Origin of the sequence: Pseudomonas sp. CJQ_9 (assembly GCF_043106615.1) — a bacterium.
GTDB classification, from domain to species: domain Bacteria; phylum Pseudomonadota; class Gammaproteobacteria; order Pseudomonadales; family Pseudomonadaceae; genus Aquipseudomonas; species Aquipseudomonas juntendi.
The window spans coordinates 1-56,266 of record NZ_JBICMS010000003.1 but is presented as its reverse complement, the minus strand read 5'-3'; the positions used below and the strand labels follow the sequence as shown (position 1 = coordinate 56,266).

Below are 56,266 nucleotides of genomic sequence, written 5' to 3'. Positions count from 1 at the left end.
TACATGGCGGCATCGGCGTTGCGGATCAGCGTGGCGACGTCGCTGCCGTCTTGTGGATACAGGCTGATGCCAATGCTGGCGCTGGTGAAGAATTCGTGTTCGCCAGCCTGGAACGGTGCGTTGAAGCAAGCCAGCAATTTGTTGGCGATGGAGCTGGCGTCGCTGGGCTTGTGCAGGCCGGGCAGCAGGATGATGAACTCGTCGCCACCCAGGCGGGCCACGGTGTCGACGTCACGTACCTGCTCTTTCAGGCGCTGGGCGATGCCTTTTAGCAGCAGGTCGCCGACCGGGTGGCCGAGGCTGTCGTTGATGTGCTTGAAGCGGTCAAGGTCAAGGAACAGCACCGCACCCTGGCGGTTGGACACCTGCGCACAGGCCAGTGCAGCCTGTAGGCGGTTCTCGAACAGGGCGCGGTTGGGCAGGCCGGTCAGTGGGTCGTGGTGGGCCTGGTAGTCGAGCTTGGCCTGGGCATGCTTGAGGCTGGAAATATCAGCGAACACAGCGACGAAATGGGTGATTTCGCGCTCGGTGTTGCGCACCGCGCTGATGGTCAGCCAGCTGGGGTAAAGCTCCCCGCTCTTGCGTTTGTTGAAGATCTCGCCTTGCCAGTGGCCTTCAGCGGTCAACTGGTGCCACATGGCGGCGTAGAAGGCACTGTCGTGCTGGCCGGAGGCGAGCAGGCGCGGCGTTTGGCCGAGGGCTTCGATTTCGCTGTAGCCGGTGATTTCGCTGAACGCACGGTTGACCGCACTGATGCGCTGGTCGATGTCGGTAATCAGTACGCCCTCGGCAGTGTTCTCGAATACCGTGGCGGCCAGTTGCAGTTTTTCTTGCATGAGGTGGCGTTCGGTGATGTCGCGGGCAATGGTCAGCATGCAGTCGATCCCAGCAATCGGCAGTGGCCTTGCTGAGAGTTCGCACAAGCGAATTTGCCCGTCGCTGCGGCGAATGTGGCAGGTGAAATCACGCACGAAGCCGTCGCGGTTCAACTGGTCGACCAGGCGTTTGCGCTCGTTGAGGTCGACCCAGATACCAAGGTCCAGCGACGTCTGGTCGATGGTCGGGTTCAGATCGTAGCCGGTCAGGCGGCAGAAGCCTTCGTTCACCTCCAGCAGCAAGCCGTCACTCTGGCGCGACAGCAGCAGCCCGTCGGGTGAGGCATGGAAGGCCTTGGCGAATTTTTCTTCAGAGGTTTGCAGCTGCTGCTGGGTTTCCTTGAGCTGGCTGATGTCGCGTACCGCGACCACCAAGGCGGGGGTGCCGTCGAGCTCGAAGGTTTCCGCCGAGGTCAGGCCGGTAAACAATTGGCCATTGCTGCGGCGGAAGGTCATTTCCAGGTTGCGGATACCGCCTTGGTGCAGGCGTTCCAGCACCCGTGGTCCGCTGCCTTCTACGCCCCACAGGTTGAGCTCGGTAGCGGTACGGCCGATCACCTGGTCCGGGGCCAGGCCGATCTGTTCCTCGAACGCCTCGTTCACCTCCAGCAGGCAGCCATCGCTGTGGCGGGCGATAAGCAGGATGTCGGGGCATTGCTGGAACACCGAGGCGAATTTTTGCTCGGACAACCGCAGGGCGTCCTCGGTGCGCTTGGTTTCGCTGATGTCGATCATCAGGCCGCGCATCACGGGGTGGTGGCCATGTTCGATCATGCTGACGATGTTGCGTACCCAAAGCGCTTGGCCGTCGGCGCGGATGACTCGGTAGTCGAGGCTGTGGTCGCGCCCAGCGGCGGTTTCGCTGTCACAGTAGACCTGGGCCCAGAGGGCATCTTCCGGATGCAGTATGCTGCGCCAGAAGCCCGGTTTCAGCCAGTCGGTCAGCGGGTAGCCGAGCAGGCCCTCGGCGTGGGGTGACACATAGCTATAGGTATAGTCATTGGCGTCGGCTTCCCAGGCAATGGCTGAAAGGCTTTCGACCAGCCCACGGTAGTGGTATTCACTGCTGCGCAGCTCCTGCTCCAGGGCAATGCGGCGGGAAATTTCCGAGCTGAGCCGGCGGTTGATGCGGATGACAATGGCCAGTACGCCCATCAGGAACAGCACGGTTGGCAGGCCGTACACCAGCAAGTCGGACCAGAACATCCGCTGGTCGACCACATTGCCCACCCAGCGCTGCTGGATCTCGCTGATTTCGCCGCTGCTCATGTCGGCCATCACTTTGTCGAGAATGCCGACCAGTACTGGATTGTTGCGCGGCACGGCCATGGCCAGTTGATAGCGATAGGGCGTTTCACCGCTGACATACAGGCCATCAAGCTTCAGCTGGCGCAGGCTCCAGATACTCGATGCCAAGTCCCCGACCACAGCATCCACCTGGTCGGTGGCCAAGGCCTGTAGTGCCGAGCTGACGTTAGGCAGTGCCACCAGGTTGAGGTCTGGGTGGTGGGTGCGCAGCAACTCATGTGGCGCATAATTTTCGACCACGGCAATTTTCAGCCCATACAGGTCTTGCAGGTTGTGCGGTTGAGCGCCGCCCTTGTGGGCGAGGATCACGATGGGAAAGTCCAGGTATGGCCGGGTGAAGGACAGGTAGGCCTGGCGTTCTGGGGTCGACATGATGCCGGGCAGCAAGTCGATACGGTTTTCGCGTGCCTGTGCCAATACCTCGGTCCAGTTACTGGGCTCGACCGGTTTCAGTGTCACGCCCAGGCGTTGCTGGATCTTGGCGATGTAATCGGCGGCCAATCCCTGGTAGCGGCCCTCCTGGTCGCGGAACTCGAACGGCGGCCAGGAGGCATCTACGCCCAGTCTCAGCTGCGGGTGGGCAGCCAGCCAGGCTTGCTCCTCGTCTGTCAGGGTAAGGGCGCCGGCCGTTGTGTTCCAGGCAATCAGGATCAGCAACAGGATGGCCGGCTTCAGGGGCATGACGGCCTCGCTTTCAGGTGGTCTGAAGTCGAGTGTAGACGGGCATTGCTGCTGGTGTGCGGAAGAACAAGAGGCCTTTTGTCAGATACAACAGTGCCTTGCGCCAATGCCGGGGCGGCGTGGTGTATGGCACCGGGCTTTGCCGGTGTTCGCGGTTGAAGCCGCACCCACAGGGGATCGCACATGCCTCGTGTCAGCTGTGGCTCAGAAGGCAGAAAAGAAAAACCCCGGCCTGGGCCGGGGTTTGTTCATCACTCGTCGAGGAAGGAGCGCAGGTGCTCGCTGCGCGTCGGGTGGCGCAATTTGCGCAACGCCTTGGCTTCGATCTGACGGATCCGCTCACGGGTCACGTCAAACTGCTTGCCTACCTCTTCGAGGGTATGGTCGGTGTTCATGTCGATACCGAAACGCATGCGCAGCACCTTGGCTTCGCGTGCGGTCAGGCCCGAGAGCACGTCACGGGTAGCTTCTTTCAGGCTTTCGACCGTGGCTACGTCGATCGGGGACTGCATGGTCGAGTCCTCGATGAAGTCGCCCAGGTGCGAGTCTTCGTCGTCACCGATCGGGGTTTCCATGGAAATCGGCTCTTTGGCGATTTTCAACACCTTGCGGATCTTGTCCTCAGGCATTTCCATGCGCTCACCCAGCTCTTCCGGGGTCGGTTCGCGACCCATTTCCTGCAGCATCTGCCGGGAAATACGGTTGAGCTTGTTGATCGTCTCGATCATGTGCACTGGAATACGAATGGTGCGAGCCTGGTCAGCGATCGAACGGGTGATTGCCTGACGAATCCACCAGGTGGCGTAGGTCGAGAACTTGTAACCACGACGGTATTCGAACTTGTCTACCGCCTTCATCAAGCCGATGTTGCCTTCCTGGATCAGGTCGAGGAACTGCAGGCCACGGTTGGTGTACTTCTTGGCGATGGAGATAACCAGACGCAGGTTTGCCTCGACCATTTCTTTCTTGGCGCGGCGGGCCTTGGCTTCACCGATCGACATGCGACGGTTGATTTCCTTGATCTCGGCAACGGTCAGGCCGGTTTCGGTCTCAAGGTCGATCAGCTTTTGCTGGCAAGCAACGATGGCGGCGTCCTTTTCACCCAGGGCGGCTGCCCATTTGGTGTTGCGCTTGGCCAGGTCACCGCTCCAGGTCTGGTCGGTTTCGTTGCTGGGGAACAGGCGCAGGAAGTCGGCGCGCGGCATGCGGGCGTCACGCACGCACAGTTGCATGATGGCGCGTTCTTGCTGGCGCAGACGGCTCAGGGCGTCACGAACACGCTCGACCAGTACCTCGAACTGCTTCGGTACCAGTTTGATCGGCATGAACAGGTCAGCCAGGGCCTGCAGGGCCTCGATGCTTTCCTTGTGACTGCGACCGTGTTTCTTCAGAACCTTGTTGGTGACCTGAAGCTGGTCGTTGACCGCACCGAAACGCTGGGCGGCGACAACGGGGTCGGGACCGCTTTCGGTCTCTTCTTCGTCGTCACTGCCTTCGCTTTCTTCGTCTTCGTCGTCCGACTCTTCCTTGGCCGCTGGGGCCTTGGCGCCGATGACTGGCACTTCGTCGGTGGGCGCTGCGATATTGTCATCAGGGTCGATGTAACCGCTGAGCACATCGGACAGGCGGCCACCTTCGGCGGTGACACGGTCATATTCGCCGAGAATGTAATCGACAGTGCCCGGGAAGTGGGCGATGGCGCCCATGACTTCACGAATGCCTTCCTCGATACGCTTGGCGATTTCGATCTCGCCTTCGCGGGTCAGCAGCTCGACTGTACCCATTTCGCGCATGTACATGCGCACCGGGTCGGTCGTGCGGCCGATATCGGTTTCAACTGCCGCCAACGCAGCAGCGGCTTCTTCGGCCGCGGCTTCGTCGGTGTCGGCTTCCGCCAACAGAAGGGCATCCGCATCCGGAGCACTCTCGAATACGTTGATCCCCATGTCGTTGATCATGCGGATGATGTCTTCCACCTGTTCCGGATCTGAAATATCCTCAGGCAGGTGGTCGTTGACCTCCGCGTAAGTCAGGTAGCCCTGCTCACGACCGCGGGTGATCAACTCTTTGATACGAGACTGCTGTTGCGCTTTTCCGGACATAACACCCTATCCACTGAAGGTCTTGGCGGGCAAAAAACAAGCCGAGGATTATACCCGAGCATGGGCCTCACGCGCCAGATGAGGTCGGCGTTTGTGCGGGAACATTCCGGCTCAGCAAGGCGAGGAGCTGGGTTTTTTCCTCGCTGGTCAATTCGCTTTGACGTGATTTCCTGAGCAGTTGTTCCAGGCTGCGCTCGCGTTGGCGGGCGGACAAGCTAGTAATGGTGTCGAAAAACTGTTGTTCAAGGTTGTCGGCCACGATCAGCCATTCCTTTTCTGCCAAGGCTCGCAGCAGGCGGCCCTGTTCGGTGCCATGCCAGCGAGCAATCAGCTGCATTGAGCTTAGCCCAGGATTTTTCTGTGCGGCTTCGATCAATGCCACCAGCAGCTGGCTGTACAGGTGCTCTTCGTCGGCAAAGTGGCTGGCATCTTCCACCTTGCCCGCCAGCAGCGGGTGGTGCAGCAGGGTGCGCAGGGCCGCCAGGGTAGGTGGCTCGACCGGCGCCGGCACCCGTGGCGGCGCTTCGTTGCGCTGCCAGTTTTTCCCGCCCTTGCGGTTCTTGTCCCATGGCTTGTCGCCCCACGGCTTCTTGGCGCCGCCCTTGTTGGGCTTCCAGGCCTGCTCCTGCTGGAACGGCGCCGGCTCGAACTGTGGCATGTCGCCGAAGTCGGGGGTGTAGCTGGCCATGGCGTCGTAATCGTAGCCAGGGTCGTAGTCCGGCATGCTGCTGGGCGCGGGTGCCTGCTGGGCCAGTTGCTCGACCTGTTGAGGGTCGAGGCCGGTGATTTCTTTCAGGCGGTTGCGCATCAGCTGGCGCAGGTTGGCGCCGGGAATCTTTTCGATCAACGGTACGGCCAGGGTCGCCATGTGGGCCTTGCCTTCCAGCGAGCGCGGGTCGGCTTCGACGCCCAGTTGCTCGAAGAAGTAGTCGGCCAGCGGCTGGGCGTGCTGGTTGATGCGGGCCATGAAGGCGTCGGTACCTTCGGCGCGTACCAGGCTGTCTGGGTCTTCGCCTTCAGGCAGGAACAGGAAGCGCGCCCGGCGGCCGTCCTGCAGGTTGGGCAACGCCGATTCCAGCGCGCGCCATGCCGCTTTGCGCCCGGCCTGGTCGCCGTCGAAGCAGAACAGCACGCTGGGCACCACGCGGAACAGGCGCTTGAGGTGTTCTTCGCTGGTGGCCGTGCCAAGGGTGGCCACGGCATTGCGCAAGCCTTGCTGAGCAAGGGCGATGACATCCATGTAGCCCTCGACAACGATGATTTCGTCGAGGTTGCGGTTGTGCTTGCGCGCCTCGTACAACCCGTACAGTTCCTGGCCCTTGTGGAATACCGGGGTTTCCGGGGAGTTCAGGTACTTGGGTTTGTCGTCGCCGAGCACCCGGCCCCCAAAGGCGATGATGCGCCCGCGGCTGTCACGGATCGGGAACATTACCCGGTCGCGGAAGCGATCGTAGCGCTTGCCGCTTTCGGCGTTCTCGATCAGCAGGCCGGCATCGATCATCACCTTCTGCTGCAGGGTATCGGCGCCCAGGTGCTTGAGCAGGTTGTCCCAGCCGGGCGGGGCGAAGCCCAGGCAGAAGTCGCGGGCAATTTCCCCGGACAGGCCACGGCCTTTGAGGTAGTCCACCGCTGCCTTGCGGGTCGGGTGGCTACGCAACGCCTGGCGGTAGAACTCGGAGGCTGCATCCAGCAGCGGGTACAGCGGCGAATCGGTGGGCTGGCGTGGCTTGTTGTCACGGCGGCCTTGTTCGCGGGGTACTTCCATGCCGGCGGCGCGGGCCAGCTCCTCGACGGCCTGGGGGAAATCCAGGTTGTCGTGGTCCATGACAAAGCCCAGGGCGTTGCCACCGGCGCCGCAGCCGAAGCAGTAGTAGAACTGCTTGTCGGGGCTGACCGTAAAGGAAGGGGTTTTTTCCTTGTGGAACGGGCAGCAGGCGGAGTAGTTCTTGCCGGTTTTTTTCAGCTGGACGCGCGAACTCACCACGTCGACGATGTCGAGGCGGTTGATCAGGTCGTCAATGAAGCTCTGGGGAATCAGCCCGGCCATGGCAGTCTCGTCATCTGGCAACTGGCAAGTCTAATCGCTCGCGCGCCGAATGGGGCGGGTGCCGCTTGATATGGTGCGAGGAAATGTGTGCTCGCCGCCGGCCACTAGGGGCCCGTCAGTCTGACGTGCACGTCTGGTCATGGAACAGCGAAGACCAGCTCTGACGTTTCAGGCAGGTTGCCCGTATGCAGTTCGCGTGAAGCTTGTGCGGGGCCTTGGGCTGGCTGCCCAAGTGTTAAACGACCACTGCCATCGCCCGGCGTTAGCCGGGCAGGGCAGAAGCTTTGCGTTGAACGCCTGTATTAGTACAGACGAACGGCGCGGCGCTGTTCGCGCTGAACTTTCTTGGCGTGACGCTTAACAGCAGCAGCTGCTTTGCGCTTACGCTCTGCGGTCGGCTTCTCGTAAAACTCGCGGCTACGAACTTCAGCCAGTACACCGGCTTTTTCGCAGGAGCGCTTGAAACGACGCAGAGCTACGTCGAAGGGTTCGTTCTCTTTAACTTTGACGGCTGGCATCCAGGGCTACCTTAATTCATTACCGGGGTAGACGTGCTCCTGGCAAAACAAAGGTGTGCTGGAGAACGTCGGTTTTCAAGGGTTGCGGATGTTAACCCTTAGCAAGCCGGAATGCAAAGCCTCTGATCGAAAACCGCTGGTCGGCACTCGGCACGGGGACTATCATGCGCGGCTTCGAATTCAGCCCCCACAAGGGACGAGCCCATGCTAGTACTGGGATTGGAAACATCCTGCGACGAAACTGGCGTCGCATTATACGACAGCGAACGCGGTTTGTTGGCCGACGCGCTGTTCAGCCAGATCGACCTGCACCGCGTGTTTGGCGGTGTGGTGCCCGAGCTTGCCTCGCGTGACCACGTCAAGCGCATGCTGCCCCTTATCCGCCAGGTGCTGGACGAGGCGGGCTGTGTCGCCACCGAGATCGACGCCATCGCGTATACCGCCGGCCCCGGCCTGGTCGGGGCCTTGCTGGTGGGGGCGTCGTGCGCCCAGGCGCTGGCATTTGCCTGGGACATTCCGGTAATTGGCGTACACCACATGGAAGGCCACCTGCTGGCGCCCATGCTGGAGGAAAACCCGCCCGAGTTTCCGTTCGTCGCTTTGTTGGTGTCCGGTGGCCATACCCAGTTGGTTCGGGTGGATGGCATCGGCCAATACGAGTTGCTGGGCGAGAGCCTGGACGATGCCGCTGGCGAGGCCTTCGACAAGACCGCCAAGCTGATTGGCCTGAATTACCCGGGTGGCCCGGAAATCGCGCGCCTGGCCGAGCAGGGCGTGCCGGGGCGCTTTGTGTTCCCCAGGCCGATGACCGATCGTCCTGGGCTGGAATTCAGCTTCAGTGGCCTGAAGACGTTCGCCCTGAACACCTGGCAGCAGTGCAAGAATGCTGGCGACGACGGCGAGCAAACCCGTTGCGACGTGTCTCTGGCATTCCAGCAGGCGGTGGTAGAGACTTTGACCATCAAGTGCAAGCGGGCCCTCAAGCAGACTGGCCTCAAGCGCCTGGTCATCGCCGGGGGCGTAAGTGCCAACAAGGCCCTGCGCGCCTCGCTGGAAGAGATGCTGGCCGGCATGAAGGGCAACGTGTATTACGCGCGGCCGCAGTTCTGCACCGACAACGGCGCGATGATCGCCTATGCCGGCTGCCAGCGGCTGCTGGCTGGGCAGCAGCAGGGCCTGGGGATCAGCGTGCAGGCACGCTGGCCGATGGAGCAATTGCCACCGCTGTAACGGCCGCTGCAAGGTTCAGAAGTGGCGTTCGCGCCCGGCAAACAAATCGCGCAGGTTGCTGCGGTGGCTCCAGACGATCAGGGCGGTGAGCACGGTGATCGGCAGCAGGGCTTCCGGCTCGCGCCAGGCCAGCAATGGCAAGGTCAGCGGGGTGGCGATCAGCGCGGCCAGCGAGCTGGTACGGGTGAGGTAGAAAATCAGCAGCCAGGCGCCAACCGCCAGCAGCGCGGCGGGGAAATACAGGCCCATGAGCATGCCGGCAGCCGTCGCCACGCCCTTGCCACCCTGGAAGCGGAAGTACACTGGAAACAGGTGGCCCAGTACTGCATACACGCCTACCCAGGCCTGCTCTTGCAGGTCCAGCCCGGCGAGGCGGGCGAGCAATACTGGCAACAGGCCCTTGCACAGGTCGCCAAGCAGGGTCAGGATCGCCATTTTACGGCCTGCCAGGCGTAGCATGTTGGTAGCGCCGGCATTGCCTGACCCACTGGAACGCGGGTCCGGGCTGCCCGAGAGGCGGCTGAGGACAATGGCGAAGGACAGCGAGCCGAGCAGGTAGGCGAGCAACGCCAGTAACCAAAACATGCTAACTATTCCGGGCGAGGACGCCCTGATTCTAACGGCGCCAGTCGCCCTTGTCGTGCTGTGGAGAAAAGTGCTTGGACAGAGTGTTCATCGAAGGCCTGGAAGTCGATACCGTTATCGGTGCCTATGACTGGGAGCGGGATATTCGCCAGTGCTTGCGCCTGGACTTGAGCTTTGCCTGGGACAACCGCCCTGCGGCGGCAGGCGACGACCTGAACCTGGCCCTGGATTACGCCAGCGTTTCGGCGCGTATCCAGGCATTCGCCGAGCAGGCCCGTTTCGAGCTGGTGGAAACCTTTGCCGAGCGTCTGGTGGCTGCCTTGATGGAAGAGTTCCACATCCCGTGGGTGCGGCTGAAGCTGACCAAGCCTGGCGCGGTGCCGGCGGCCCGTGGCGGTGTTGGCGTGGAGATCGAGCGCGGATGTCTCTGAGCACGGTTTACCTGGGCCTTGGCAGCAATGTCGACCGTGAGGCGCATTTGTGTGCCGGGCTCGATGCGTTGGCCGCGATACTCACCGACATGCGCTGTTCTCCGGCTTTTGAAAGCCAGGCGGTGGGGATCAAGAGCGGGCCGTTCATCAATTTCGTGGTCAGCGGGCAAACCGCGTTGCCGTTGATCGAACTGGACCGCCGGCTGAAGTTCATCGAGGCCGACAATGGCCGTTATGCGCCTGACCGCAAAGGGTTGCCGCTGGATATCGACGTGCTGATGTATGACGACCTGCATGGCAACTTCGATGGGCTGGTACTGCCCCGGGCCGAGATCTTGAAGAACGCCTTCGTGTTGTGGCCGCTGTCGCTGCTGGCGCCGGAACTGGTGCATCCGGGGGCGGGCAAGACCATGGCGCAGTTGTGGCAGGACGCGCAGATCGACCAGGTGCTGGCCCCGGTGGCCTTTGAGTGGCGTGGGTTGCAGTTGACGCCGGCGTAAGCTTGTTCCGGCCTTTTTGCGGCGGCCCGCGAACACCGGCGGAGCCGGTGTCAGACACCGCGTAGCCTGCTTCGCGGGCATGCCCGCTCCCACAGGTGAATCGCGTAGGCTCTGCAAATTTTGAGAAAGACAGTGGCTCCTGCAAGTACGGCGGCAACTCCAAGCAGCGCAGGCCCGCTCCCACAGGTGAATCGCGCAGGCTCTGCAAATTTTGAGAAAGACAGTGGCTCCTGCAAGTACGGCGGCAACTCCAAGCAGCGCAGGCCCCTGTGGGAGCGGGCATGCCCGCGAACACCGGCAAGGCCGGTGCCAGACACCGCGTCGCCTGCTTCGCGGGCTTGCCCGCTCCCACAGGGGCTGTGTTGCCTTCACGTTGGCGCAGTACCTGTGGGAGCGGCTTTAGCCGCGAAAGGGCCGGTAGCACTAGCAGTGCCGGTAAGCCTCAAGCGCTTTCAGCCGCTGCGCTTTGAGCGCTTCGCCCAGTGCCTGGCCAGTCAGCCCTGCCTGCACAAGCGGCTTCACATCCACCGCCCGCGCCGCTGCCGCAGCGCCACGCAAGTACTCGCCCTGTGGATAACCCGCTTTGCCATTCCCCAGTGCGGCCATCTCGCAGGCAGCCAGGAAATCCTCAAACCGCTGCGGGCGCCGGTACACATCGAACTTCTGCAACAGCGCCAGCAGCGACATGGCAGGCAGCTGCAGCGCCTGATCAGCCTGCACCAGGCACTCCCCCGTCAGCAGGGCCAGCTCCTGGCATTCCCGCGGCGCCTTGAGGCGCTGGTTGACGGTTTTGATCGAAGCGGGGGGCAGCTGGTGCAGCAGGCAGGCCCAGCGCACGTGCAGGGGCTGTTCATGCGCAGCTGCTTGTTCTAGCGCAACCAGGGCTTGGGGGGCGCTATCAAGCTCAGGCAACAGTTCCCGGAGTGCGGCGCACGCATGCAGTACCTGGAAGAACACCTGCGGCTGGGCTTCCATCAGCGCGCGCTCGATTTCCTTCCAGCTGCGCTCGGCAGTCAAGGCCTGCAATTCGCCCGAGGCACTGATCTGGCGCATCAGCTCCAAGGTTTCATCGGCGACCCGAAAGCCCAAGGGGGCATAACGCGCAGCAAAGCGCGCCACCCGCAGCACACGCAGGGGGTCTTCAGCGAACGCTGGGGAAACGTGGCGTAACAGGCGTTGGTCCAGATCCCGCGCGCCATGGTAAGGGTCATGAACCTGCCCGGCCTCATCCTCGGCCATGGCATTGATGGTCAGGTCGCGGCGGATCAGGTCTTCTTCCAGGGTCACGTCAGGGCTGGCATGGAAGGTGAAGCCACCGTAGCCGCGCCCGCTTTTGCGTTCGGTACGGGCCAAGGCGTATTCCTCGCCGGTTGTCGGGTGCAGGAATACCGGGAAGTCGGCGCCGACCGGGCGGTAACCCTTGGCCAGCATTTCCTCGACGCTGGCACCGACCACCAGCCAGTCGATATCGCTGACCGGTCGGCCGAGCAGGCGGTCACGTACGGCACCGCCAACCTTGTAAATGTGCATGAGCAACTCTCCATAACTGCCGACAGCATAACCCGTCGGCAGTCATGGCGTGGCTTCAGAGATGGTGAATCACAGCCAGGTCCATGCGGCCGTATTCACCGCCCTCGCCGTGGTCGCCGCGTGGCGGCATGTGGTGGGTCTTGACCACCTGGTCGCCTTGCACGGTCTCCAGGTGGATATCGAAGCCCCACAGCCGATGCAGGTGCTTGAGGACTTCTTCGGTCGAGTCGCCGAGCGGTTTTCGGTTGTGCTGCTGGTGACGCAGGGTGAGGGAGCGGTCCCCACGGCGGTCGACACTCCAGATCTGCACGTTCGGCTCACGGTTGCCCAGGTTGTACTGGGCTGCCAGTTGCTCGCGAATAAGCCGGTAGCCCGACTCGTCGTGAATGGCCGGCACCAGCAGATCGTCCCGCTGGTCATCATCGAGAATGCTGAACAGCTTGAGGTCGCGCATTACCTTGGGTGACAGGTATTGCAGGATGAAACTCTCGTCCTTGAAGCTGCTCATGGCGAACTTGATGGTTGAAAGCCAATCACTGCCGGCAATGTCGGGGAACCAGTGGCGATCCTCTTCGGTTGGGTTCTCGCACATGCGGCGGATGTCGGTGTACATCGCAAAGCCCAGCGCGTAAGGATTGATGCCGCTGTAGTAGGGGCTGTCGAAACCAGGCTGGAACACCACACTGGTGTGCGACTGCAGGAACTCCATCATGAAGCCTTCGGTGATCAGCCCTTCGTCGTACAAATCGTTCATCAGGGTGTAGTGCCAGAAGGTTGCCCAGCCTTCGTTCATCACCTGGGTCTGGCGCTGCGGGTAGAAATACTGGGCTATCTTGCGCACGATGCGCACCACTTCGCGTTGCCAGGGTTCCAGCAGCGGGGCGTTCTTTTCGATGAAATACAGGATGTTTTCCTGCGGTTCGGCGGGGAAGCGCCCTTCATCTCGGTCATTGCCCTTGTCGGCGCTTTTCGGGATGGTGCGCCACAGGTCGTTGATCTGCCGCTGCAGGTGCTCCTCGCGCTCCTGTTGCCGGCGCCGCTCCTCTTCGGCGGAAATAGGGTAGGGCCGCTTGTAGCGGTCTACGCCATAGTTCATCAAGGCATGGCAGGAGTCGATCAGGTCTTCCACGGCGTCGATGCCGTGACGTTCCTCGCACTGCGCGATGTACTGCTTGGCGAACACCAGGTAGTCGATGATCGAGCTGGCATCCGTCCAGGTGCGGAACAGGTAGTTGCCTTTGAAGAAGCTGTTATGCCCATAGCAGGCATGGGCGATCACCAGTGCCTGCATGCACATGGTGTTTTCTTCCATCAGGTATGCGATGCAGGGGTCGGAGTTGATCACGATCTCGTAGGCCAGGCCCATCTGGCCACGGCTATAGGACTTTTCCGTGCTGAGGAACTGCTTGCCGTAGGACCAGTGGTGATAGCCCAGCGGCATGCCGACGGAAGCGTAGGCGTCCATCATCTGCTCGGCCGTGATCACCTCGATCTGGTTGGGGTATGTGTCCAGGGCGTAGCGTTCGGCCAGGCGGCTGATTTCCCGGTCGTAGGTCTGGATCAGTTCGAACGTCCATTCGGACCCGGTGGAAATGGGTTGGCGTCTCTGTGCTCTGGCGGTCATGTGGCTAACCTGCGCTGGAAGAGTTCACGGAAGACCGGGTAGATGTCGCCGGCCGATACCAGCTGCTGTTGGGCAAACGTGTCGGGGAAGGCCTCGCCGATGCGTTCGTATTCGTACCACAGCGCCTGGTGCTCACGGGGGGTGATTTCGACGTAAGTGTAGTACTGCACGTGCGGCATGATCTGCTTGGCCAGGATATCGCGGCAGATTGGCGAGTCGTCGTTCCAGTTGTCGCCGTCGGACGCCTGGGCAGCATAGATGTTCCAGTCACTGGCCGGGTAGCGTTCAGCCATGATCTCCTGCATCAGCTTGAGTGCGCTGGAAACGATGGTGCCCCCGGTTTCCCGAGAGTAGAAAAATTCTTCCTCGTCCACTTCGCGGGCACTGGTGTGGTGGCGAATGAACACAACTTCGATGCGGTCATAATTACGCTTGAGGAACAGATACAGCAGGATGAAGAAGCGCTTGGCGATGTCTTTGGTCGCCTGGGTCATCGAACCGGACACGTCCATCAGGCAGAACATCACCGCCTTTGAACTGGGGTTCGGTTGCTTGACCAGCAGGTTGTACTTGAGGTCGAAGGTATCGAGGAACGGCAGGCGGTTGATGCGTGCCTTGAGGCGTTCGATTTCCTGTTCGACTTCCTGGATGTCGGTGAAGTTGTCCGGTTCCTCTACGCGCAGGCGCGCCAGCTCCTTCTGTGCTTCGCGCAGCAGGGCACGGCTGCTGCCGGTCAGGGCGATACGCCGGGCGTGGGCCGAGCGCAGGGTGCGCACGATGTTGATGCGCGACGGGTTGCCTTCGTTGGCGATACCGGCGCGCACAGTCTTGAACGTGTCGGCACCGGTCAGGTGGCGTTTGACCAGGTTGGGCAATTCGAGGTCTTCGAACATGAATTCGAGGAACTCTTCCTGGGTGATCTGGAAGACGAACTCGTCCATGCCTTCGCCGGAGTTGCCGGCCTTGCCACGGCCGCCGCCCCCCCCGCCCCCGCCTTGCGGCCTGGGTATGTGTTCACCGGCGGTGAACTCCTTGTTGCCGGGGTGCACGATGGTCTGTTTGCCCCCGCGGCCATGGTGCAGCACCGGTTCGTCGATATCACGCCCGGGAATGCTGATCTGTTCGCCGTGTTCCATGTCCATGATGGAGCGGCGGCTTACCGCCTCTTCGACGGCCTTCTTGATGTGTTCGCGGTACCGCCGCAGGAAGCGCTGGCGGTTGACCGTGCTCTTGTTCTTGCCGTTCAGGCGGCGGTCGATAACGTAGCTCATGGTCCCTCCGGTAGCTGGAGCAGCTGCAAGCCACAAGCCCATAGACTCCAAGCGGTAAGCTTCAAGCTGCAAGTAAAAGCAGCCATCGCTGCCGCAGATGCTGGCGCCTGACGTGCGCCGGCGCCAGCCAGCTTGTGGCTTGCAGCTTGTAGCTTGGCACTAGGCGGCTTGCCGCTTTATTGCGATTTCCTGACCCGCAGGTACCACTCCGACAGCAGGCGCACCTGCTTGTCGGTATAACCACGCTCCACCATTCGGGTGACGAAGTCGTTGTGTTTCTTCTGGTCCTCTTTGCTGGCTTTGGCATTGAAGCTGATGACCGGCAGCAGGTCTTCGGTGTTGGAGAACATTTTCTTCTCGATCACCACCCGCAGTTTTTCGTAGCTCAACCAGCTTGGGTTCTTGCCATTGTTGTTGGCGCGTGCGCGCAGTACGAAGTTGACGATCTCGTTGCGGAAGTCTTTCGGGTTGCTGATGCCTGCCGGCTTCTCGATTTTCTCCAGCTCTTCGTTGAGCGCGATGCGGTTGAGGATCTCGCCGGTTTCCGGGTCGCGGTATTCCTGGTCCTGGATCCAGAAGTCGGCGTACAGCACGTAGCGGTCGAAGATGTTCTGACCGTATTCGCTGTAGGACTCCAGGTACGCTGTCTGGATTTCCTTGCCGATGAACTCGATATAACGCGGCGCCAGGTACTCCTTCAGGTAACGCAGGTAGCGCTCGCGCACTTCGGCAGGGAACTGCTCCTGTTCGATCTGCTGCTCCAGCACATACAACAGGTGCACGGGGTTGGCGGCAATTTCGTGTGGGTCGAAGTTGAACACCTTGGACAGGATCTTGAAGGCAAAGCGGGTCGACAGGCCATTCATGCCTTCGTCGACGCCGGCCGAGTCGCGGTATTCCTGGATCGACTTGGCCTTCGGATCGGTGTCCTTGAGGTTTTCACCGTCGTACACGCGCATTTTTGAATAGATATTGGAGTTTTCAGGCTCTTTGAGCCGCGACAGCACTGTGAATTGCGCCAGCATCTTCAGTGTGTCCGGTGCGCAATGGGCCTTGGACAGCGAACTGTTGACCAGCAATTTGTCGTAGATCTTGATTTCGTCGCTGACGCGCAGGCAGTACGGCACCTTGACGATGTAGATCCGGTCAATGAACGCTTCGTTGTTCTTGTTGTTACGGAAGGTGTGCCACTCCGATTCGTTGGAGTGCGCCAGCAGGATGCCCGTGTACGGTATGGCGCCAAGGCCTTCGGTACTGTTGTAGTTACCTTCCTGGGTGGCGGTGAGCAAGGGGTGCAGGACCTTGATCGGCGCCTTGAACATTTCCACGAATTCCATCAGGCCCTGGTTGGCCCGGCACAGAGCCCCCGAGTAGCTGTAGGCGTCGGCGTCGTTCTGTGGGTATTCCTCGAGCTTGCGGATGTCGACCTTACCCACCAGGGCAGAGATGTCCTGGTTGTTTTCGTCGCCCGGTTCGGTCTTGGCGATGGCGATCTGGTTGAGGATGGAAGGGTAGAGCTTGACCACTTTGAATTTGGAAATATCGCCGCCGAACTCCTGCAGCCGCTTGGTTGCCCAGGGCGACATGATGGTGTTGAGGTAGCGCCGCGGGATGCCGAACTCTTCCTCGAGAATGGCCCCGTCTTCGGTGGCGTTGAACAGGCCCAATGGCGATTCGAACACCGGTGAGCCCTTGATGGCGTAGAACGGTACCCGCTCCATCAGCTGCTTGAGTTTTTCCGCCAGCGACGATTTACCGCCACCTACCGGGCCCAGCAGATAGAGGATCTGTTTCTTTTCCTCCAGGCCTTGGGCGGCGTGGCGGAAGTAGGACACGATCTGGTCGATGCACTCTTCCATGCCATGGAAGTCGGCAAAGGCCGGATAGCGGCGGATCACCTTGTTGGAAAAAATGCGCGACAGCCTGGAGTTGGTAGAGGTGTCGATCAGCTCTGGCTCACCGATGGCCAGCAACAGGCGTTCGGCCGCCGATGCGTAGGCACTGCGATCCTCTTTGCACAGCTCGAGGTACTCCTGCAGCGAGAGTTCTTCCTGGCGCGTTGACTCGAAACGTTGTTGGAAGTGGCTAAAAATACTCATGACGTCACCTCGCTCGATACGTGGAGACGACGCCGGATCAGTCAGCTGATGCTGGCAAGCAACCGGGTTCGCCAGTTGCTGTATACCCCCCAGAACACCCTGTTACGCTACCGATGACCCGCACGCCGGTGTACCGGCTCTCCCCTTTTTTGGATGGCCTGAGCTTAAGCGTAGTTGGTTATCTGCAAGGTCAAGGGGCGAGGAGTGCAGAAGTTACGAACGACCGTTCGTCAGGTAAGCCGCAAGCCCGCGCAGGGCGCGGGCTGCAGTAAAAATGAAAAAATTTATTCGGCAGCGCCTTGGGCTGTCTCGGCCGGGTAGGTGGTGCGCCACAGTTCAAAACCACCGTCGACGCTGTACACGTCGGAGAAGCCCTGGCCTACCAGGTAGGCGGCAGCGCTCTGGCTGGAGTTGCCGTGGTAGCAGACCACCAGGGTGGGGGCGTCGAGGTCGGCATTGCGGATGAACTCGGCGACCGAATGGTTATCCAGATGCCGGGCGCCGGTAATGTGGCCGGCAGCAAAGGCTTGCGAGTCACGGATATCGACCACGACCGCACCTTCTTGCTTGCGAAGCTCCAAGGCCTGCTCGGGAGGGATGCGCTTGAATTCGCTCATGGGTACTACTTCCTTCAGGTGTGGTCATTGAGTGTAGTGGGTTGTGCCGGCTGGCGCAGGGTGCCGTCGGCGGCGCAGTCGCAGCGGTGGTATTGGCCGCTGTCGAGGTTGTACAGGGTCATGGCGCCGCCCCACACGCAGCCGGTGTCCAGGGCGATGACGTCAGGCTGGTCGACGCGCCCTTCAAGGGCGGCCCAGTGGCCGAAGATGATCTTCACGTGCCGCGAGCGGCGGTCCTTGTGGGCAAACCAGGGTTTGTAGCCTTTGGGCGCGGTGCCCAGGCCTTCCTTGCTTTTGAGGTCGAGTTTGCCTTCTGCGGTGCAGAAGCGCATGCGCGTGAAGTAGTTGGTGATGACCCGCAGGCGCTCGATACCGGTGAGGTTCTTGCTCCACTTGTTCGGCTCGTTGCCGTACATGCCATCCAGATACAGCTTCAGGCGAGTGTCATCGCGCAGCACCTGCTCCACCTCGTCTGCCAGCTTCAGGGCTTGCCCGAGCGTCCACTGCGGCGGGATGCCGGCATGAACCATGGCAACGCCCCGCGCCTCATCGTAGTGCAGCAGCTTTTGCTGGCGCAGCCAGTCGAACAACTTGTCCGCATCTGGCGCTTCGATGATCTCGCGCAAGGTGTCGCTTTTCTTCAGGCGCTCGACGTTGTGCCAGGCCGCCAGCAGGTGCAGGTCGTGGTTACCCAGCACGCAAACTAGGGACTGGCGCATCGCGTACAGAAAACGCAGCGTTTGCAGCGACTCGGGGCCGCGGTTGACCAGGTCGCCCACCAGCCACAGGCGGTCCACGGCGGGATCGAAGCGTACCCGTTCGAGCAGGCATTTGAGCGGCTGCAGGCAGCCCTGCAGGTCGCCGACGGCGTAGGTGGCCATTAGTGCAGGGCCCCGGGCACCGCCAGGCGAAACGGGGCGATTTCGGCATCGAAACGTTTACCGTCTTCGGCAAACATCTGGTAGCTGCCCTGCATGATGCCTACGCGGGTGCTGATGACAGCCCCGCTGCTGTAGGTGTGGCTCTGGCCCGGCTCGATATTGGGCTGCTGGCCGACCACCCCGGCGCCGCGCACTTCTTCGACCTTGCCGTCACCGTTGGTGATCAGCCAGTGGCGCGACAGCAGTTTGGCTTTCAGCGAGCCGTTGTTCTGCACAGTGATGGTGTAGGCGAAAGCGAAACGACTGTTTTCCGGGTCGGATTGCTCTTTGAGGTAGCGGGTCACGACGCTGACGTCGATTTGATAGCGGGGGTCGGACATGCAAGGGCCTTGGGCGAACTGACGCAATGATGCAGTCTAGGCCATTGGCGGGGGGGAGGGCCAGCGGTGGAAGGGCTGGGGGATTTGTGTTGTCTGTGCTGGCCTCTTCGCGGGCAAGCCCGCTCCCACAGGATTCCACCACATTTGAGGGGTGATTTACCTGTGGGAGCGGGCGTGCCCGCGAAGAGGCCGGATCAGGTTGAATCAGGCTTTGGGCTGATCGGCCAACTGGTCGGCCAGGCGCACGAAGGCTGCCAGGTCCAGCTGCTCCGGGCGCAGGCTGCCATCCACGCCAGCCGCTTCGATGGCCGCGCTGTCGAGCAGGCCCTTCATGGTGTTGCGCAGTGTCTTGCGGCGCTGGTTGAACGCTTCACGCACCACCCGCTCCAGCAGTTGTGCATCTTTGGCCGGGTGAGGCAGCACTTCGTGCGGCACCAGCCGCACGATGGCCGAATCCACTTTCGGTGGCGGGTTGAACGCCCCAGGGCCAACGTTGAACAGGTGTTCCACGCGGCAGTGGTACTGCACCATGATCGACAACCGCCCCCAATCACCACCGCCAGGGCCAGCGGCCATGCGCTCGACCACTTCCTTCTGCAGCATGAAGTGCATGTCCCGGATCAGCCCGGCATGGCTGAGCAGGTGGAAGATCAGCGGCGTGGAGATGTTGTAGGGCAGGTTACCCACCACCTTGAGGCTGCGCGGCGGGACGCCCAGCTGGTTGAAGTCGAACTTCAGCGCGTCGCCCTGGTGCAGGCGGAAATTGCTGCGGTCAGCGAACTTGTGCTGCAGGATCGGCACCAGGTCTTTGTCCAGCTCGACCACGTCCAGTTGCGCGCCGCTGCCCAGCAGGCCCTCGGTGAGGGCGCCCTGGCCCGGGCCGATTTCCAGCAGGTGCTCGCCAGGCTTGGCGTGGATAGCGCGCAGGATGCGGTCGATGATGCCGGCGTCGTGCAGGAAGTTCTGGCCGAAGCGCTTGCGCGCCCGGTGTTGGTATTGCTCGTTCATGGTCGGTTCTCGGCCATCTGGTAGGCGGTTTCCAGCGCGACACGCAGGCTGCCGGTGTCGACCTTGCCGCTGCCGGCCAGGTCCAGGGCGGTGCCGTGGTCAACCGAGGTACGGATGATCGGCAGGCCCAAAGTCACGTTCACGGCCGCACCAAAACCCTTGTACTTGAGTACGGGCAGGCCTTGGTCGTGGTACATCGCCAGCACCGCGTCGCAGTGCTCCAGATATTTGGGGGTAAACAGGGTATCGGCCGGCAGCGGCCCGCGCAGGTCCATGCCTTCGGCGCGCAGGCGGGCCAGGGTCGGCTCGATGATGTCGATTTCTTCGCGGCCCAAGTGGCCGCCTTCACCGGCATGCGGGTTGAGGCCGCACACCAGGATGCGTGGGGCGGTGATGCCGAACTTGTCGCGCATGTCCGCATGCAGGATGCGGGTAACCCGCTCGACGCGCTCGGCAGTGATGGCGTCTGCGATGTCCCGCAGCGGCAGGTGGGTGGTAACCAGGGCCACGCGCAGGCCGCGGGTAGCCAGCATCATCACCACTTGTGCGGTTCGCGTCAGTTCGGCGAGAAATTCGGTGTGCCCGGAAAAGGCGATGCCGCTCTCGTTGATCACACCCTTGTGAACGGGGGCGGTGATCATCCCGGCGAAGTGCCCGTCGAGGCAGCCTTGGCCAGCACGGGTCAGGGTTTGCAGCACGAACGCGGCGTTGGCCGTGTCGAGCTGGCCCGGCGTGACCGGGGCCGCCAGCGGGGTATCCCAGACATACAGGCTGCCCGCTGGCGCTGGCTGCTCGGGCCATTGGCCCGGGGCAACCGGCAACAGGTCGACGGCCAGCCCCAGCTGGGTGGCCCGCTCGGCGAGCAGGTCACGGCTGGTGATGGCAATCAGGGGGTGGGGCTGGGCGTCTGCGGCGAGCAGCAGGCACAGGTCAGGACCTATACCGGCCGGCTCGCCGGGAGTGACGGCGAAGCGCAGGGGCTTCACTGGGCGGCCTGGTCGGCGCCAGGCAGCTTGATTTCAACGTAGGCTTCGTCGCGGATCTGGCGCAGCCAGGTTTGCAGCTCTTCGTCGTATTTGCGGTTACGCAGCACGTTCAGGGCCTGTTGCTCACGCGCCTGCTCGGTGCTGTCGGTGGCCCGACGGCCCAGTACTTCCAGCACGTGCCAGCCATACTGGGTTTTGAACGGCTTGGTCACGACGCCTTGCTGGGCGTTGGCCATCTGCTCGCGGAACTCCGGTACCAGGCTGTTCGGGTCGACCCAGTTGAGGTCACCGCCGTTGAGCGCTGAACCCGGGTCTTCCGAGAAGCTCTTCGCCAGTTCGGCGAAGTCCTCGCCGTTCTTTATGCGTTCGTACAGGCGCTCGGCCAACTGCTCGGTGGCCGCGTCGCTGCGGATCTCGCTTGGCTTGATCAGGATGTGGCGCACGTGCACTTCGTCGCGCAGCACGTTCTCGCTGCCGCCACGCTTCTCTTCCAGCTTGAGGATGATGAAGCCGTTGGGGATGCGGATCGGCTGGGTGATTTCACCCACCGGCATACTGCTGAGCATCTTGGCGAAGTCTGGTGGCAGCTGGGCAGCTTTACGCCAGCCCATTTCGCCGCCTTCCAGGGCGTTTTCGCTGGCGGAACGGGCGATGGCCAGTTGGCCGAAGTCCGCGCCTTGCTTGAGTTGCTGGTACACATCGCCCACCTGGCGTGCAGCCTTCTGGATGTCTTCCGAGTTGGCCGCTTCTGGGGTGGGGATCAGGATGTTGGCCAGGCGGTACTCTTCCGACATCTGCATCTTGCCCATGTCGGAGTTGAGGAAGTTCTTCACTTCCTGCTCCGACACCTGGATGCGCTCGGCCACGCGGCGTTGGCGCACGCGGCTGATGATCATCTCGCGCTTGACCTGGTCGCGGGCGTCGTCGAACGACAGGCCGTCATGGGCCAACGCCGCGCGGAACTGGTCCAGCGACATACCGTTGCGCTGGGCAATGGTGCCGATGGCCTGGTTCAGTTCTTCGTCGGTGATGCGAATGCCGGAGCGTTCGCCAATCTGCAGTTGCAGGTTTTCGACGATCAGGCGTTCCAGTACCTGCTGTTCCAGGGCGCCGGCGGGCGGCACGCTGCCGCCGCGCTTGGCGATGGTTTGCTGAACCTCATGCACGCGCTGGTCCAGCTGGCTTTGCATGACCACGTCGTTGTCGACGATGGCCACCACGCGATCAAGCGGCTGTACCGCGGCATGCACCGCGCCACTCAGCAAAGCGACGCCCAGCAGCACTGGGCGCAGTCGATCAATAAGCTTGGTCTTCACGTTCACGGTAACCTTGAATGCCTTGGTCGAGGAAAGATTCGACCTTGTTGCCAACTACACCACCGAGGCCTTTCAGGACGATCTGAAGGAAGACACCGTGGTCGCCTTTTTCGTTCTGCGGAAGGGCCTGGCTGAAATCGTCGTAGTCGATCCAGTACCGGTTGACCAGACGCAGCTTCCAGCAGCAGTTGTCGTATTCGAAACCACCCATGGCTTCCAGGGTGCGGTTGCGGTTGTAGTCATGCTGCCAGCGGGCAATCACGCTCCACTGCGGCACGATCGGCCAGATGACCGAGAAATCGTGCTGCTGGATTTTGTAGTAATCCTTGATGTAGTTCGGATCGCCTGGGTTGCCATAGTCACCGCCGCCCACCTTCCAGGTACCCGTCGTCGAGTCGTAGGCGATGGTGTCGTTACGGTAGCGGTAGCCGAGGTTGACGATCTTGTTCGGGTTGTCTTCAGGCTGGTAGTGGAACATCGCGCTGCCCGAGCGGGTGCTGCGGCTGTCCGGGTCCCAGTTGAAGTCCGAATTGAAGCGCCAGTCGCGGTTGAAGTAGTAGTTGTACACCAGGGCGTACGGCGACACGTCCGACTGCGAGTCTTTGCGGGTGCGGTAGTCGATACCCGGCAACTGTACCTTGCGGTCTTTGAAGTAGTAGGCCTGGCCGATGCTGAAGTTCTGGCGCTCGAAGCCGTTGTCTTCGATCCAGCGGGTGGTGACACCCAGCGACAGCTTGTTCTCGTCGCCGATGCGGTCGGTGCCGCTGAAGCGGTTGTCGCGGAACAGCGAATCGTAGCTGAACAGGGTTTCGCCCGTATCGAACAGCGGTATGTCCTTCTGGTCCTTGTACGGGACGTAGAGGTAGAACATGCGCGGTTCGAGGGTTTGACGGTAGTTGTTGCCGAACAACGAGGTATTGCGGTCGAAGTACAGGCCGCTGTCGACGCTGAAGACCGGTACATCGCGGCTTACAGAGCTGTCGTAGCTGCCGTAGGCGGCTGGGTTTGCAGCTTCCAGTGCGATCGCATCGGCCTTGCCTTTGCTGTCGAGGTCCAGGTCGTACTGGGTGTAGGCATATTTCAGCTTGGGCGTCAGGAACCCGTAGCTGGCTGTCATCGGGTAGCTGATGGACGGTGCCACATTCAGGCGCGTGCCGTTGGCCCGCTCGATGCCTTGAATGTTCTGATCAAGGCGACGACCTGCTGCCCCGGCCGAGAAGTCCGGGTTGCCGTCTTTGTCGCGGACAAAGTCATTCTTCAGGTCACGTTCAAAGCGTACCGCTTCGGTCTCGTAACCCAGGTTCAGGCCGCCTGGTTGGAATGGCAGGGTACCGTTGAGGGTCAGCTGCGGTAGGCGGTCATACGGCGTGATCTGCGAAATGGTTGCCATTTCGTAGGCATGCACGTTCAGGCGCGCGGTGTAGCTGTCACCACGGTAGGTCAGCGCGCCCTGCTGGTTCAGCACGTCGCGGCTTTCCACGCCGATCTGGTCGGATTCCAGGTCCTGGAAGTAGAACGGGTCGCTGATGTCGGTGTAGTCCACCTCGGTCATCAGGCGTTCGTCCAGGCCACCCTTGTGCTGCCAGTTGACCATCCAGCGCTGGTCTTTGTAGTCCGTCTGGTCTTTGCGGTCGTCGTTCTTGTCGTTCAGGTACGCGCCGCCGAACTGGCCTTCGCTGGACTTGGTCAGATAGCGGAACTCGCCTTCCATCAGCAAGCCGCGCTTGGTCATGTAGCGCGGGTACAACGTGGCATCGTAGTTCGGCGCCAGGTTGAAGTAGTACGGCGTGACCAGCATGAAGCCGGTGTCGCTGCTGCTGCTGAACGAAGGTGGCAGGAAACCGGACTGGCGACGATCGTCGATCGGGAAGTAGATGTACGGTGTGTAGAACACCGGGAAATCCTTGACCCGCAGGGTGACGTTGGTCGCGGTGCCGAAGCCGGTGGCCGGGTTCAGGGTGATGTTGTTGCCCTTCAGCTGCCAGGCGTTGCTGCCCGGTTCGCAGGTGGTGTACGTACCGTCCTTGAGACGGATGATGGCGTTTTCGCCACGCTTGGCGTACAGGGCGCTGCCACGGATATGCGACTTGTGCATCACGTATTCGGCGTTGTCGACCTGGGCTTCGCCCGTGTCGAGCTGAATCTGTGCCTGGTCACCGACTACCAGCGAGCCGTTGTCACGGATCTTGACGTTGCCTTTGAGCTCGCCACGGTTTTCGGCCTGGTACAGGTTGGCTTCGTCCGCTTCGGCCTGCATGCTGCCCTGGCGCATGACCACGTCACCGGCGAGGGTAGCGATCTGCTGCTCCTGCTGGTACTTGGACACCTTGGCATTGATGTAGGTCGGCGACTCGTCCTTGGGCGTGGTGTCGGCCATGCCTGGGCGAGTCGGCTCGATGTAGGCGCCACCGCAGTACGGGCCGGTTTCGGCCAGCTGTGCGGCAGTGAGCTTCTCACGCGGCACCCAGTCGAGGTGGCTGTAGTCTTCGCTGCGCGACTTCAGGCCGCGGCCTTTGGCCTCGGTGACCAGCATCGGCCGGTCCGCAGTTTCGCCTTCGCTCGCGGCTTCGGTGCCGCCGCTGACGGCGGCACCTTCGTGCACCGGGCGTGGCGGCAGGTTGCTGGCTGGGGTCTTGGGCTTGCAGTCCCAGCCGCCGGCGGCGGACACTTGGCAGTCAAACTGCTCGGCTGCCACCACGTACGATGTGGCCAGAGGTTGCAGGGCCAGCAGACCGCCGGTGACCAGCAACGGAAACTTTCTACGAAACGCGGGGGATTTCAATGCCATCTTATTAGTCCGGGCTTCCTGCGTGCCATCTGCCCGCGTGTGGGGCCGCACGCCTCTCGATGGTCTGAAAAAGATGCTGGATAATAAAGCATGACCCGCTTGACGGCTAGGGCCGTCGGAGACCCTTGTAATGCCTGAACACGATGTACGCCTGCAACAGCTGACGGTCTGGCTCGCCGAGCAGCTCGATGATCTTTTCCGCAGCAAGGCTTGGGGCGAGGTGCCCGAAGGCCGCCTGACCGCGGCCAGCAGCGATGCCAGCTTCCGCCGTTACTTCCGCTGGCAGGGGGCTGGGCACAGCTTCGTGGTCATGGACGCGCCCCCGCCGCAGGAGAACTGCCGACCGTTCGTCGCCATCGACCACCTGCTGGCCAGCGCCGATGTGAATGTGCCGCAGATCCACGCCCAGGACCTGGAGCGTGGGTTCCTGCTGCTGGGTGACCTGGGTCACCAGACATACCTGGATATCATTGATGCCGACAATGCCGACAGCCTGTTCGCCGACGCCATCGAGGCGTTGCTGAAGTTCCAGCGCCTGCCGATGGACGCCCAGTTGCCGAGCTACGACGACGCCCTGCTGCGCCGCGAGGTTGAACTGTTCCCGGAATGGTACGTAGGGCGCGAGCTTGGTTTGGCCCTCAGCGATAGCCAGAAAGCCGCCTGGCAGCGTGTCAGCCAGCTGTTGATCGACAGCGCCCTGGCCCAGCCGAAGGTGCTGGTGCACCGCGACTACATGCCGCGCAACCTGATGCAGAGCACCCCGAACCCTGGCGTGCTGGACTTCCAGGATGCGGTATACGGCCCGGTCACCTACGACATTACCTGCCTGTTCAAGGATGCCTTCCTCAGCTGGCCACAGTCGCGCGTCGAAGGCTGGTTGCGTGCCTACTGGCAGCAGGCACTGGCGGCCGATATCCCGGTGCATGCGCAGTTCGAGGCGTTCCAGCGTGCCAGCGACCTGATGGGCGTGCAGCGCCATTTGAAGGTGATCGGCATCTTTGCCCGTATCTGCCACCGCGACGGCAAGCCGCGCTACCTGGGCGACGTGCCGCGTTTCTTCGCCTATATAGAAGAAGTGATCGGTCGCCGGCCCGAATTGGCGGAGCTGGGTGAGCTGATTGCCGAGCTGCAAGCCGGAGCGCATGCATGAAGGCAATGATCCTGGCGGCGGGGAAGGGTGAACGCATGCGCCCGCTGACGCTGCACACACCCAAACCGTTGGTTCCGGTCGCCGGCCAGCCGCTGATCGAATACCACCTGCGTGCGCTGGCGGCTGCGGGTGTCCGTGAAGTGGTGATCAACCATGCCTGGCTCGGCCAGCAGATCGAAGAGCACCTGGGCGATGGCGGCCGCTTCGGCCTGCGCATTTGCTACTCGCCGGAGGGTGAGCCGCTGGAAACCGGCGGCGGTATCTTCAAGGCGCTGCCCTTGCTGGGCGATGCTCCCTTCCTGCTGGTGAACGGCGATGTCTGGACCGACTACGACTTCACCCGCCTACAGGCCCCCCTGCAAGGCCTGGCGCACCTGGTGCTGGTCGATAACCCTGGCCACCATGGCCGTGGCGACTTCCGCCTGGCGGGCGGGCAGGTGGTCGATGGCGATGACGCGCCGGGTACGCTGACGTTCAGTGGTATCTCGGTCCTGCACCCGGCGCTGTTCGCGGGTTGCCAGGCTGGTGCCTTCAAACTGGCGCCGTTGTTGCGCCAGGCCATGGCGGCTGGCCAGGTCACGGGCGAGCACTACCGCGGGCAGTGGGTGGATGTCGGCACGCTCGAGCGGCTGGCCGAGGCCGAGCGGCTGATCGGCGAGCGCGCCTGACATGTGGTGGCCAGGCACACTGATTGGCGCTGGCGCGGGCTTTGCCGTGGCCAATATCCCCGGGGCGCTGTTGGGGCTGCTGCTCGGCCAGGCCCTCGACCGCCGCTTGCGCCTGCAGGGCTGGGATGACATGCGCGACCGCCTCAGCGGGCGCCCGGCGCTGGCTGACGAAGAGTTGCTGTTCGTGATGCTGGGGCGCCTGGCCAAGAGCGATGGCCGGGTGGCCGAGCAGCACATCCAGCAGGCGCGCCAGGAAATGTCGCGGCTGGACCTGGCGGAGCCGGCCCGTTTGCGCGCGATCAAGGCGTTCAACCGTGGCAAGGCCGGCAAGGACCGGCTAGGCGGCCACTTGCGGCGGATTCGCGAACAGCCGCATGCGGCCGAAGGCACCTTGCGCGCCTGTTGGCGCATGGTCTGGGCCGACGGCAAGATGGGCAACAAGGAGCGTGAGCTGCTGCTGGACTGGGGGCAGAAGCTGGGCCTGAGCCGCCGCCAGGTGCAGGCCATGTCGGTGGAATACGAGCCGCGCAGGGCTGCCCGGCCGCAAGGGCTGGCCATGACCTATGCGGCGGCGTTGCGCTTGCTGGCGGTAGAGGCGGACACCGAAGCTGACAAGGTCAAGCAGGCGTATCGCCGGCTGGTCAGCCGGCATCACCCGGACAAACTGGCAGGCACCGGCGCCAGCGAGGCACAGGTGCGTGAAGCGACCGAGCGCACGCGCGAGTTGCACCAGGCCTATGCCATGATCCGCAAGCGCCGGGGCCTTTGAGGGCCTCATCGCCGGCAAGCCAGCCCTCATAGAACAATGCATTACTTATTGATTTAGCAGGGGCCTTGTGGGAGCGGGCATGTCGAACCGCCGCGAACACCGGCGTAGCCGGTGCCAGCCACCGCGCTGGATTCTTCGCGGGCACGCCCGCTCCCACAGGTAATACACAACGCCTGAGTATTGTGGCCTACCTGTGGGGGCAACCTTACCCTTGCGGGTTCATCCAGCCTCGCACGCGGCGGAACAACTGCTCTTGCTCGGCGGCCTGGTTGCCTGGCATGGCGATCAGCGACAACTGCCGGTACTGGCTGTCTTTCTGCCGCTTGCTGGCCTGCAAGCGCAGCGCGGCGGCGCTGCGGTCAGCACTGCGGGTGGCGTAGTAGATGTCGGCGGTGGGCACCTTCAACGTCGGCGCCAGGCTTTCCAGGTCATGCTCCACGCGCGCCGGCGTCTGCGCCGCCACCATGACCAGCCTGTGCACCTGCGGCGGCTGTTTTTCGCTCAGGTAGCGGGCTGCCCAGTACGCACCGCTGCCATGACCGATCAGCACGATGCTGCGGGCATTGCGCTGTTGGGCAAACGCCACGGCGGCATCCAGGCGGGCGAAAATCCGCTCGGCATCGGCCGGGTCGCTCTGTTCGCTGGCCAGTTCGGCATCGGTGCTTTCTGCGGTGTCGGCATCGGCGGCGGTGGCCTGGGCGACATTGGCATTGGCGTCGGCTGGCACATCCTTGACCGGTGCACGCTCACCCTGGGCTTGGTCCGTTGCGGCCTTGGGCTTGGCTTCTACCCGGGCTTGCGGGCTGTCGGCGAGCAGGTCAGGCATGCTTATGCTCAGGCTGTGCCAGCCGACATCCGGGAATTTTTGCCGCAGCGGGCCAACGGCATTTGGCCAGTCGGCGTTTTCGCCGGCACCCGGCACGATGATCACGGCACCTTGCGGATCACTGTCGTTGGCCGGCTTCCACAACGCCAGGAAGCTGTCGGCACCTGCCTGTAGCGTCTGTTGCTCGGCCTTGGGTACCAGCCGCTCGAGTGCCAGGGCATCCTCTTGGCTGCGCTCGAGCAGCGGCGGGCGCGGTGTCTCGGCTGCCGGTGCCGTATTGGCAGCCGGCGGTGTTTCGGCATCGGCGGCCAAGGCGCCGAGTGGAAGGATCGAAGCCAGGCAGCACATTGCCAGCGTCGTGCGATAAAGTGTGGACATGCGTCAACCCAAGGCCAGAATGATACCGGCAGCCTAATAGTATTTGCCCGTGACGGCCATGCTGCATGGCCGCCTTGCCAAAACGAGCGTATAGATGAAGCGAGTGCGTCGCCTGTTGGTTATCGGCTGCTTGTGGCTGCCCTTGATTGCATTTGCCCGGCCCGAGGCGCCGGCCACTGTTGCGCTCGAGCCGGCCCAGCAGCAGTGGTTGGACGCGCACCGCAGCCTGCGTGTGGGCCTGGTGCTGCAAGCACCCTATGCTCAGTTCGACCGGCGCCTGCAGCAGTTGTACGGTGCCAACGTTGAATTGGTCAGCAACCTGGCACACGTGCTGCGCCTGGACCTGACCTGGCGCCATTTCAGTGACCAGGCCAGCCTGGAGCATGCCCTGCAGAACGGCGAAATCGACTTCGCTCCCGGCCTTACCCAGACCCCGGCCAGCCTGCGCCTGTGGTTATTCAGCGACCCGTACATGCGTGTGCCGCAATTGGTGGTAGGGCCACGCACTGGGGCCATGGCGATGGAGCTGGAAAAGCTCGACCGCGAGCAGCGCGTGGCCGTGCGCATGCCCAGCCAACTGGCAGAGTACTTGCGTGGTAACTACAGCAACCTGAACCTGCAGGGGGTGCCCAGCGAGCGCGAGGCCCTACAGCTGGTGGTGGGCGGCCAGGCCAGCTTCGCCGTGCTGGACGAGGCGCAACTCAGCCGCCTGTCACGCGAGAGCGAGTTCGGTGAGCTGGCCGTGGTGGGCGATATTGGCCTGCCGCAGTTGCTGCGGCTGGGCTCGCGGCGTGACTGGCCGGTGTTGGCCGATGTGCTCGAACAAGGCTTGCAGGCCCTTCCTGCCAAGGAGCTGGAGCAACTGCACCAGCGCTGGTTGCAGCCCAAGTACCCCCGCCTGAGCGAGTCGCCGGGTTTCTGGCAGAACCTGGCGCTGCTGTTCGGCCTGCTGCTGCTGTGCGCCCTGGCTACCCTGGTGTGGCAACGCCGGCAACAGCGCCAACTGGAGCGTAGCCTGCTGGCTGCGCGGGAAAGCCTGGTGGAGCGCCAGGTGCGTGAAGAGGCCCTGCGCCTGAGCCAGTTCGCGATTGACCAGAGTACGGTGGGTATTCTGTGGGTCAACTGGGACAGCCATGTCCGGTACGCCAACCACGCCGCTGAACGCATGCTCGGTTATGCCGAAGGCGAGCTTCTGGAGCGGCCGCTGAGCGACTTCGAGCCGAGCCTGACCATGGACCGCTGGCTGGAGCTGTGGAAAGGCGCCCGCGCCGGGGCTGGCGGTGTAGGCCAGTTCGAAGCGCAGTGTAAGCGCGCGGACCACAGCTTGCTGCCGGTCGAGCTGTCGTTGAGCTTCTTGCGCTTTCGCGACTCGGAGTACCTGGTGGTGTACCTGGCCGACGTTACCGAACGGCACCGGGCCTTGGCGGCTTTACGCGAAAGCGAGGCGCGGCTAAAGGGCATTGCCGGCAACGTGCCGGGGCTGGTGTTCCGCCTGGAGCGGGACCCGGCCGAGGGCGAGCTGGAGTTCCCCTATATCAGTGAAGGCAGCGAGGCTCTGGTCGGGTATACGCCCAGCGAGATCCAGCACCCGCAAATGGGCCTGCGCAACCTGGTACACCCCGATGACCGCGCCGATTACCATCGGGTCCAGGACCTGGCCCTGGCCAGCGACCAGGACTGGTCCTGGCAGGGGCGTATTCTCACCCGCCAGGGGGAACAGCGCTGGGCCGACATCAAGGCCAGTACCCGACACCTGGGCAACGGTCAGGTGGTATGGGACGGCGTGGTGTGGGATATCACCCAGGGCAAGCGCGCCGAACTGGCGCTGGCCAAGTCCCAGGAGCAGCTGCGCGAGCTGTCGGCCCACTTGGAAAGCGTGCGTGAGGAAGAGAAGGCCCGTATCGCCCGCGAAGTGCATGATGAGCTGGGGCAGATGCTGACCGTGCTCAAGCTGGAAGTGTCAATGTGCGAGCTGGCGTTTGCCGAGCTCGACCCAGGGCTTAACGAGCGCCTGGCCAGCATGAAGCGCTTGATCGCCCAGTTGTTCCAGTTGGTGCGTGATGTGGCCACTGCCCTGCGCCCGCCGATTCTCGACGCGGGCATCGCCTCGGCCATCGAGTGGCAGGCCAGGCGTTTCGAAGCCCGTACGCAAATCCCCTGCCTGGTGCAGGTACCGGATAATCTGCCAGCATTGAGTGACGCCAAGGCCACCGGGCTGTTTCGCATTCTGCAGGAGGCGTTGACCAATGTGATGCGCCATGCCCAGGCGCACAGCGTGGAAATCGAGCTGGTTCATCAGGGCGGGCAGTTACGCCTGACAGTCAGTGATGATGGCCAGGGCTTTTGCCGTGAGCAGGCCCGGCCCACCTCGTTTGGCCTGGTCGGCGTACGCGAGCGGGTACTGATGTTGGGCGGCAGCATGGTGCTGGACAGTCAGCCGGGCGAGGGCACCAGCCTGAGCGTGGCCATACCGTTGGAGTAGGAGAGCAAACGTGATTCGAGTGCTGGTGGCCGAAGACCACACCATTGTCCGTGAAGGCATCAAGCAGCTGATTGGCCTGGCCAAGGACATGCAGGTGGTGGGGGAGGCCGGGAATGGCGAGCAGTTGCTCGAGACCCTGCGGCATACGCCGTGCGAAGTGGTACTGCTGGATATCTCGATGCCGGGCGTGAGCGGGCTGGAGGCGATCCCGCGGATTCGCGCGCTGCTCGACGCGCCGGCGATCCTGATGCTGTCGATGCATGACGAGGCGCAAATGGCCGCGCGGGCGCTGAAGGCCGGTGCGGCGGGCTATGCCACCAAGGACAGCGACCCGGCGCTACTGCTGACGGCGATTCGCCGGGTGGCTGCTGGCGGGCGCTATATCGACCCGGCGTTGGCTGACCGCATGGTGTTCGAAGTGGGCCTGACCGAGTCGCGGCCGTTGCACACCCTGCTCTCGGAGCGGGAGTTTTCCGTGTTCGAGCGCCTGGCCCAGGGCGCCAACGTCAATGACATTGCCCAGCAACTGGCGCTGTCGAGCAAGACCATCAGTACACACAAGGCGCGGTTGATGCAGAAGCTGAAGGTGAACTCGCTGGCGGAGCTTGTGAAGTACGCCATGGAGCACAAGCTGGTCTGATTGCGACCCCGGCGGTATCTGCGGTGCAGCGGGAATTCTGGGGCCGCTGCGCGCACCATCGCGACACAACGCAGCCCCGCAGAGGCGAGGCTGTTCTGAAAGCGCCATCCTTGTAGGGCAATCCCTACATCAAATCTTCCATCCGGATGATGGCATTCTCTCAGCACCCCCGATTTTCCGGCGCTTGCGCCTCTTTTACGCTTTGCCCACGCAGTCATCCAACAAGAAGGTGCAGGCATGAGCGAGGCGAAGTCGAACGCTGCAACCAGCGAAACGCTGGTCAGCTTCCGTGGTGTGCAGAAGAGCTACGACGGCGAGTCGCTGATCGTCAAAGACCTTAACCTGGATATCCGCAAGGGCGAATTCCTCACCCTGCTTGGCCCTTCTGGTTCGGGCAAGACCACCAGCCTGATGATGCTGGCGGGGTTCGAAACCCCCACCGCCGGGGAAATCCAGCTCGCCGGGCGCTCGATCAACAATGTACCGCCGCACAAGCGTGATATCGGCATGGTGTTCCAGAACTATGCGCTGTTCCCGCACATGACGGTTGCGGAAAACCTGGCCTTCCCGCTGACCGTGCGCAATTTGAGCAAGACCGATATCAGCGAACGGGTCAAGCGCGTGCTGAACATGGTGCAACTGGATGCCTTTGCCAAGCGCTACCCCGGCCAGCTTTCTGGCGGCCAGCAACAGCGCGTGGCGTTGGCCCGGGCGCTGGTGTTCGAGCCCCAGTTGGTGCTGATGGACGAGCCGCTCGGGGCACTGGACAAGCAGCTGCGTGAGCACATGCAGATGGAGATCAAGCACATTCATCAGCGCCTGGGGGTGACCGTGGTGTACGTGACCCACGATCAGGGCGAAGCGCTGACCATGTCTGACCGGGTGGCGGTGTTCCACCAGGGTGAGATCCAGCAGATCGCCGACCCGCGCACGCTGTACGAGGAACCCTGCAACACCTTCGTCGCCAATTTCATCGGCGAGAACAACCGCCTCAACGGCACGCTGCTGGCCAGCGACGGCAAGCGCTGCCAGGTGCAGCTGCCGCGCGGTGAGCGGGTCGAGGCACTGGCAGTGAATGTCGGCCAGGCCGGCGAACCGGTCACCCTGTCAATCCGCCCCGAGCGGGTACGCCTGAACGGCCACAGCGAAAGCTGCGCGAACCGCTTCTCGGGCCGGGTGGCGGAATTCATCTACCTGGGCGACCACGTGCGGGTGCGCCTGGAAGTTTGCGGCAAGGGCGATTTCTTCGTGAAACAGCCCATTGCCGAACTCGACCCGGCCCTGGCCGTGGGCGATGTGGTACCGCTGGGCTGGGAGGTGGAGCACGCCCGCGCGCTCGATCCGATTGCCGAAGCCCATTGATGGATTGCTTCACCAACCCTGTACTGTGGAGAGAACAAGAATGCGTAAGCAGTTGAAACTGACCGCCCTGGCCCTGGGGCTGTTCACCGCTGGCCAGGCCATGGCCGCAGACCTCACCGTGGTCTCGTTCGGCGGTGCCAACAAGGCCGCCCAGGTCAAGGCGTTCTATGAGCCGTGGGAAAAGGCCGGGCATGGCAAGATCGTCGCAGGCGAGTACAACGGCGAAATGGCCAAGGTCAAAGCCATGGTCGATACCAAGAGCGTGTCGTGGAACTTGGTGGAGGTAGAGTCGCCAGAGCTGGCCCGCGGCTGTGACGAGGGCATGTTCGAAGAGCTCGACCCCGCTCTGTTCGGCAATGAAGCCGATTACGTGCCGGGCGCCATCCAGCCTTGTGGCGTGGGCTTCTTCGTCTGGTCCACGGTATTGGCCTACAACGCGGACAAGCTCAAGACCGCGCCGACCAGCTGGGCCGACTTCTGGGACACCAAGAAATTCCCTGGCAAGCGCGGCTTGCGCAAGGGTGCCAAGTACACCCTGGAATTCGCCCTGATGGCCGACGGTGTGGCGCCCAAGGACGTTTACCAGGTGCTGGGTACCAAGGAGGGCGTTGACCGCGCCTTCAAGAAGCTCGACGAGCTCAAACCAAGCATCCAGTGGTGGGAAGCAGGTGCCCAGCCACCTCAGTACCTGGCCTCGGGTGACGTGGTCATGAGCTCGGCCTATAACGGCCGCATCGCGGCGGTGCAGAAGGAGAGCAACCTCAAGGTAGTGTGGAATGGCGGCATCTATGACTTCGATGCCTGGGCCATCCCGAAAGGTGCCAAGGATGCCGACCAGGCGAAGAAATTCATCGCCTTCAGCGTGCAGCCTGAGCAGCAGAAGATCTACTCCGAGAACATCGCCTACGGCCCGGCCAATTCCAAGGCCGTGAGCCTGCTGTCGGACGAGGTGAAGAAAGACATGCCGACCACGCCTGAGAACATTGCCAACCAGGTGCAAATCGACGTGGCCTTCTGGGCCGACAACAGCGAGCAGCTGGAGCAACGCTTCAACGCCTGGGCGGCGAAGAAGTAACCGACCAGCGTAAGGGGGCCGCTATGCGGCCCCAATTTCAGTTCGTATCGCGGAGTTTGCCATGGCCATTGCAGTGCCACTCAAAGAAGGCGCAGGTCAAAGTCTGAAGCAGCGCCTCAAGCATGCCGAGCGGGTCAACCGCTGGAAGGCGCAAGCGCTGATCGCGCCGCTGGCGCTGTTCCTTCTGCTGGTGTTCCTGGTGCCGATCGCGGCGCTGCTGTACAAGAGCGTCGGCAACCCGGAGGTGGTCGGTGGCCTGCCGCGCACGGTCGACGTCATCAGCCAGTGGGACGGCAAGAGCCTGCCTGGCGAGGACGTGTACAAGGCGCTGAGCCAGGACCTGGCCGAGTCGCGCAAGAACCAGACCCTGGGCGACCTGTCCAAACGCCTGAACATGGAACTGGCCGGCTACCGCAGCCTGCTGGCCAAGACGGCGCGCGCATTGCCGTTCAAGACCGAGCCCGCCTCTTACAAGGATGCCCTGCAGGCCCTGGACGAACGTTGGGGCGACCCGGCCTACTGGCAGGCGATCCGCCGCAACACCAGCACGCTGACCTCATTCTACCTGCTGGCTTCGCTGGACCACCGTATCGATGACCTTGGCGAACTGGCCAAGGCTACCCCGGACCAGGCCATTTACCTGGATATCTTTGCCCGCACCCTGTGGATGGGTGTGGTGATTACCGCCATTTGCCTGGTGCTGGCCTACCCGCTGGCGTACCTGCTGGCCAACCTGCCGACCCGGCAGAGCAACCTGTTGATGATTCTGGTGTTGCTGCCGTTCTGGACTTCGATCCTGGTGCGGGTGGCAGCGTGGATCGTATTACTGCAGTCGGGCGGGCTGATCAACAGTGCGCTGATGGCCATGGGCATCATCGACCAGCCGCTGGAATTGGTGTTCAACCGCACCGGCGTGTACATCTCGATGGTGCACATTCTGCTGCCGTTCATGATCCTGCCGCTGTACAGCGTGATGAAAGGCATTTCGCCAAGCTACATGCGCGCGGCGATTTCGCTGGGCTGTCACCCGTTCGCCAGCTTCTGGCGGGTGTACTTCCCCCAAACCTATGCCGGTGTCGGCGCCGGGTGCCTGTTGGTGTTCATCCTGGCCATTGGTTACTACATCACCCCGGCACTGCTGGGTAGCCCGAACGACCAGATGGTCAGCTACTTCGTGGCCTTCTATACCAACACCAGCATCAACTGGGGCATGGCCACCGCACTGGGCGGGCTGTTGCTGCTGGCGACCGTGCTGCTGTACCTGATCTATAGCTGGCTGGTCGGCGCCAGCCGCCTGCGCCTGAGCTGAGGAGCCTTGTCATGCTGAGCCCTTACATGTCGCCCGTGGAGCGGGTGTGGTTCTACAGCCTGCGCATTCTTTGCGGCCTGATCCTGCTGTTCCTGATCTTGCCGGTGCTGGTGATCGTGCCGTTGTCGTTCAACAGTGGCAGCTTCCTGGTGTACCCGTTGCAGGGCTTCTCGCTGCAGTGGTACCAGGACTTCTTCAACTCGGCCGAATGGATGCGGGCGCTGAAGAACAGCATCATCGTTGCCCCTGCGGCCACGGTGCTGGCCATGGTGTTCGGCACGTTGGCGGCCATCGGCCTGACCCGCGGGGACTTTCCCGGCAAGTCGCTGGTGATGGCACTGGTGATTTCGCCGATGGTGGTGCCGGTGGTGATCATCGGGGTGGCCAGCTATCTGTTCTTTGCCCCGCTGGGCATGGGCAACAGCTTCACCTCGCTGATTCTGGTGCATGCGGTGCTGGGCGTGCCGTTCGTCATCATCACGGTGTCGGCAACCTTGCAGGGCTTCAACTACAATCTGGTGCGCGCGGCAGCCAGCCTGGGCGCTTCGCCCCTGCTGACCTTCCGCCGGGTGACCCTGCCGTTGATCGCCCCCGGGGTGATTTCGGGGGCGCTGTTCGCCTTTGCCACGTCGTTCGATGAGGTCGTGGTGACCCTGTTCCTCGCCGGCCCGGAGCAGGCGACCCTGCCGCGGCAGATGTTCAGCGGTATTCGCGAGAACCTGAGCCCGACCATCGCTGCCGCGGCGACGTTGCTGATTGCGTTTTCGGTGATCCTGCTGCTGACCCTGGAGTGGCTGCGCGGGCGTAGCGAGAAGCTGAGAACCCAGCAGCCTGCCTGATTTTCCAGTAGCTGTACGGGCCTTATCGCCGGCAAGCTGGCTCCCACAGTGTTCTGCACAAGAGTCATGCGATGCAGAAACCTGTGGAGATCCCATGTGGGAGCCGGCTTGCCGGCGATAGGGCCCGTACAGGCACTACAAGGCTTTTGGTCACTGGTCGACACCCATTGATACCAATCAGCCTTCACCCCTTTCCCTGAGTTACAATGCGCGCCACCGTGATTCTGCCAACAGGTGCGCCATGCAGCCCTACGCTATTGCCCCCTCCATTCTTTCTGCCGATTTCGCCCGCTTGGGCGAGGATGTCGACAAGGTACTGGCGGCGGGTGCCGACATCGTCCACTTCGATGTCATGGACAACCACTACGTTCCCAACCTGACCATCGGCCCGATGGTGTGCACTGCCCTGCGCAAGTATGGCGTCACCGCCCCGATCGATGTGCACCTGATGGTCAGCCCGGTCGATCGCATCATCGGCGACTTCATCGAAGCCGGCGCCACCTACATCACCTTCCACCCGGAAGCTTCGCAGCACATTGACCGTTCGCTGCAACTGATCAAGGACGGCGGCTGCAAGGCCGGGCTGGTGTTCAACCCGGCCACCAGCCTGGACGCCTTGAAGTACGTCATGGACAAGATCGACATGGTGCTGCTGATGAGCGTCAACCCGGGTTTCGGCGGGCAGAAGTTCATCCCTGGCACACTCGACAAGTTGCGTGAAGCGCGTGCGTTGATCGACGCCAGTGGCCGGGATATCCGCCTGGAAATCGACGGTGGCGTCAACGTCAACAACATCCGCGAGATCGCTGCCGCTGGCGCCGACACGTTCGTGGCCGGCTCGGCGATCTTCAATGCCCCGGACTACCAGGAAGTCATCGCCAAAATGCGCGCCGAACTGGCCCAGGCTCGCCCATGAGTGGCTTCGAGCAGCTGTTTCCGGGGACGCTCCCCAGGCTGGTGATGTTCGATCTGGACGGTACCCTGATCGATTCCGTGCCAGATCTGGCCGCCGCCGTGGACCGCATGCTGCTCGAACTGGGGCGCCCGCCTGCTGGCCTTGAGGCGGTACGCCAATGGGTCGGCAATGGCGCCCAGGTGCTTGTGCGCCGCGCCCTGGCCGGTGGCATCGAGCATGAAACCGTGGACGATGCGCTGGCTGAACAGGGCTTGGCGCTGTTCATGGAAGCCTACGCCGAAAGCCACGAGCTCACCGTGGTTTACCCCGGGGTCAAGGACACCCTGCGCTGGCTGCACAAGCAGGGCGTGGAAATGGCCTTGATCACCAACAAGCCGGAGCGCTTCGTCGCGCCCTTGCTGGACCAGATGAAGATCGGCCGGTATTTCCGCTGGATCATCGGTGGTGACACCCTGCCGCAGAAAAAGCCCGACCCGGCGGCGCTGCTGTTCGTCATGCAAATGGCGGGCGTGAGCCCGCAACAGTCGCTGTTTGTCGGCGACTCGCGCAGCGACGTGCAAGCGGCCAAGGCGGCCGGGGTTCAGTGCGTGGGGCTGACCTACGGCTACAACCATGGCCGGCCCATCAAGGACGAGTCGCCAAGCCTGGTGATCGACGATTTGCGTGCATTGCTGCCCGGTTGCGCAGACCCGGCCACTGGGATAACGTTGGCGGACCTTCAAGCCTCAGCAGACAGAGAGTCCACCGTGGCGGTTACTGGCAAATTCTGGATGAAAGTCATCAAGGCCTTGGCCCGTTGGCGTTGGCGCGCCTGACTTCAGCCTGCCGGCACGTGCCGGCCCGTCCGTTTGCCTGACCCATTGCTGCTTGCCACGAGGCTACTCATGAACCACGAAGAATTCCTGCGCCTGGCTGCTGCCGGCTATAACCGCATTCCCCTGGCCTGCGAAACCCTGGCCGACTTCGATACACCGCTGTCGATCTACCTGAAGCTGGCCGACCAGGCCAACTCGTACCTGCTCGAATCGGTGCAGGGCGGCGAGAAATGGGGCCGTTACTCGATGATCGGCCTGCCCTCGCGGACGGTGATGCGGGTGCACGGCTATCACGTCAGCATCCTGCAGGACGGTGTCGAGGTTGAACGCCACGATGTCGAAGACCCGCTGGCCTTTGTCGAGACGTTCAAGGAACGCTACAAGGTCGCCGACATTCCCGGCCTGCCACGTTTCAATGGCGGCCTGGTCGGTTACTTCGGCTACGACTGTGTGCGCTATGTGGAAAAGCGCCTGGGGGCCAGCCCGAACCCAGACCCGCTGGGCGTGCCCGACATTCTGCTGATGGTCTCGGACGCGGTCGTGGTATTCGACAACCTGGCCGGCAAGATGCACGCCATCGTGCTGGTAGACCCTGCGCAAGATCAGGCTTTCGAGCAAGGCCAGGCGCGCCTGCAAGGCTTGCTGGAAACCCTGCGCCAGCCAATTACCCCACGCCGAGGCCTGGACCTGAGCGGCCCGCAGGCTGCCGAGCCGGCATTCCGCTCCAGCTACACCCGTGAGGACTACGAAAGCGCCGTTGGCCGTATCAAGGAATACATCCTGGCTGGCGACTGCATGCAGGTGGTGCCGTCACAACGTATGTCGATCGACTTCAAGGCGGCGCCAATCGACCTCTACCGCGCTTTGCGCTGCTTCAACCCGACGCCTTACATGTACTTCTTCAATTTTGGCGACTTCCACGTGGTTGGCAGCTCGCCAGAAGTGCTGGTACGGGTCGAGGACAACCTGGTCACCGTGCGCCCGATTGCCGGTACCCGCCCGCGTGGCGCAACCGAAGAGGCCGACCGTGCGCTGGAAGACGACCTGCTGTCGGACGACAAAGAGATCGCCGAGCACCTGATGCTGATCGACCTGGGCCGCAACGATGTCGGCCGGGTGTCCTCCACGGGCAGCGTACGCCTGACCGAGAAGATGGTGATCGAGCGCTATTCCAACGTCATGCACATTGTCTCCAACGTCACCGGCCACTTGCGCGAAGGGCTGACGGCGATGGATGCCCTGCGCGCGATCCTGCCGGCCGGTACCCTTTCAGGGGCGCCGAAGATCCGTGCAATGGAGATCATCGACGAACTGGAGCCGGTCAAGCGTGGTGTGTATGGCGGTGCCGTGGGGTACTTCGCCTGGAATGGCAACATGGACACCGCCATTGCCATTCGTACGGCGGTGATCAAGGACGGCGAGCTGCATGTGCAGGCAGGCGGCGGTATCGTTGCCGACTCGGTGCCGGCGCTGGAGTGGGAAGAAACCATCAACAAGCGCCGGGCGATGTTCCGTGCGGTGGCCTTGGCTGAGCAGACTTGCGCCAAATGAATTGATCAGGGCTGCTGCGCAGCCCATCGCTGGCCAGCCAGCTCCACAGGGATATCCTCGGTTCCCGACCTTGTGGCATTCCTGTGGGAGCTGGCTTGCCGGCGATGGGGGGTACAGGCCGGCTTAGAAGTCGACGCTAACCCCCAGACTCACCCCCTGCTGCGTCAGCTCATCACTCTTGTGCCAATTGTAGTTGCCGCGCAAATGCACCCCCGCCACCACTTCATGGCTTACCCCCAGGCTGGCCCGGGTCAGGTCGCTGTGCGGCGTATACCCGGTCAGGGTAAAGTCATTCGCCGGCAAGCTGGTCAGGTGCATGGTCACGTCCTGCTGGTCATCCTCGAACTCATGCTCTTGCGCCACCTCGGCGAACAGCCGGGTAGAGGGCAGCACCTGCACGCTGCCCAGCAGCCCCACGCCCAGGCGGCGTGACGTGCGCTCCTGGTCATCGAAACCCAGGGCTGTGGAGCGCCCGCTCTTCTCGTCGTAGCCGTCCACCTTGACCCGCGCATAGTCGGCGCTGATGAATGGCGCCAGTTGCCAGTTGCTGCTGTCCGCCGCCAGGTTGTAGCCCAGCCGTGCGGACATCGCCCAGGCTTCACCGTCGGTGTCGCCCTTTTCGCTACGGTCGTTCACGCCCAGGGCAAAGGTGCGCTTGAGGTCGCTGTAGTCCAGGTGCCCGGCTGTCAGCGCTGCATCGGCCCACCAGCGGTCCTGCCGGTACTGGGCGAAGGCGCTGGCCAGGTAGCTGTCGAGCTTGTAGTCCGAGTCTTGCGCGCCTGCTTCCAGCTTCTGCCGGTAGACGCCGCCCGCCAGTCCCAGGCGCCAGGCATCGTTCAGGCGGTAGCTGCCACCCACGGTCAGGTTGTACCCCCGGCCATCGCCGCTGGCCGCGCTGCGCTGGCTGTCGAAGTCCAGGTCCTGGGCGCCGCTGCTGACAAATGCTTGCCACTTGCCGATCGCCTGCCATGGCGTTTGCCATTGGCTGCGCAATTCATCCTGGTGGGCACGCAGGCTGGCGTGGGCCATTTCCGGGAGCAGGGACAGTTCCCATGGCGCGGACAGGATCGAGTAGGCGTAATCGGCAATCAGTTGCTGGCCGGCGATGGTCGGGTGTACCGAATCGTTGAACAATAGCCGGGTCGGGTCTGGCGTGGTGCCGTCGATGCCATGGACCGGGTTGCCCACGCAGCCTTGCCCGCTGTAGCAAGTCCCGACCAGGTTCTGGTCAGGTGCCAGGCCGAACTGGCTGGGGCTGGCCAAGGCCTCGCTCAGCAACACAGGGATGTTCAGGGGGATGACCTGGGCATCGATCTGCCTCAGCTGGCCAAGCAGCGATTGATTGAACGCCCCGGACAGCAACGAGAGCGGGTTTTGTTGCGGCGTGCCACTGAAGTTCGGTGTTTGACCAAGGTCGGGTAGCAGCCAGACCATGATGTAGCGTGCGCCGCCCTGTTGCAGTGCCTGAGCGCTGGCGGCCAGCCGAGCACCGGCCGCCACTGCGTCGGCCGGGCTGTTGACCAGGCCTTGCAGAAAGTCGTTGCCGCCGCCGGTCAGGTAGTACAGGGCGTTGGGGTCGGCGCGCAGCCCGTTGGCTAGGTAGCCTGGCTTCTCTCGCAACACCGTCCCGGCGCCTGGGTTGCCGGGTGGAATGATGGTTCTGGAGGTTTCGGTGATCGAATCAAGAATCTGTTGCGTGGTGTAGCCCCCTACCGCCCAGTTGTTGCCGTCGGGGCGTACACCGACCGAGGTGGAGGGGTTCAGCGCATTGGGGTCTATGCCCAAACGGCCACCGAGGATCATCGGCGACACCGGGGCAAAATTGCCATCGGCATCACGGTTGGTGAAGCGGGCGCCGGAGGTGCCACCTGTCAGGTCGGGGAACTGCCCGGCATCTGCCAGGCTGTCGCCGAACACGATCAGCGTGGAATAGGGCGAGGGGGCGGCAAAGGCCTGGCTGCAGGCCAAGGCTAATGAAGCGAAGGCAAAGCGCAAAAGTGGAGATTTTCTCATCGCGGAACATCCTTTTCTTTGTTTTTATGAGAACAACCTGATCGACATTAGCAAATCGTGGGGCTTCGCTCCCAAGTCCATTCGTTTCCCCGTGTTTACGGGCATATTGCGCCCGCCGCGCCGGTAGGCTACTGTGCCGTGACGTATGAGCGAGACCTACCCTGTGTTGATCGTCAGCAAACTCTTGATGCGCGTAATCAAGGCCCACGCCCGTTGGCGTTGGCGCGCCTGACTTTATCCCCTGCCGGCCAGTCCGGCCCGCCCCTGTTTGCCTTCCTGCTCCTCGCCCTCAAGTGGCACAGCCACCGCTATGGCGGGCAGAGGGAGGTTCGAATTTGAAGTCAGTAAGTTCAAGAGGTTTAACACCATGTTACTGATGATCGACAACTACGACTCATTTACTTACAACGTTGTGCAGTACCTTGGCGAGCTGGGTGCCGAGGTCAAGGTCGTTCGCAATGACGAACTGACCATTGCCCAGATCGAGGCCCTGAACCCCGAGCGGATCGTCGTCTCCCCGGGCCCGTGCACGCCGAGCGAGGCGGGCGTGTCCATCGAGGCCATCCTGCATTTCGCCGGCAAGCTGCCGATCCTCGGCATATGCCTGGGCCACCAGTCCATCGGCCAGGCCTTTGGCGGTGACGTGGTCCGGGCTCGCCAGGTGATGCATGGCAAGACCAGCCCGGTACTCCACCGCGACCTCGGCGTGTTTGCCGGCCTCAACAACCCGCTGACGGTGACCCGCTACCACTCGCTGGTGGTCAAGCGCGACACCCTGCCTGACTGCCTGGAAGTGACCGCCTGGACGGCCCATGCAGATGGTTCGGTCGACGAGATCATGGGCCTGCGCCACAAAACGCTGAACATCGAAGGGGTGCAGTTCCACCCTGAGTCGATCCTCACCGAGCAGGGCCACGAGCTGTTCGCCAACTTCCTCAAGCAGACCGGCGGCCGCCGCTAAGGATTGAATATGGACATCAAAAGCGCGCTGAGCCGTATCGTTGGCCAGCTGGACCTTTCGACCGAAGAAATGCGCGATGTGATGCGCCAGATCATGACAGGCCAGTGCAGCGAGGCGCAGATTGGCGCCTTCCTGATGGGCATGCGCATGAAAAGCGAGAGCATCGACGAGATCGTGGGCGCGGTATCGGTGATGCGCGAGCTGGCCGACAAGGTCGAGCTGCAGAGCCTGGAGGGTGTGGTGGATATCGTCGGTACCGGCGGTGACGGTGCCAACATCTTCAACGTTTCCACCGCTTCGTCGTTCGTGCTGGCGGCCGCGGGCTGCCCAGTGGCCAAGCATGGCAACCGCGCGGTGTCGGGCAAGAGCGGCAGTGCCGACTTGCTGGAAGCTGCCGGCATCTACCTGAACCTGACGCCAACGCAGGTGGGCCGCTGCATCGACAGCCTGGGGATCGGCTTCATGTTCGCGCAAAGCCACCATTCGGCAATGAAGCACGCCGCTGGCCCGCGCCGCGAGCTGGGTATGCGTACCCTGTTCAACATGCTCGGCCCGCTTACGAATCCGGCCGGTGTGAAACACCAGGTGGTCGGCGTGTTCGCTCAGGCGCTGTGCCGGCCGTTGGCCGAGGTGCTGCAGCGCCTGGGCAGCAAGCATGTGCTGGTGGTGCACTCGAAGGATGGCCTGGATGAGTTCAGCCTGGCTGCCCCCACCTTTGTGGCCGAGCTGAAGAACGACCAGATCACCGAATACTGGGTCGAGCCGGAAGACCTCGGCATGAAAAGCCAGAGCCTGCATGGCCTGGCCGTTGAAAGCCCGCAGGCGTCACTGGAACTGATCCGTGATGCACTGGGCCGGCGCAAGACTGAAAACGGCCAGAAAGCTGCCGAGATGATTGTGCTCAATGCCGGTGCGGCGCTGTATGCCGCTGACCATGCCATGAGCCTGAAAGCCGGTGTGGAACTGGCCCATGACGTACTGCACACCGGCCTGGCCTGGGAAAAGCTGCAGGAACTGGGTGCATTTACTGCAGTATTCAAGGTGGAGAACGAAGCATGAGCGTGCCGACGGTGCTGGAAAAGATCATTGCCCGCAAGTTCCAGGAAGTGGCCGAGCGCAGCGCGCGGGTCAGCCTTCACGAACTGGAAGGCCTGGCCAAGGCCGCTGACGCTCCGCGGGGGTTTGCCAATGCCTTGATCGAGCAGGCCAAGCGCAAGCAGCCTGCGGTGATTGCCGAAATCAAGAAGGCCTCACCCAGCAAGGGCGTGATCCGTGAAAACTTCATGCCGGCGGAAATCGCTGTCAGCTACGAGAAGGGCGGTGCTACCTGCCTGTCGGTGCTGACCGATGTGGACTACTTCCAGGGTGCCGATGAGTACTTGCAGCAGGCTCGTGCGGCGGTCTCCCTGCCAGTGATCCGCAAGGATTTCATGATCGACCCCTACCAGATCGTCGAGGCGCGGGCCTTGGGTGCGGACTGCGTGCTGCTAATCGTGTCGGCGCTGGATGACGTGAAGATGGCCGAACTGGCCGCCACCGCCAAGGGCGTCGGTCTCGATGTACTGGTAGAAGTGCACGATGGCGATGAGCTTGAGCGAGCGCTGAAAACCTTGGATACACCGCTGGTGGGCGTGAATAACCGCAACCTGCACACCTTTGAAGTCAGCCTGGAAACCACGCTCGACCTGCTGCCGCGCATACCGCGTGATCGCCTGGCAATTACCGAGAGCGGCATCTTGAACCGGGCCGATGTCGAGCTGATGGCGATCAACGACGTTTATTCGTTCCTGGTGGGTGAGGCATTCATGCGCGCCGAACAACCTGGGTTGGAGCTGCAGCGGCTGTTCTTCCCGGACCAGGTGAAGAAAACTGTTCAGCAACTGGACTGATTGCAATGAAGCCGGCGTGAATGCCGGCTTTTTTACGGGCCCGGCAAGAGGCCCTTGAAAACAACATCCAAGGTGGAGCAATGAGCGATCAACCCCTGGCCCTGACTGTCGAGCAGGGCTTGCACGCCGAGCAGGACCTGCTGGCCGCCGTTTGCCGCGGCGAACGCGAGAGTGGTGTGCTGTTCTGGCGCCCCACTGACCATGCCTTGGTGATGCCCCGGCGCATGAGCCGGTTGGCCAATTTCGAAACAGCCTGCGCAGAACTGGCGATTGCCGGCTGGCCGGTACTGCTGCGTGAAACCGGCGGTGAGCCGGTACCGCAGTCGCATGCCACCGTGAACGTGGCGCTGGTCTATGCCGCGCCGCGCAGCGAAGGCGACCATGGCCGTATCGAAACCGCTTATGAGCGCCTGTGCCTGCCACTGTGCGATGTGTTGCGTGAGTGGGGCGGGGTAGCGTCGGTGGGGGAAATAGACGGCGCCTTTTGCGATGGCCGCTACAACGTCAACCTCAACGGCCGCAAGTTGGTCGGTACCGCCCAGCGCTGGCGCCAGGGCCTGGGCGGTAAACGCCCGGTGGTACTGGTGCACGGCGCGTTGTTGCTGGACAACGAACGTGAGGCGATGGTAGCGGCGGTCAACCGTTTCAACGAGTGCTGCGCGCTTGAGCAGCGTTGCCGCGCTGACGCACACATTGCCTTGCACGAGGTGGCGCCCGCAGTACCCTGGTTCCAGCGCCTCTCGCAAGCTTACGCCAAGGTCTTGGCCGACCTGCCCAGGGATTAGCGGGTACCGTAGACGACCATGGTCTTGCCTTTGACATGGACCAGGCTGCGCTCTTCGAGATCCTTGAGCACGCGGCCGACCATTTCCCGCGAGCAACCGACGATGCGGCCGATTTCCTGGCGGGTGATCTTGATCTGCATGCCATCCGGATGGGTCATGGCGTCGGGCTGCTTGCACAGCTCCAGCAGGCAGCGGGCGACCCGGCCGGTTACGTCGAAGAACGCCAGGTCGCCCACCTTGCGTGTGGTATTACGAAGACGTTGGGCCATTTGACTGCCCAGGGCGTAGAGAATTTCCGGGTCCTGGCGCGCCACTTCGCGAAATTTCTCGTAACTGATCTCGGCCACTTCGCATTCGGTCTTCGCCCGTACCCAGGCGCTGCGCTGCTGCTCACCGTCAACGGGCTCGAACAGCCCCAGCTCGCCAAAGAAATCGCCCGGGTTGAGGTAGGCGATGATCATTTCATGACCGTCATCGTCTTCAATGATGATGGTGACCGACCCCTTGATGATGAACGACAGTGTTTCGGCCCGGTCGCCAGCGCAGATGATGTTGCTTTTTGCGGTGAAGCGGCGGCGCTGGCAGTGCACCAGCAACTTGTCTATGTTCTTGATCTTTGCGGGTAGGGCAGAGGCAACCATCACGAAGTCCTGTTCGATACGAGGCTTGGGTATTTTTGTAAATCGACGGCGGTAGGCGCCAGTCATTTGGCGCCAGCTTATCAGACACTACAAGATGTTTCGGTACTAAACCGAGTCCTCTCGTACTTTTCCCACAGCCGCACAAGGTCTAAGCTGACACCCTTTTCCGAATATCAGGAGTCCAGGTAGATGAAGGCACGTATCCAGTGGGCCGGTGAGGCAATGTTTCTCGGCGAATCGGGCAGCGGCCATGTCGTCGTGATGGATGGCCCGCCCGAGGCCGGCGGCCGTAACCTGGGTGTGCGCCCTATGGAGATGCTGCTGTTGGGGTTGGGTGGCTGCAGCAGCTTTGACGTGGTCAGTATTCTGAAGAAGTCGCGCCAGGCGGTGGAGAGCTGCGAGGCGTTTCTGGAAGCCGAGCGCGCCAGTGAAGACCCGAAAGTGTTCACCAAGATCCACATGAACTTCGTCGTGAAGGGGCGCGGGCTGAAAGAAGCGCAGGTCAAGCGTGCGGTAGAGCTGTCGGCAGAGAAGTACTGCTCTGCGTCGATCATGCTCGAGCGTGCCGGGGTCGAGATTACCCACGGGTACGAGATTGTAGAGCTGGGTTGAAACCGGGGTTTTTTGGGGCCGCAAAGCGGCCCCGACACCATCAGCTGCGCAGTGCCGGTAATGCAGAGCGAAGCCATGCCGGCAAGCCACTGCGCATTGCGCGGCTCAACCGCTCCCGGCGCTTCTGGTAGACCAGCCCCAGCCAGATGACCCCCAGCCCGATCAGCGTCACCACGACCGGGAACAGCAGCGATTGCGCGAACACCTCATACGCCAGGTAGCCCAGGTAGGCCGCAACCCCCAGCGCGCCGAACACCATGAACACCGGCCGGCGCAACAGCACTGCCATGCCCATCAGCGCAATGTTGATCAGGCAGTACAGCGCCTTGCCCAGCTCGCTGCCGCTGTCCAGTAGCGTCAGCCCGCCCCAGAATGCCGCCAGCCCTGCCAGGTAACCCCAGCGGGCATAATCCTCGCGTGTTCGGCCGTCTATCAGCAGGAACACCACCAGCATTCCCAGGCCGAACCACAGCGAAACCTCACGGCGCTGCGCCCAGCTGAACGGCGAGCCGAAGAACCACTCACTCAGGTCCATCGACATGAACCATAGGGCCACGGCGATCGGCATGACGATGAACGGGTAGGGGATCAACCGCAGCATCAGCAAACCGGCCACTACCGTGGCCGCCTCCATCACCAGCCAGCCGCCTTGCACGTAGGTGTAGTAGTGGTGGTAGTTGGCCTGGGTGTCATCCATTGGCCACCACCCCGCCAAGCGTTCGATGGCGAACACTGCCAGTGGCACGATACTGACCGCGACGGCGGCCAGTACCCCGGCGGCTACGGGTTGCGCACGCCGCTGCAAGTTAAGGGCAAACAAGGTGATCAGCCCGATGTACAGGCTGGCGATGACCAGCAGTGCGGCGTCGCCGATGCTGATCCAGGCCTCGGTGAGCAACCAGCCCATGGCGGCCATGATCAGCATGGCGCCGAAGTAGAAGGCGACATGGGCCAGCTGAAAGGTGCCGCGTGCTGGCGGTTGCTGGCGCAGGAACGCCAGCAGGGCCTGGTCCTGGCCAGGCTGGAGAACGCCGGCTTGCACGGCACGCGCCAGGTCCTTGGCGTCGATTCGGTCCGTCATGGGGCTACCTTCAGATACGGTAGGTGCTCTTGGTCATGAACTTGGCCAGCAAGCTCATACCGAAGCGCACAGGAGCAGGGAAACGGTAGCCACCGGCTTCCAGGGCGGACTCGGCGTGCTGCTCTTCGTCGACGCGCATCTGTTCGAGAATGGCGCGGGACTTTTCGTCTTCTTGCGGTAGCTGCTCAAGGTGCTCGTCCAGGTGCTTGCACACCTGGTGCTCGGTGGCGGCGACGAAACCCAGGCTGACCTTGTCGCTGACCAGCCCGGCCAGTGCGCCAATGCCGAAGGACATGCCATAGAACAGGGGGTTGAGCACACTTGGGTGGCTGTTCAGCTGGCGAATGCGTTGCTCGCACCACGCCAGGTGGTCGATTTCTTCCTCGGCGGCATGTTCCATGGCCTTGCGCACTTCGGGCAGCTTGGCCGTCAGGGCCTGACCCTGGTACAGGGCCTGGGCGCAGACTTCACCGGTATGGTTGATGCGCATCAGCCCAGCAATGTGGCGGGTTTGCTGTTCGTCCAGGTTGGCGTCTGGCTGGATGATGGCCGGTGACGGCCGGGCGGGTTGGCCGCTGAAGGGCAGCAAGGTGCGCATGGCGGTATCGGCCTGCAGCAACAAGCGGTCGAGCGGCGAGTAGTGACGTTCGGTAGCCATCGGGCACCTCCGCAAGAATGTGCCCGACAGTTTACCGCAATAGCGGCGGGGTCGCTTGCCGTGGATCAGCCCGGCGGCCAGTTCATCTGGCGCTGGCCGAGCACGTGCATATGGATGTGGTAGACGGTCTGGCCGCCCTGCTCGTTGCAGTTCATGACCACGCGGAAGCCGTCATCACAGCCAAGTTCCTTGGCCAGGCGCTGGGCGGTGAACAGGATATGGCCAGCCAGGCCTTTGTCCTCTTCGGTCAGGTCGTTGAGGGTGCGGATGTGCTTTTTCGGGATAACCAGAAAGTGCACGGGCGCCTGAGGGGCGATATCGTGGAACGCCAGAACCTGGTCGTCCTCGTAAATGATCTTCGCCGGGATTTCCCGGTTGATGATCTTGATGAATAAATCGTCCACAGCACTTGCTCCATGGTGAGGGTCGGGCCGAGTGTACTCAGCCAGGCGCCAATCGCCCAGTGGCTATTCCATGCCGGCCGGGCAATAGCGGCGGTGAATGGCGCCGGCCAGTTTGCGCACCAGCCAGCGTGGCAGCAGGCGGGGGGCGAAGGCCAGCCAGCGGTTGCGCCGCCCTGGCGTGATCAGGGCACGGTTCTTGTCCAGCGCCCGGACCGTGTAAAGGGCCACTTCCTCGGGGCTCAGGCAGCCTGGTTTGCCATCCAGGCGGGGGATGCGCCGCCGTGCAGAGCGTACCGGGCCGGGGCACAGTACCGAGACTTTGATGCCGGCGCGCTTGAGCTCCTCGCGCAGTGCCTGGGAAAAGCTCAGCACGTAGGCTTTGCTGGCGGCATAGGCCGCCATCCACGGCCCAGGTGCGACCCCGGCCAGGCCTGCAACGTTGAGGATCTGCCCGCCACCCTGCACGGCCATCAGGTTGCCGATTGCATGGCATAGCCGGCTCATGGCCAGCACGTTGACCTCGAGCAGGTCTTGCTCGTCGGCCCACTCATGGGCCAGGAACGGGCCGTAGGTGCGCAAACCAGCGCAGTTGACCAGCAGGTCGATGCGCCGCTCGCCTTCTTCCAACTCCAGCACGAAACCTGACAGGCGCAGCGGCTGGCTGAGGTCGCAGGCGCGGAACAGTACCTCTACGCCAAAGCGTTGGGTCAGCTCGATGGCGACCGGTTCCAGCGTTTCGCGCTGGCGTGCCACCAGGATCAGGTTGCGTCCACGCCGTGCCAGCGCTTCCGCCAGGGCCAGGCCCAGGCCGCTGGAAGCACCAGTGATCATGGCGTAACGGGACATGCAAGGCTCCTGGGGGCGGAAGAGGGCGCCTAGTGTACAGCTTGCTCGTGCCGGGTGGTGCGTTTTGCTACAAGGCCCGGCGGCAGCGCTGCAGGGCTTGCTGATAGTTGAGGTGGCTATGTCAGAACGGCTTGACCACCACCAGAATCACGATGCCCAGCAGGATGAGCACGGGCACTTCGTTGAACCAGCGATAATAGACGTGGCTGCGTGTATTGGTGCCGCTGGCGAAGCGTTTGCGCTGTGCGCCACACACGTGATGGTAGCCGGTAAGCAGGATTACCAGGGTCAGCTTGGCATGCAACCAGCCCTGGCTCAGCCAACCGGGGTTGAGGTAGAGCATCCAGGCGCCAAATACATAGGTGGCGATCATTGCCGGGTTCATGATGCCGCGGTAGAGCTTGCGCTCCATGGTCACGAAGCGTTCCTGGCTGATGCTGTCCTGGCTCTGGGCGTGGTAGACGAACAGCCGCGGCAGATAGAACAGGCCGGCGAACCAGCAGACTACGCTGACGATATGCAGCGCTTTGATCCATAGGTAAAGCATGGAGGGTGTTCCTTCAGGTAATCACGGTCGTCAGATAGTAGTGGTCGGGCGCCGGAAGGGACACCCGAAGAGTTGTTACAGGCGCCTCGCGCCCCTATTATCGTGCGCTTTCCAGACGGCTCGTTGATAAGGGGCAAGCGTTATGATCAAGGTCGGTATTGTTGGCGGCACCGGTTACACCGGCGTCGAACTGTTGCGTCTGCTGGCACAGCATCCACAGGCCGAAGTGGCGGTCATCACTTCGCGCTCGGAGGCGGGCGTGGCGGTGGCAGACATGTACCCGAACCTGCGCGGCCACTATGACGGGCTGGCGTTCAGCGTACCCGACAGCAAGGCCCTGGCCGCTTGCGACGTCGTGTTCTTCGCCACACCGCACGGCGTTGCCCACGCACTGGCCGGCGAATTGCTGGCGGCAGGTACCAAGGTGATCGACCTGTCGGCTGACTTCCGTCTGCAGGATGCCACCGAGTGGGGCAAGTGGTACGGCCAGCCGCATGGCGCGCCTGAACTGCTCAAGGATGCCGTGTATGGCCTGCCGGAAGTGAACCGCGAGAAGATTCGCCAGGCGCGCCTGATTGCCGTGCCGGGTTGCTACCCGACCGCTACCCAGCTCGGTTTCCTGCCGTTACTGGAAGCGGGCCTGGCCGACCCCGCGCGGCTGATCGCCGACTGCAAGTCGGGTGTCAGCGGCGCCGGGCGTGGTGCGGCAGTGGGTTCGCTGTTCTGCGAAGCCGGTGAAAGCATGAAGGCCTATGCCGTCAAGGGGCATCGCCACCTGCCGGAAATCAGCCAGGGCCTGCGCCAGGCGGCCGGCAAGGACATCGGCCTGACGTTCGTGCCGCACCTGACACCGATGATCCGTGGTATCCACGCTACCCTGTACGCGAACGTGGCCGATACTTCGGTCGACCTGCAGGCGCTGTTCGAGAAACGCTACGCCGATGAGCCGTTCGTCGACGTGATGCCGGCCGGTAGCCACCCGGAAACCCGCAGCGTGCGCGGTGCCAACGTTTGCCGCATTGCCGTTCATCGCCCACAGGGCGGGGACTTGGTAGTGGTGCTCTCGGTGATCGACAACCTGGTGAAGGGGGCTTCGGGGCAGGCAGTGCAGAACCTCAACATCCTGTTTGGCCTGGATGAGCGCATGGGCCTGTCCCACGCAGGCTTGCTGCCGTGACAGAAGCCGCGAGCTGCACACCTGCGGGCCGAGCTTGCGGCGTGTAGGTTGTCGCTTGCGGCTTACGTATTGTTGACCAATTTTCTCGGGAAAGCGGATAATGCGCGTCATCGAGAGTTATATGGCGGCTACCGCGCCGGGAGAATCAACATGAGCGTCGAAACCTTCACCCCTACCGGCCTGGAATTCACCCATGGGGCAGCCCAGAAGGTGAAGAACCTGGTCAATGAGGAAGGCAATGAACGTCTGAAGCTGCGGGTGTTCGTGACCGGTGGCGGTTGCTCGGGCTTTCAGTACGGCTTCACCTTCGATGAAGACGTGGCTGAAGACGACACCATCGTCGAGCGCGAAGGCGTTTCCCTGGTGGTCGACCCGATGAGCTTCCAGTACTTGGCCGGTGCCGAAGTGGACTACCAGGAAGGCCTGGAAGGTTCGCGCTTTGTGATCAAGAACCCGAATGCCACCACCACCTGCGGTTGCGGGTCGTCGTTCTCGATCTGAGTTCGCGCCGATACGAAAACGCCGCGCAATTGCGCGGCGTTTTGCTTTCTGGCCTGGGTGTCATGCCGGGTAGATTGCACCGAGTACACGCAGGCCCCTGGCGGCAGTGACGCTGGGGCGGTTGGCGGCGATGCCCTCCAGGCAGCAATGGGCCAGCCAGGCAAAGGCCATGGCTTCGACCCAGTCAGGGTCTACGCCATGGGCGCTGGTGCTTGTAACACGTGCATTAGGCAGTAGTTGGCCGAGGCGGGCCATCAGCGCGCCGTTGCGGGCGCCTCCACCGCAGACCAACAGTGTTTGCGTGCCTTGTTGCGCGTTTTCCAGTGAGTCGATGATGCTGCGTGCGGTCAGCTCCAGCAGTGTTGCCTGCACGTCCTCGTCGCGGTAGGCGGGCAGCCCGGCGAGGTGGCGGTCGAGCCAAGGCAGGTTGAACACCTCGCGCCCGGTACTCTTGGGGCCGCTGCCCGCGAAGAACGGGTCGCTCATCAATGCATGCAGCAAATCAGCCTGCACCACGCCGGTGGCAGCCCAGGCACCGTCGGCATCGTAGGCCTGGCCGCGTTTGCGCTCGATCCAGGCATCCAGCAATACATTGCCTGGGCCACAATCAAAGCCATGCACCGGTGCATCCCGCTCAATCAGGCTGAGGTTGCTGAAACCGCCCACATTGAGAATCGCTACCCGTTGGCCCAGGTGGCTGAACAGGGTTTCGTGGAAGGCCGGGACAAGTGGCGCGCCTTGCCCGCCGGCGGCCACATCGCGGCGGCGGAAGTCGGCTACCACGCTGATACCAGTAAGCTCGGCGAGCAGCGCGGGGTTACCGATCTGTACGGTGAAGCCGCGGGCGGGTTCGTGACGGACCGTCTGACCATGGCTACCAATGGCGCGTATGGCGTCAGCCTGCAGGCCCTGCTGAGCGAGCAGCTGGCGTATGCCCGCGGCCGCAAGGGTGGCCCAGTGATTTTCCGCCAATGCTGCCCGGGCGATTTCGTCAGGGCCGCTGCTGCACAGGGCAAGCAAGTCCTGGCGCAGGCTGGCGGGCATCGGCAGGTAGAGCGTGGCGAGCAGCTCAAGCTGCTCGCCTTGTTCGACCAAGGCGATGTCCAGGCCATCGAGGCTGGTGCCGGACATCACCCCCAGGTAAAGCGCCATGGCTTAGCGCTTGTTCGAGGCGAGCAGGGTGGCCTTTTCCTGATCCATGCGGGCGATCAGTGGCTGGCTCTGCTGCAAGAAGCGTTGACGCTCGTTCTTGGCGATCGGGTCGGCCATTGGCACCTTCTGGCTCAGGGGGTCGACATGCACGCCGTTGACCTGGAACTCATAGTGAAGATGCGGCCCGGTGGAAAGGCCGGTGGTGCCGATGTAACCGATGATCTGGCCCTGCTTGACGGTGCTACCGGTCTTGATGCCTTTGGCAAAGCCCTGCATGTGGCCATACAGCGTCTTGTAGCGGTTGCCGTGCTGGATGATCACGGTGTTGCCGTAGCCGCCGCGGCGCCCGGCCAGCTCGATGCGGCCGTCGCCTGCTGCCTTGATAGGCGTGCCGCGTGGGGCTGCATAGTCAACGCCCTTGTGCGCGCGAATCTTGTTCAGGATCGGGTGCTTGCGGCCGGCGGAAAAGCGCGAACTGATACGGGCGAAGTCCACAGGGGTGCGGATGAAGGCTTTGCGCAGGCTGTTGCCGTCGGCAGTGTAGTAGGTAGTGTTGCCCTGCTTGTTGGTGTAGCGCACGGCAGTGTAGGTTTTGCCACGGTTGGTGAAGCGCGCCGAAAGGATATTGCCCGTGCCGACGACCTTACCATCCATCACCTTCTGCTCGTAGACCACGTCGAACTCGTCGCCTGGGCGAATATCCTGGGCAAAGTCGATGTCGTAGCCCAGCACGCGCGCCATGTCCATGGTCATGCTGTGGGAAAGGCCGGCACGCTGGGCAGATGCTGACAGCGAGCTTTTGATGACCCCGTGGGCATAGGCAGTACGCACCACAGGCTTGCTGATTTCACGGTTGAAGGTAAAGCCTTTGGCGCTTTTGCTCAGGCTGATGGTTTCAAGGTTGCTGACCTTGCTGTGCAGGCTGGCCAGTTGGCCATCCTTGTCGAGTTCGAACTGCAGGACCTGGCCGTGCTTGAGTTGGGTGAACTGCTTGGCCTGCTTGTTGCTGGCCAGCAGGTCGTGCACGGCATTGGCTGGCAGGCCGACCTTGGCGAACAGCGTGGACAGGGTGTCGCCGCGCGCTACGGTGACTTCGCGGTGGCCCGGTTGCTTGGCGGCTTCGGCAACCTGTTTGGCGTCCGGCGTTGGCTGCTCGGCTTTCTGGGTTTCGGGTGTGGCTGCTTCTATCTGGGCGAAAGGTGAGCCTTGCTCACCCTGTGCCTGCACCATGGGCGCAGCGCGGGATTCGTCCTTCAATTGTTCGGCAGGGCTTTCCAGCTCGAGGTTGAGGGTGGTTTTCTTGGCTTCCACTTCGCTGGACGGAAATACCAGCAAAGCCAGGCTGAGCAGGGCGGCAATGCCGCTGGCGGCCAACAGGTGGCTCTTCGGATAAAGCGGTGGCGCTTTAGGCGGTTCGTTGGTCATGGGCAAGGTGACTTTGAAAAAGGTGAAATGGAATAGATGAATGACATGATGAAGATGAAATAACTGTATAAAATATAACCAAATCCAGTTTCACGCAAGGGCGCGTAGACGTCGCAAGCCTGCGCCCGGGTCACATTCCTTTGCAAAACTTGTATTTGACGGCCGATCTTGTATGGTTGGCTCCCCCTGAATCTGAGCCTTGCGGGTTTGTCTATGAAGTCGGTTGAAGAGCAGCTGGCGCTTATCAAGCGCGGTGCGGAAGAAGTACTGGTCGAGTCGGAACTGGTTGAGAAGCTCAAGCGCGGCCAGCCTTTGCGCATCAAAGCCGGCTTCGACCCGACCGCCCCGGACCTGCACCTGGGGCACACGGTGCTGATCAACAAGCTGCGCCAGTTCCAGGAGTTGGGCCATCAGGTCATCTTCCTGATCGGCGACTTCACCGGCATGATCGGCGACCCAAGCGGCAAGAGCGCAACGCGTCCGCCGCTGACTCGTGAGCAGGTGCTGGACAACGCCGAGACCTACAAGCAGCAGGTGTTCAAGATTCTTGATCCGGCCAAGACCGAAGTCGCCTTCAACTCCACCTGGATGGACAAGCTGACCCCGGCCGACTTCATTCGCCTGGCCTCGCAGTACACTGTGGCGCGCATGCTCGAGCGCGATGACTTCGACAAGCGCTACACCACCAACCAGCCGATTGCCATTCACGAGTTCCTCTACCCGTTGGTGCAGGGCTACGATTCGGTCGCGCTGAAGGCAGACGTCGAGCTGGGTGGTACCGATCAGAAGTTCAACCTGCTGATGGGGCGTGAGCTGCAGCGTGCCTATGGCCAGGAAGCGCAGAACATCGTGACCATGCCGTTGCTTGAAGGGCTGGACGGTGTGAAGAAAATGTCCAAGTCGCTGGGCAACTATGTCGGTATCCAGGAAGCGCCGGGGGTGATGTACAGCAAGCTGGTGTCGATCCCGGATACCCTCATGTGGCGTTACTTCGAGCTGCTGAGCTTCCGCTCCATGGAAGAGATCGAGCAGTTCCGCGCCGACGTGGCCAATGGCGCCAACCCTCGAGACATCAAGATCAAGCTGGCGGAAGAGATTGTCGCGCGTTTCCATGGTGAGGAGGCTGCCGCCAATGCGCACCGTGCTGCGGGCAATCGTATGAAGGAAGGCGAGCTGCCTGAGGACCTGCCGGAGGTAGAGGTGGTTTCGGCGGAAGACTTGCCTGTCGCTGCGGTTCTGAACCGTGCTGGCCTGGTGAAGAACTCGGCGCAGGCGCGTGACTTGCTGAGTGCTGGTGCAGTGAAAGTGGATGGTGTGGTGGTCGACAAGGACTTCCTGTTTGTTCTGGGTGCTACGCATGTATGTCAGGCGGGCAAGAAGTCCTTCGGGCGGGTTACCCTGAAGGCTGAGTGATCGCCCGGCGGTTAAGCTATATAGAAGCGGGGAGGCCGATAGGCCTCCCCGCTTTGTTTATGGGGTATCGCCGTTTTTGCCGAATGGCCGGCAGTGCTGAATGGATGTATTCGTCCATATTCCAGTTTCTTGAAATTAAAGGTTGACGCCCTCTCGAATCCCCTTATAATGCGCCCCACTTCCAGCGACAACGGAACGACAAACTCCTTGAGATTCAATGAGTTAACCGATTCGGAAAGCGCTGTAAGGGCTACGATCAAATGATCGAAAACGGTTGAGATGATGGTTGACAGCGCTTCTAAACGCTGTATGATTCGCCTCCCGCTACGAGAGATCGCAGTGAGTCAAGTGTTTGAAGCTAAACGAGTTTCTCGCAAAAAACTTCAAAATAAACGCTTGACAGCAAATGAGGAAAGCGTAGAATGCGCGCCTCGGTTGAGACGAAACGATCTTAACCAAACGCTCTTTAACAAATCGAATCAAGCAATTCGTGTGGGTGCTTGTGAGTACGGACTGATAGTCAAAAAGATTATCAGCATCACAAGTGGCCATGCGAGAAATCACATAGTCATTTGAGATTGCTGAGCCAAGTTTAGGGTTTCTT

Annotated in this window: 49 protein-coding genes (1 of these 49 cut by a window edge); 23 read left to right on the top strand and 26 right to left on the bottom strand. The window is 62.3% G+C overall.

Annotated features, from left to right (window positions below; translation table 11 throughout):
• The 4 genes from ACF8SD_RS01110 to rpsU form a co-directional block, all read right to left on the bottom strand.
• Positions 1–2,864 carry the 5' portion of an EAL domain-containing protein gene (locus ACF8SD_RS01110; protein ID WP_392483421.1) on the bottom strand. The gene continues 880 nt to the left of window position 1, outside the view, so the window shows 2,864 of its 3,744 coding nt (coding positions 1–2,864); its start codon is at positions 2,862–2,864; its stop codon lies beyond the left edge, outside the window.
• A 251-nt stretch (positions 2,865–3,115) separates the two neighbouring features.
• Positions 3,116–4,966, bottom strand: coding sequence for an RNA polymerase sigma factor RpoD (rpoD, locus tag ACF8SD_RS01105; protein WP_173887403.1), 1,851 nt, complete (start codon positions 4,964–4,966; stop codon positions 3,116–3,118).
• A 67-nt stretch (positions 4,967–5,033) separates the two neighbouring features.
• Complete coding sequence (gene dnaG, locus ACF8SD_RS01100) at positions 5,034–7,013, bottom strand: DNA primase (protein ID WP_173887404.1); 1,980 nt, start codon at positions 7,011–7,013, stop codon at positions 5,034–5,036.
• 302 nt (positions 7,014–7,315) lie between these two features.
• The gene (rpsU, locus tag ACF8SD_RS01095; protein WP_003255575.1) at positions 7,316–7,531 is read right to left on the bottom strand and encodes a 30S ribosomal protein S21; all 216 of its coding nucleotides are present in this window, start codon (positions 7,529–7,531) and stop codon (positions 7,316–7,318) included.
• Positions 7,532–7,735: 204 nt separating this feature from the next.
• On the opposite strand from rpsU, the gene tsaD reads away from it, so the two are divergent.
• Entirely contained in the window at positions 7,736–8,761 is a 1,026-nt protein-coding gene (tsaD, locus tag ACF8SD_RS01090) for a tRNA (adenosine(37)-N6)-threonylcarbamoyltransferase complex transferase subunit TsaD (RefSeq protein ID WP_392483420.1), read from the top strand.
• Positions 8,762–8,776: 15 nt separating this feature from the next.
• On the opposite strand, the gene plsY is transcribed toward tsaD, so the two are convergent.
• On the bottom strand, positions 8,777–9,346 hold the full coding sequence (plsY, locus tag ACF8SD_RS01085; protein ID WP_009682800.1) for a glycerol-3-phosphate 1-O-acyltransferase PlsY: 570 nt from the start codon (positions 9,344–9,346) through the stop codon (positions 8,777–8,779).
• Positions 9,347–9,420: 74 nt separating this feature from the next.
• Here plsY and folB point away from each other — a divergent pair, with 74 nt between their 5' ends.
• Both folB and folK read left to right on the top strand, forming a co-directional pair.
• A complete protein-coding gene (gene folB / locus ACF8SD_RS01080; RefSeq protein ID WP_009682799.1) occupies positions 9,421–9,777 on the top strand; it encodes a dihydroneopterin aldolase in 357 nt (118 codons plus the stop codon).
• Complete coding sequence (gene folK / locus ACF8SD_RS01075; RefSeq protein ID WP_054904250.1) at positions 9,768–10,277, top strand: 2-amino-4-hydroxy-6-hydroxymethyldihydropteridine diphosphokinase; 510 nt, start codon at positions 9,768–9,770, stop codon at positions 10,275–10,277. The genes folB and folK overlap by 10 nt, the downstream gene beginning before the upstream one ends.
• Before the next feature lie 423 nt (positions 10,278–10,700).
• Here the strand turns inward: folK and ACF8SD_RS01070 are convergent, their stop codons facing one another.
• The 11 genes from ACF8SD_RS01070 to ACF8SD_RS01020 all read right to left on the bottom strand — a co-directional run bounded on the left by ACF8SD_RS01070 (position 10,701) and on the right by ACF8SD_RS01020 (position 24,777).
• Entirely contained in the window at positions 10,701–11,807 is a 1,107-nt protein-coding gene (locus tag ACF8SD_RS01070) for a multifunctional CCA tRNA nucleotidyl transferase/2'3'-cyclic phosphodiesterase/2'nucleotidase/phosphatase (RefSeq protein ID WP_392483418.1), read from the bottom strand.
• A gap of 55 nt (positions 11,808–11,862) precedes the next feature.
• Complete coding sequence (locus ACF8SD_RS01065) at positions 11,863–13,431, bottom strand: SpoVR family protein (RefSeq protein WP_173887408.1); 1,569 nt, start codon at positions 13,429–13,431, stop codon at positions 11,863–11,865.
• A complete protein-coding gene (locus tag ACF8SD_RS01060; protein WP_173887409.1) occupies positions 13,428–14,702 on the bottom strand; it encodes a YeaH/YhbH family protein in 1,275 nt (424 codons plus the stop codon). Before ACF8SD_RS01060 ends, ACF8SD_RS01065 begins: the two co-directional genes overlap by 4 nt.
• Positions 14,703–14,878: 176 nt before the next feature.
• Entirely contained in the window at positions 14,879–16,801 is a 1,923-nt protein-coding gene (locus ACF8SD_RS01055) for a PrkA family serine protein kinase (RefSeq protein ID WP_173887410.1), read from the bottom strand.
• Between the two features lie 284 nt (positions 16,802–17,085).
• A complete protein-coding gene (glpE, locus tag ACF8SD_RS01050; RefSeq protein WP_009685234.1) occupies positions 17,086–17,418 on the bottom strand; it encodes a thiosulfate sulfurtransferase GlpE in 333 nt (110 codons plus the stop codon).
• Positions 17,419–17,432: 14 nt separating this feature from the next.
• Complete coding sequence (locus ACF8SD_RS01045) at positions 17,433–18,299, bottom strand: symmetrical bis(5'-nucleosyl)-tetraphosphatase (protein ID WP_392483417.1); 867 nt, start codon at positions 18,297–18,299, stop codon at positions 17,433–17,435.
• Complete coding sequence (gene apaG / locus ACF8SD_RS01040) at positions 18,299–18,679, bottom strand: Co2+/Mg2+ efflux protein ApaG (protein WP_392483416.1); 381 nt, start codon at positions 18,677–18,679, stop codon at positions 18,299–18,301. The genes ACF8SD_RS01045 and apaG overlap by 1 nt, the downstream gene beginning before the upstream one ends.
• A gap of 204 nt (positions 18,680–18,883) precedes the next feature.
• Positions 18,884–19,687, bottom strand: coding sequence for a 16S rRNA (adenine(1518)-N(6)/adenine(1519)-N(6))-dimethyltransferase RsmA (gene rsmA, locus ACF8SD_RS01035; protein WP_173887413.1), 804 nt, complete (start codon positions 19,685–19,687; stop codon positions 18,884–18,886).
• On the bottom strand, positions 19,684–20,673 hold the full coding sequence (gene pdxA / locus ACF8SD_RS01030) for a 4-hydroxythreonine-4-phosphate dehydrogenase PdxA (RefSeq protein ID WP_173887414.1): 990 nt from the start codon (positions 20,671–20,673) through the stop codon (positions 19,684–19,686). The genes rsmA and pdxA overlap by 4 nt, the downstream gene beginning before the upstream one ends.
• A complete protein-coding gene (surA, locus tag ACF8SD_RS01025) occupies positions 20,670–21,989 on the bottom strand; it encodes a peptidylprolyl isomerase SurA (RefSeq protein ID WP_392483415.1) in 1,320 nt (439 codons plus the stop codon). Before surA ends, pdxA begins: the two co-directional genes overlap by 4 nt.
• A complete protein-coding gene (locus ACF8SD_RS01020) occupies positions 21,970–24,777 on the bottom strand; it encodes an LPS-assembly protein LptD (RefSeq protein ID WP_392483414.1) in 2,808 nt (935 codons plus the stop codon). Before ACF8SD_RS01020 ends, surA begins: the two co-directional genes overlap by 20 nt.
• 130 nt (positions 24,778–24,907) lie before the next feature.
• Here ACF8SD_RS01020 and ACF8SD_RS01015 point away from each other — a divergent pair, with 130 nt between their 5' ends.
• The 3 genes from ACF8SD_RS01015 to ACF8SD_RS01005 are packed head-to-tail and all read left to right on the top strand — an operon-like array spanning position 24,908 to position 27,364.
• Positions 24,908–25,927 (top strand): aminoglycoside phosphotransferase family protein, encoded by a 1,020-nt coding sequence (locus ACF8SD_RS01015; RefSeq protein WP_392483413.1) that lies wholly within the window; start codon positions 24,908–24,910, stop codon positions 25,925–25,927.
• The gene (gene murU, locus ACF8SD_RS01010) at positions 25,924–26,595 is read left to right on the top strand and encodes an N-acetylmuramate alpha-1-phosphate uridylyltransferase MurU (RefSeq protein WP_392483412.1); all 672 of its coding nucleotides are present in this window, start codon (positions 25,924–25,926) and stop codon (positions 26,593–26,595) included. The genes ACF8SD_RS01015 and murU overlap by 4 nt, the downstream gene beginning before the upstream one ends.
• 1 nt (position 26,596) lies before the next feature.
• A complete protein-coding gene (locus ACF8SD_RS01005) occupies positions 26,597–27,364 on the top strand; it encodes a TerB family tellurite resistance protein (RefSeq protein WP_392483411.1) in 768 nt (255 codons plus the stop codon).
• Between the two features lie 205 nt (positions 27,365–27,569).
• Here ACF8SD_RS01005 and ACF8SD_RS01000 read toward each other — a convergent pair whose 3' ends face one another.
• On the bottom strand, positions 27,570–28,568 hold the full coding sequence (locus tag ACF8SD_RS01000) for an alpha/beta hydrolase family protein (protein WP_392483410.1): 999 nt from the start codon (positions 28,566–28,568) through the stop codon (positions 27,570–27,572).
• Positions 28,569–28,662: 94 nt separating this feature from the next.
• Between ACF8SD_RS01000 and ACF8SD_RS00995 the strand changes: the two genes are divergently transcribed.
• From ACF8SD_RS00995 to trpE, 9 genes are all read left to right on the top strand, one after another.
• Positions 28,663–31,050 (top strand): PAS domain S-box protein, encoded by a 2,388-nt coding sequence (locus tag ACF8SD_RS00995; protein WP_392483408.1) that lies wholly within the window; start codon positions 28,663–28,665, stop codon positions 31,048–31,050.
• Between the two features lie 10 nt (positions 31,051–31,060).
• Entirely contained in the window at positions 31,061–31,690 is a 630-nt protein-coding gene (locus ACF8SD_RS00990) for a response regulator transcription factor (RefSeq protein ID WP_009685247.1), read from the top strand.
• Positions 31,691–31,927: 237 nt separating this feature from the next.
• Positions 31,928–33,052, top strand: a complete 1,125-nt coding sequence (locus ACF8SD_RS00985) for an ABC transporter ATP-binding protein (RefSeq protein WP_173887421.1) — start codon at positions 31,928–31,930, stop codon at positions 33,050–33,052.
• A gap of 40 nt (positions 33,053–33,092) precedes the next feature.
• Positions 33,093–34,127, top strand: coding sequence for an ABC transporter substrate-binding protein (locus tag ACF8SD_RS00980; RefSeq protein WP_029885951.1), 1,035 nt, complete (start codon positions 33,093–33,095; stop codon positions 34,125–34,127).
• 61 nt (positions 34,128–34,188) lie between these two features.
• Positions 34,189–35,436, top strand: coding sequence for an ABC transporter permease (locus tag ACF8SD_RS00975; RefSeq protein WP_392483407.1), 1,248 nt, complete (start codon positions 34,189–34,191; stop codon positions 35,434–35,436).
• Positions 35,437–35,447: 11 nt separating this feature from the next.
• Positions 35,448–36,275 carry an ABC transporter permease gene (locus tag ACF8SD_RS00970; RefSeq protein ID WP_009685251.1) on the top strand — a complete coding sequence of 276 codons (828 nt, stop codon included), beginning with the start codon at positions 35,448–35,450 and terminating at the stop codon, positions 36,273–36,275.
• Between the two features lie 241 nt (positions 36,276–36,516).
• Positions 36,517–37,191 carry a ribulose-phosphate 3-epimerase gene (rpe, locus tag ACF8SD_RS00965; RefSeq protein ID WP_029885954.1) on the top strand — a complete coding sequence of 225 codons (675 nt, stop codon included), beginning with the start codon at positions 36,517–36,519 and terminating at the stop codon, positions 37,189–37,191.
• Positions 37,188–38,006 (top strand): phosphoglycolate phosphatase, encoded by an 819-nt coding sequence (locus tag ACF8SD_RS00960; protein WP_029885955.1) that lies wholly within the window; start codon positions 37,188–37,190, stop codon positions 38,004–38,006. The genes rpe and ACF8SD_RS00960 overlap by 4 nt, the downstream gene beginning before the upstream one ends.
• Before the next feature lie 69 nt (positions 38,007–38,075).
• Positions 38,076–39,557 (top strand): anthranilate synthase component I, encoded by a 1,482-nt coding sequence (gene trpE, locus ACF8SD_RS00955; protein WP_009685254.1) that lies wholly within the window; start codon positions 38,076–38,078, stop codon positions 39,555–39,557.
• Positions 39,558–39,680: 123 nt separating this feature from the next.
• On the opposite strand, the gene estP is transcribed toward trpE, so the two are convergent.
• Positions 39,681–41,570: an esterase EstP gene (gene estP, locus ACF8SD_RS00950; RefSeq protein WP_392483405.1), complete on the bottom strand. Its 1,890-nt coding sequence runs from the start codon at positions 41,568–41,570 to the stop codon at positions 39,681–39,683.
• Between the two features lie 367 nt (positions 41,571–41,937).
• Here estP and ACF8SD_RS00945 point away from each other — a divergent pair, with 367 nt between their 5' ends.
• From ACF8SD_RS00945 to ACF8SD_RS00930, 4 genes are all read left to right on the top strand, one after another.
• Complete coding sequence (locus ACF8SD_RS00945) at positions 41,938–42,531, top strand: aminodeoxychorismate/anthranilate synthase component II (RefSeq protein ID WP_173887425.1); 594 nt, start codon at positions 41,938–41,940, stop codon at positions 42,529–42,531.
• 9 nt (positions 42,532–42,540) lie between these two features.
• A complete protein-coding gene (gene trpD, locus ACF8SD_RS00940; RefSeq protein WP_029887380.1) occupies positions 42,541–43,590 on the top strand; it encodes an anthranilate phosphoribosyltransferase in 1,050 nt (349 codons plus the stop codon).
• Positions 43,587–44,420 (top strand): indole-3-glycerol phosphate synthase TrpC, encoded by an 834-nt coding sequence (gene trpC, locus ACF8SD_RS00935; RefSeq protein ID WP_173887426.1) that lies wholly within the window; start codon positions 43,587–43,589, stop codon positions 44,418–44,420. Before trpD ends, trpC begins: the two co-directional genes overlap by 4 nt.
• 80 nt (positions 44,421–44,500) lie before the next feature.
• Complete coding sequence (locus tag ACF8SD_RS00930) at positions 44,501–45,205, top strand: lipoate--protein ligase family protein (RefSeq protein ID WP_009681257.1); 705 nt, start codon at positions 44,501–44,503, stop codon at positions 45,203–45,205.
• Here the strand turns inward: ACF8SD_RS00930 and crp are convergent.
• Positions 45,202–45,846: a cAMP-activated global transcriptional regulator CRP gene (gene crp / locus ACF8SD_RS00925; protein ID WP_173887427.1), complete on the bottom strand. Its 645-nt coding sequence runs from the start codon at positions 45,844–45,846 to the stop codon at positions 45,202–45,204. The two genes, ACF8SD_RS00930 and crp, sit on opposite strands and share 4 nt — an antisense overlap.
• Before the next feature lie 189 nt (positions 45,847–46,035).
• Between crp and ACF8SD_RS00920 the strand changes: the two genes are divergently transcribed.
• The gene (locus ACF8SD_RS00920) at positions 46,036–46,458 is read left to right on the top strand and encodes an OsmC family protein (protein ID WP_004376171.1); all 423 of its coding nucleotides are present in this window, start codon (positions 46,036–46,038) and stop codon (positions 46,456–46,458) included.
• A gap of 40 nt (positions 46,459–46,498) precedes the next feature.
• On the opposite strand, the gene ACF8SD_RS00915 is transcribed toward ACF8SD_RS00920, so the two are convergent.
• The 5 genes from ACF8SD_RS00915 to hemJ all read right to left on the bottom strand — a co-directional run bounded on the left by ACF8SD_RS00915 (position 46,499) and on the right by hemJ (position 49,994).
• Positions 46,499–47,539: a DUF2157 domain-containing protein gene (locus ACF8SD_RS00915; RefSeq protein WP_392483403.1), complete on the bottom strand. Its 1,041-nt coding sequence runs from the start codon at positions 47,537–47,539 to the stop codon at positions 46,499–46,501.
• A 10-nt stretch (positions 47,540–47,549) separates the two neighbouring features.
• On the bottom strand, positions 47,550–48,197 hold the full coding sequence (gene coq7, locus ACF8SD_RS00910; protein ID WP_392483402.1) for a 2-polyprenyl-3-methyl-6-methoxy-1,4-benzoquinone monooxygenase: 648 nt from the start codon (positions 48,195–48,197) through the stop codon (positions 47,550–47,552).
• Between the two features lie 65 nt (positions 48,198–48,262).
• Positions 48,263–48,601 (bottom strand): histidine triad nucleotide-binding protein, encoded by a 339-nt coding sequence (locus ACF8SD_RS00905; RefSeq protein WP_161891720.1) that lies wholly within the window; start codon positions 48,599–48,601, stop codon positions 48,263–48,265.
• 63 nt (positions 48,602–48,664) lie between these two features.
• The gene (locus tag ACF8SD_RS00900; protein ID WP_173887430.1) at positions 48,665–49,447 is read right to left on the bottom strand and encodes an SDR family oxidoreductase; all 783 of its coding nucleotides are present in this window, start codon (positions 49,445–49,447) and stop codon (positions 48,665–48,667) included.
• Positions 49,448–49,568: 121 nt separating this feature from the next.
• A complete protein-coding gene (gene hemJ / locus ACF8SD_RS00895; RefSeq protein WP_029887373.1) occupies positions 49,569–49,994 on the bottom strand; it encodes a protoporphyrinogen oxidase HemJ in 426 nt (141 codons plus the stop codon).
• Positions 49,995–50,136: 142 nt separating this feature from the next.
• Between hemJ and argC the strand changes: the two genes are divergently transcribed.
• Positions 50,137–51,171, top strand: coding sequence for an N-acetyl-gamma-glutamyl-phosphate reductase (argC, locus tag ACF8SD_RS00890; RefSeq protein WP_009681264.1), 1,035 nt, complete (start codon positions 50,137–50,139; stop codon positions 51,169–51,171).
• A 150-nt stretch (positions 51,172–51,321) separates the two neighbouring features.
• The gene (gene erpA, locus ACF8SD_RS00885) at positions 51,322–51,672 is read left to right on the top strand and encodes an iron-sulfur cluster insertion protein ErpA (protein ID WP_173887432.1); all 351 of its coding nucleotides are present in this window, start codon (positions 51,322–51,324) and stop codon (positions 51,670–51,672) included.
• A gap of 60 nt (positions 51,673–51,732) precedes the next feature.
• Here erpA and ACF8SD_RS00880 read toward each other — a convergent pair whose 3' ends face one another.
• Entirely contained in the window at positions 51,733–52,824 is a 1,092-nt protein-coding gene (locus ACF8SD_RS00880) for an anhydro-N-acetylmuramic acid kinase (protein WP_392483401.1), read from the bottom strand.
• A gap of 3 nt (positions 52,825–52,827) precedes the next feature.
• Entirely contained in the window at positions 52,828–54,249 is a 1,422-nt protein-coding gene (locus tag ACF8SD_RS00875) for a peptidoglycan DD-metalloendopeptidase family protein (RefSeq protein WP_173887434.1), read from the bottom strand.
• A gap of 213 nt (positions 54,250–54,462) precedes the next feature.
• On the opposite strand from ACF8SD_RS00875, the gene tyrS reads away from it, so the two are divergent.
• Entirely contained in the window at positions 54,463–55,662 is a 1,200-nt protein-coding gene (gene tyrS / locus ACF8SD_RS00870; protein ID WP_173887435.1) for a tyrosine--tRNA ligase, read from the top strand.
• Positions 55,663–56,266: the final 604 nt, after the last annotated feature.

What these genes read in the sequence shown, in the direction of transcription:
- rsmA (WP_173887413.1), bottom strand. Translation starts at nt 19,687, where the DNA reads ATGAACGAGCAATACCAACACCGGGCGCGCAAGCGCTTCGGCCAGAAC.
- ACF8SD_RS00995 (WP_392483408.1), top strand. Translation starts at nt 28,663, where the DNA reads ATGAAGCGAGTGCGTCGCCTGTTGGTTATCGGCTGCTTGTGGCTGCCC.
- ACF8SD_RS01000 (WP_392483410.1), bottom strand. Translation starts at nt 28,568, where the DNA reads ATGTCCACACTTTATCGCACGACGCTGGCAATGTGCTGCCTGGCTTCG.
- ACF8SD_RS01065 (WP_173887408.1), bottom strand. Translation starts at nt 13,431, where the DNA reads ATGACCGCCAGAGCACAGAGACGCCAACCCATTTCCACCGGGTCCGAA.
- erpA (WP_173887432.1), top strand. Translation starts at nt 51,322, where the DNA reads ATGAGCGTCGAAACCTTCACCCCTACCGGCCTGGAATTCACCCATGGG.
- ACF8SD_RS01045 (WP_392483417.1), bottom strand. Translation starts at nt 18,299, where the DNA reads ATGGCCACCTACGCCGTCGGCGACCTGCAGGGCTGCCTGCAGCCGCTC.
- estP (WP_392483405.1), bottom strand. Translation starts at nt 41,570, where the DNA reads ATGAGAAAATCTCCACTTTTGCGCTTTGCCTTCGCTTCATTAGCCTTG.
- ACF8SD_RS00880 (WP_392483401.1), bottom strand. Translation starts at nt 52,824, where the DNA reads ATGGCGCTTTACCTGGGGGTGATGTCCGGCACCAGCCTCGATGGCCTG.
- ACF8SD_RS00980 (WP_029885951.1), top strand. Translation starts at nt 33,093, where the DNA reads ATGCGTAAGCAGTTGAAACTGACCGCCCTGGCCCTGGGGCTGTTCACC.
- crp (WP_173887427.1), bottom strand. Translation starts at nt 45,846, where the DNA reads ATGGTTGCCTCTGCCCTACCCGCAAAGATCAAGAACATAGACAAGTTG.
- ACF8SD_RS01020 (WP_392483414.1), bottom strand. Translation starts at nt 24,777, where the DNA reads ATGGCATTGAAATCCCCCGCGTTTCGTAGAAAGTTTCCGTTGCTGGTC.
- ACF8SD_RS00915 (WP_392483403.1), bottom strand. Translation starts at nt 47,539, where the DNA reads ATGACGGACCGAATCGACGCCAAGGACCTGGCGCGTGCCGTGCAAGCC.
- ACF8SD_RS01070 (WP_392483418.1), bottom strand. Translation starts at nt 11,807, where the DNA reads ATGCACATTTACAAGGTTGGCGGTGCCGTACGTGACCGCCTGCTCGGC.
- ACF8SD_RS00920 (WP_004376171.1), top strand. Translation starts at nt 46,036, where the DNA reads ATGAAGGCACGTATCCAGTGGGCCGGTGAGGCAATGTTTCTCGGCGAA.
- ACF8SD_RS01005 (WP_392483411.1), top strand. Translation starts at nt 26,597, where the DNA reads ATGTGGTGGCCAGGCACACTGATTGGCGCTGGCGCGGGCTTTGCCGTG.
- ACF8SD_RS01060 (WP_173887409.1), bottom strand. Translation starts at nt 14,702, where the DNA reads ATGAGCTACGTTATCGACCGCCGCCTGAACGGCAAGAACAAGAGCACG.
- ACF8SD_RS00960 (WP_029885955.1), top strand. Translation starts at nt 37,188, where the DNA reads ATGAGTGGCTTCGAGCAGCTGTTTCCGGGGACGCTCCCCAGGCTGGTG.
- ACF8SD_RS00900 (WP_173887430.1), bottom strand. Translation starts at nt 49,447, where the DNA reads ATGTCCCGTTACGCCATGATCACTGGTGCTTCCAGCGGCCTGGGCCTG.
- trpE (WP_009685254.1), top strand. Translation starts at nt 38,076, where the DNA reads ATGAACCACGAAGAATTCCTGCGCCTGGCTGCTGCCGGCTATAACCGC.
- rpoD (WP_173887403.1), bottom strand. Translation starts at nt 4,966, where the DNA reads ATGTCCGGAAAAGCGCAACAGCAGTCTCGTATCAAAGAGTTGATCACC.
- tyrS (WP_173887435.1), top strand. Translation starts at nt 54,463, where the DNA reads ATGAAGTCGGTTGAAGAGCAGCTGGCGCTTATCAAGCGCGGTGCGGAA.
- murU (WP_392483412.1), top strand. Translation starts at nt 25,924, where the DNA reads ATGAAGGCAATGATCCTGGCGGCGGGGAAGGGTGAACGCATGCGCCCG.
- rpe (WP_029885954.1), top strand. Translation starts at nt 36,517, where the DNA reads ATGCAGCCCTACGCTATTGCCCCCTCCATTCTTTCTGCCGATTTCGCC.
- ACF8SD_RS00930 (WP_009681257.1), top strand. Translation starts at nt 44,501, where the DNA reads ATGAGCGATCAACCCCTGGCCCTGACTGTCGAGCAGGGCTTGCACGCC.
- plsY (WP_009682800.1), bottom strand. Translation starts at nt 9,346, where the DNA reads ATGTTTTGGTTACTGGCGTTGCTCGCCTACCTGCTCGGCTCGCTGTCC.
- apaG (WP_392483416.1), bottom strand. Translation starts at nt 18,679, where the DNA reads ATGTCCGACCCCCGCTATCAAATCGACGTCAGCGTCGTGACCCGCTAC.
- ACF8SD_RS01015 (WP_392483413.1), top strand. Translation starts at nt 24,908, where the DNA reads ATGCCTGAACACGATGTACGCCTGCAACAGCTGACGGTCTGGCTCGCC.
- ACF8SD_RS00975 (WP_392483407.1), top strand. Translation starts at nt 34,189, where the DNA reads ATGGCCATTGCAGTGCCACTCAAAGAAGGCGCAGGTCAAAGTCTGAAG.
- trpC (WP_173887426.1), top strand. Translation starts at nt 43,587, where the DNA reads ATGAGCGTGCCGACGGTGCTGGAAAAGATCATTGCCCGCAAGTTCCAG.
- hemJ (WP_029887373.1), bottom strand. Translation starts at nt 49,994, where the DNA reads ATGCTTTACCTATGGATCAAAGCGCTGCATATCGTCAGCGTAGTCTGC.
- ACF8SD_RS01055 (WP_173887410.1), bottom strand. Translation starts at nt 16,801, where the DNA reads ATGAGTATTTTTAGCCACTTCCAACAACGTTTCGAGTCAACGCGCCAG.
- dnaG (WP_173887404.1), bottom strand. Translation starts at nt 7,013, where the DNA reads ATGGCCGGGCTGATTCCCCAGAGCTTCATTGACGACCTGATCAACCGC.
- tsaD (WP_392483420.1), top strand. Translation starts at nt 7,736, where the DNA reads ATGCTAGTACTGGGATTGGAAACATCCTGCGACGAAACTGGCGTCGCA.
- rpsU (WP_003255575.1), bottom strand. Translation starts at nt 7,531, where the DNA reads ATGCCAGCCGTCAAAGTTAAAGAGAACGAACCCTTCGACGTAGCTCTG.
- coq7 (WP_392483402.1), bottom strand. Translation starts at nt 48,197, where the DNA reads ATGGCTACCGAACGTCACTACTCGCCGCTCGACCGCTTGTTGCTGCAG.
- ACF8SD_RS00985 (WP_173887421.1), top strand. Translation starts at nt 31,928, where the DNA reads ATGAGCGAGGCGAAGTCGAACGCTGCAACCAGCGAAACGCTGGTCAGC.
- argC (WP_009681264.1), top strand. Translation starts at nt 50,137, where the DNA reads ATGATCAAGGTCGGTATTGTTGGCGGCACCGGTTACACCGGCGTCGAA.
- ACF8SD_RS00945 (WP_173887425.1), top strand. Translation starts at nt 41,938, where the DNA reads ATGTTACTGATGATCGACAACTACGACTCATTTACTTACAACGTTGTG.
- glpE (WP_009685234.1), bottom strand. Translation starts at nt 17,418, where the DNA reads ATGAGCGAATTCAAGCGCATCCCTCCCGAGCAGGCCTTGGAGCTTCGC.
- ACF8SD_RS00875 (WP_173887434.1), bottom strand. Translation starts at nt 54,249, where the DNA reads ATGACCAACGAACCGCCTAAAGCGCCACCGCTTTATCCGAAGAGCCAC.
- trpD (WP_029887380.1), top strand. Translation starts at nt 42,541, where the DNA reads ATGGACATCAAAAGCGCGCTGAGCCGTATCGTTGGCCAGCTGGACCTT.
- ACF8SD_RS00970 (WP_009685251.1), top strand. Translation starts at nt 35,448, where the DNA reads ATGCTGAGCCCTTACATGTCGCCCGTGGAGCGGGTGTGGTTCTACAGC.
- folK (WP_054904250.1), top strand. Translation starts at nt 9,768, where the DNA reads ATGTCTCTGAGCACGGTTTACCTGGGCCTTGGCAGCAATGTCGACCGT.